The sequence below is a fragment of the Nocardia ninae NBRC 108245 genome, assembly GCF_007990755.1.
In the GTDB taxonomy this organism is placed as follows: domain Bacteria; phylum Actinomycetota; class Actinomycetes; order Mycobacteriales; family Mycobacteriaceae; genus Nocardia; species Nocardia ninae.
Map to the genome: position 1 here is coordinate 115,344 of NZ_BJXA01000013.1, position 41,539 is coordinate 156,882.

31 protein-coding genes (1 of these 31 running past the window's edge) are annotated in these 41,539 nt (G+C 67.2%); 18 read left to right on the top strand and 13 right to left on the bottom strand.

Annotated elements, in window-relative coordinates; genetic code table 11:
* The 3 genes from NN4_RS12730 to NN4_RS12740 form a co-directional block, all read right to left on the bottom strand.
* Positions 1-1,361 carry the start of a tetratricopeptide repeat protein gene (locus tag NN4_RS12730; RefSeq protein ID WP_147130127.1) on the bottom strand. 1,465 nt of this gene lie to the left of the window's left edge, so only the first 1,361 of its 2,826 coding nucleotides appear in the window; its start codon is at positions 1,359-1,361; the stop codon falls past the left edge of the window.
* On the bottom strand, positions 1,361-3,157 hold the full coding sequence (locus NN4_RS12735) for an HSP90 family protein (RefSeq protein WP_147130128.1): 1,797 nt from the start codon (positions 3,155-3,157) through the stop codon (positions 1,361-1,363). Before NN4_RS12735 ends, NN4_RS12730 begins: the two co-directional genes overlap by 1 nt.
* Positions 3,158-3,243: 86 nt before the next feature.
* Positions 3,244-4,098, bottom strand: a complete 855-nt coding sequence (locus NN4_RS12740; RefSeq protein ID WP_147130129.1) for an arylamine N-acetyltransferase family protein — start codon at positions 4,096-4,098, stop codon at positions 3,244-3,246.
* 305 nt (positions 4,099-4,403) lie between these two features.
* On the opposite strand from NN4_RS12740, the gene NN4_RS12745 reads away from it, so the two are divergent.
* From NN4_RS12745 to NN4_RS12770, 6 genes are all read left to right on the top strand, one after another.
* A complete protein-coding gene (locus NN4_RS12745) occupies positions 4,404-5,864 on the top strand; it encodes an MDR family MFS transporter (RefSeq protein ID WP_147130130.1) in 1,461 nt (486 codons plus the stop codon).
* Between the two features lie 307 nt (positions 5,865-6,171).
* Positions 6,172-8,334 (top strand): acyltransferase family protein, encoded by a 2,163-nt coding sequence (locus NN4_RS12750; protein ID WP_147130131.1) that lies wholly within the window; start codon positions 6,172-6,174, stop codon positions 8,332-8,334.
* Between the two features lie 194 nt (positions 8,335-8,528).
* Positions 8,529-10,361 (top strand): SCO2524 family protein, encoded by a 1,833-nt coding sequence (locus tag NN4_RS12755; protein ID WP_246180839.1) that lies wholly within the window; start codon positions 8,529-8,531, stop codon positions 10,359-10,361.
* 3 nt (positions 10,362-10,364) lie between these two features.
* Entirely contained in the window at positions 10,365-11,282 is a 918-nt protein-coding gene (locus tag NN4_RS12760; protein ID WP_147130132.1) for an SCO2523 family variant P-loop protein, read from the top strand.
* Positions 11,283-11,315: 33 nt separating this feature from the next.
* Positions 11,316-12,317, top strand: coding sequence for an SCO2522 family protein (locus tag NN4_RS12765; RefSeq protein WP_147130133.1), 1,002 nt, complete (start codon positions 11,316-11,318; stop codon positions 12,315-12,317).
* On the top strand, positions 12,307-13,308 hold the full coding sequence (locus tag NN4_RS12770) for an SCO2521 family protein (RefSeq protein ID WP_147130134.1): 1,002 nt from the start codon (positions 12,307-12,309) through the stop codon (positions 13,306-13,308). Before NN4_RS12765 ends, NN4_RS12770 begins: the two co-directional genes overlap by 11 nt.
* Before the next feature lie 3 nt (positions 13,309-13,311).
* Here NN4_RS12770 and NN4_RS12775 read toward each other — a convergent pair whose 3' ends face one another.
* The 10 genes from NN4_RS12775 to NN4_RS12815 all read right to left on the bottom strand — a co-directional run bounded on the left by NN4_RS12775 (position 13,312) and on the right by NN4_RS12815 (position 26,420).
* Positions 13,312-15,603 (bottom strand): ATP-binding cassette domain-containing protein, encoded by a 2,292-nt coding sequence (locus tag NN4_RS12775; protein WP_147130135.1) that lies wholly within the window; start codon positions 15,601-15,603, stop codon positions 13,312-13,314.
* 42 nt (positions 15,604-15,645) lie between these two features.
* Entirely contained in the window at positions 15,646-17,508 is a 1,863-nt protein-coding gene (gene asnB / locus NN4_RS12780) for an asparagine synthase (glutamine-hydrolyzing) (RefSeq protein WP_147130136.1), read from the bottom strand.
* A gap of 21 nt (positions 17,509-17,529) precedes the next feature.
* On the bottom strand, positions 17,530-19,017 hold the full coding sequence (locus NN4_RS12785) for an aldehyde dehydrogenase family protein (RefSeq protein ID WP_147130137.1): 1,488 nt from the start codon (positions 19,015-19,017) through the stop codon (positions 17,530-17,532).
* An 18-nt stretch (positions 19,018-19,035) separates the two neighbouring features.
* Positions 19,036-20,091 carry a zinc-dependent alcohol dehydrogenase family protein gene (locus NN4_RS12790; RefSeq protein WP_147130138.1) on the bottom strand — a complete coding sequence of 352 codons (1,056 nt, stop codon included), beginning with the start codon at positions 20,089-20,091 and terminating at the stop codon, positions 19,036-19,038.
* A 12-nt stretch (positions 20,092-20,103) separates the two neighbouring features.
* Positions 20,104-21,291: a cytochrome P450 gene (locus NN4_RS12795; protein ID WP_147130139.1), complete on the bottom strand. Its 1,188-nt coding sequence runs from the start codon at positions 21,289-21,291 to the stop codon at positions 20,104-20,106.
* Positions 21,288-22,349: a class I SAM-dependent methyltransferase gene (locus NN4_RS12800; RefSeq protein WP_135236469.1), complete on the bottom strand. Its 1,062-nt coding sequence runs from the start codon at positions 22,347-22,349 to the stop codon at positions 21,288-21,290. Before NN4_RS12800 ends, NN4_RS12795 begins: the two co-directional genes overlap by 4 nt.
* A gap of 33 nt (positions 22,350-22,382) precedes the next feature.
* Entirely contained in the window at positions 22,383-24,182 is a 1,800-nt protein-coding gene (locus NN4_RS12805; RefSeq protein WP_147130140.1) for a gamma-glutamyltransferase family protein, read from the bottom strand.
* 45 nt (positions 24,183-24,227) lie between these two features.
* A complete protein-coding gene (locus NN4_RS12810) occupies positions 24,228-25,688 on the bottom strand; it encodes an FAD-binding protein (protein WP_147130141.1) in 1,461 nt (486 codons plus the stop codon).
* Positions 25,685-25,858, bottom strand: coding sequence for a hypothetical protein (locus tag NN4_RS44900; protein ID WP_186818382.1), 174 nt, complete (start codon positions 25,856-25,858; stop codon positions 25,685-25,687). The genes NN4_RS12810 and NN4_RS44900 overlap by 4 nt, the downstream gene beginning before the upstream one ends.
* An 82-nt stretch (positions 25,859-25,940) precedes the next feature.
* Entirely contained in the window at positions 25,941-26,420 is a 480-nt protein-coding gene (locus tag NN4_RS12815) for a MarR family winged helix-turn-helix transcriptional regulator (RefSeq protein WP_147130142.1), read from the bottom strand.
* 123 nt (positions 26,421-26,543) lie between these two features.
* On the opposite strand from NN4_RS12815, the gene NN4_RS12820 reads away from it, so the two are divergent.
* The 12 genes from NN4_RS12820 to NN4_RS12875 all read left to right on the top strand — a co-directional run.
* Positions 26,544-27,311 carry a VOC family protein gene (locus NN4_RS12820; protein WP_147130143.1) on the top strand — a complete coding sequence of 256 codons (768 nt, stop codon included), beginning with the start codon at positions 26,544-26,546 and terminating at the stop codon, positions 27,309-27,311.
* Between the two features lie 31 nt (positions 27,312-27,342).
* Positions 27,343-28,533: an MFS transporter gene (locus NN4_RS12825; RefSeq protein WP_147130144.1), complete on the top strand. Its 1,191-nt coding sequence runs from the start codon at positions 27,343-27,345 to the stop codon at positions 28,531-28,533.
* A gap of 324 nt (positions 28,534-28,857) precedes the next feature.
* The gene (locus tag NN4_RS12830; protein ID WP_147130145.1) at positions 28,858-29,328 is read left to right on the top strand and encodes a VOC family protein; all 471 of its coding nucleotides are present in this window, start codon (positions 28,858-28,860) and stop codon (positions 29,326-29,328) included.
* Entirely contained in the window at positions 29,325-30,233 is a 909-nt protein-coding gene (locus NN4_RS12835; RefSeq protein ID WP_246180841.1) for a 3-methyl-L-tyrosine peroxygenase-related protein, read from the top strand. The genes NN4_RS12830 and NN4_RS12835 overlap by 4 nt, the downstream gene beginning before the upstream one ends.
* Entirely contained in the window at positions 30,230-31,114 is an 885-nt protein-coding gene (locus NN4_RS12840; RefSeq protein WP_147130146.1) for an LLM class flavin-dependent oxidoreductase, read from the top strand. Before NN4_RS12835 ends, NN4_RS12840 begins: the two co-directional genes overlap by 4 nt.
* Positions 31,114-31,938, top strand: a complete 825-nt coding sequence (locus NN4_RS12845) for a phenazine biosynthesis protein PhzF (protein WP_246180842.1) — start codon at positions 31,114-31,116, stop codon at positions 31,936-31,938. Before NN4_RS12840 ends, NN4_RS12845 begins: the two co-directional genes overlap by 1 nt.
* Complete coding sequence (locus tag NN4_RS12850) at positions 31,935-33,170, top strand: aminotransferase class V-fold PLP-dependent enzyme (RefSeq protein WP_147130148.1); 1,236 nt, start codon at positions 31,935-31,937, stop codon at positions 33,168-33,170. The genes NN4_RS12845 and NN4_RS12850 overlap by 4 nt, the downstream gene beginning before the upstream one ends.
* Positions 33,167-33,967, top strand: a complete 801-nt coding sequence (locus NN4_RS12855; RefSeq protein ID WP_147130149.1) for a tryptophan 2,3-dioxygenase — start codon at positions 33,167-33,169, stop codon at positions 33,965-33,967. Before NN4_RS12850 ends, NN4_RS12855 begins: the two co-directional genes overlap by 4 nt.
* A gap of 46 nt (positions 33,968-34,013) precedes the next feature.
* Complete coding sequence (locus tag NN4_RS12860) at positions 34,014-35,078, top strand: methyltransferase (protein WP_147130150.1); 1,065 nt, start codon at positions 34,014-34,016, stop codon at positions 35,076-35,078.
* Positions 35,071-35,961 carry an alpha/beta hydrolase gene (locus tag NN4_RS12865; protein ID WP_147130151.1) on the top strand — a complete coding sequence of 297 codons (891 nt, stop codon included), beginning with the start codon at positions 35,071-35,073 and terminating at the stop codon, positions 35,959-35,961. Before NN4_RS12860 ends, NN4_RS12865 begins: the two co-directional genes overlap by 8 nt.
* Positions 35,958-37,778, top strand: a complete 1,821-nt coding sequence (locus NN4_RS12870; protein WP_147130152.1) for a non-ribosomal peptide synthetase — start codon at positions 35,958-35,960, stop codon at positions 37,776-37,778. The genes NN4_RS12865 and NN4_RS12870 overlap by 4 nt, the downstream gene beginning before the upstream one ends.
* Before the next feature lies 1 nt (position 37,779).
* Positions 37,780-41,539, top strand: a 3,760-nt coding sequence (locus tag NN4_RS12875) for a non-ribosomal peptide synthetase (protein WP_147130153.1), incomplete at its 3' end; no start/stop codon positions are given.

Consider the following 41,539-nt stretch of genomic DNA (forward strand, 5'->3'; position numbering starts at 1 on the left):
GTCGCGTTGTCGTCGTCCCACGACGCCAGTCGCGCGCGCAGGATTGCTGTGCGCGCGGCGAGTATCGAGTCGGCGGGGGCGTTTTCGGCCAGCGAGATGAGTTGCTGCACAAGAGGTTCTGCGGCGTCGGCGTCGTATCGGCGCAATAGGTGCTCGGCCCGTTCGACGAGCTCGTCGGCGGTCAGCGCGGTGACGTCCACCGGAGCGGCCACCTGCTGTGGAGGCGCCGGTACCCGGTGGTCGGCCGCGGCGGACAAGGGCAGGTGGTCCACCAGCGGCGCGCTCGCCAGCAGCCTTCGTACAGTGGACGTTTGATGGTCGGTACCGTTGCGCTGATCGAATCGGGCGGCGATGTCGAACGCGTGGCGCGCCAGCTCGTCGTGCAGCACCTGCGCGGTGGGCTCGGCCGCGGGCCGGTCCGCGTGCGCCGGACGCCGGACGATCACCTCGCCGTGGCCGGCGTCGACCACCGTGCGCAGCAACAAGGCCGCCGACGCGGCGAACCACATGGCGTCCTTGGGGCTCGGCGCGCGATCCAGCCAACCGAGGTGCCGGTCGAGGAGCTCGAGGCCGCGGGACTGGTTGCCGGTCAGGGCACAGAACTGCAGGTGGTCGCCGATCTCGGCCACATCCTGCGGCCTGGTGCGCAGGATGCGATAGGCCCGGCGGTGCGCGTTGCGCGCCTGCTCGAGTTGTCCGGTGCGCACATACGGCAGCAGCAGGGTGGTGAGAATCCGCTGCGGTTGCTGCTCACAGTTGAGCTCGCCGTCCAGCACCGGCCCGGCGACCGCGATGGCCTCGGCGTCCCGGCCCCGATCGACCAGGTAGTCGGCCTTGTTGGTCGGATCGCAGCCCGCGCAGTCGGAGTTCTCATCCCGCGGCGTCGCACACCATTTCGCGTACCAGTCGTCCGCGGCCGCGAGGTCGCCGACGTGCGCGGCCACTCGATAGCGATAGGCGTACACCGCGTGCAAGCTTTGGCTCTCGGTGCGGTAGCGGCGTTCCATCTGATCGAGCACGGCCAACGCCCGATCCTTGGGCACCTCAGGGAATTTCGTCATCGCCGTGATGGCGTGCTTGAAATCCCAGCGCAGCGTCGCCGCCACCCACGGCTCGTGCGCCGCCGGGTTACGGTCGTAATCGGCCAGACACCGGGCGAACGGAACGAACAGCTTGGCAGGCTGCATGCCCTGGGTGTACGCGTCGATCAACCGCAGCCGCGCGTAGAAGGCGACTTCGGTGTGCTCCCCGGCCTCCGCGTGCCGCAGCACCTCTTCCAGCAGTGCGTCTTTGCCGTCGCCGAAGGGGAGTTGATCGGCTTGTTCGATCAACTGGTACAGGCTGTCAGCCGACTTGGCCATTACGATTCTCCCCGCTCGTCGTGTACCGCCCAATCGAGCAGGCCGACGAAAGATCTGTTGAGCAAGGCCGTGTCCACGGGACGGAGCGGGTGCTGGCCGAGCAGTAGTGCCTGACTGTAGAGCGCCTCGACCGCCATGGTGGCCAGTCGAGGATCGGATAGCGCAGATATCTTGCGTACCAGCGGGTTTCGATGATTGAGGACCAATTGCGGCCGATCCGGCCCGAGCCCGGTGTCGAAGGCGCCGAGCACATCCGACCAGAGGTCGTCGGCGATCGCCCGGGTGGCGCGCAGCTCGGCCCGATGCTGGGTTTCCCGGTCGAGCAGGTACAGCGCGGCCAGTGAGGGCGGGTCGAACGTGCGCAGCGTGACCTCGCAGTCCAACCGGTCCAGCGCGCGCTGGGCCGTCACCAGGAAGGGGCGCAGCGCCAGCTCCGTCGCCGGATCGATCAGGTCGAAATGGGTTGCCAGCTCGCTGGTTTCGAGGCGAGAGACGCGGATCTCGGGATCGATCGCCGGTAGTCGCTCGAGGATCTCGGTGAGGTAGGCGTAGCCGCCGTTCACCAGGCCGATGCCCTGGGCGTTGGCCACGGCGGAGAGCTGACGGAACTCCTCCACCGAGGGCGTGAAGCGGATGGCGCCGAAGCGGCGCCGGAACTCGGCGAGCGGAATCCGGCCCGCGTTGGTCTCCACCGCGAGCCAACGGTCCACCAGGCGCAACATGTCGTCATCGTGCAGCGCAAGGGCTTTCACGCCGAGGTCGTGGATCTGCAGGAACTGCGCGAGTCGGGCCGGGTCCGACGCGGACAGCTCGATCAGCCAGTCCCTGACCTGATCGCCCAGTGCTTCCCGGGTCGACTCCAGTAGGTCGTCTTCGTACAGGGCTTCCCGGCTGGCGGTCGGGCGCAGCTCGCTCGTGTCGACCACGCAGCGGACGAAGAACGCCCAATCGGGCAGCAGCCCGGTGACGTTCTCGGCGATCAGCATGCGCTTGAGATAGGCCCGATGCCCGGTCTTGGCCGCCGGATTGGCCGCTTGCGGCAGCACGAACGCCACGCCGGTGAGCCCGGCCTCGGCGCTGGACAGGTCGAAACTGGCGAACGGGGTGTAACCGAAGGTGTCCTCGGCGTAGGTGGCCAGCGCTGCTTGCCGGTCGCTCGGCGTGGGATGTGTTGCCCGCCAGGGCAGATCGGCCGCATTGATGGTCTGTCCGTCGACGGTGACCGGGAACGGCAGCAGGCCGCCGAAGAGCGTGGCCAACTCGAGGACGGTGGTGCTGGTCAGCCACGGTTCCATGCCTTGGCGTGGCGTGAGCGTCACGGTGGTGCCGGGCTCGGCCCGCTGCTCGGCCGCGATCTCCACGCGGTAGCGACCATCGGCGTAACCGGTCCACGCCACCGACGGTCCGCCGCGGGCCGAACGAGTCAGGATCCGCGCCTCGTCGGCGACGAGGAAACAGGAGAGCAGTCCGATGCCGAACTGACCGAGGAACTCGTGCCTGGCGAAGCCGAGACTGTCGCGCTTGCCGCTGTGGCCGATGGTGGCCAGGAACTCGTGCACTTTGGGCTCGGTCAGCCCGATGCCGTTGTCGTACACGCGGATACTGCCGTCACCCGTGCTGTCCGGGGTCTCGATGCGCACCTCGGCGGGCGCGTCCGCATCGAAGGCCTGCCGGGCGGTGACGGCGTCGACCGCGTTCTGCAGCAACTCTCGAATGTAGACCCGCGGGCTGCCGTAGAGGTGGTGACTTAGTAGGTCGACAACGCCACGTAAATCGACCCTGAACGCTTGCTCCACCGCTGCCCTCCGACAAACCCACCAGCTAACGGAATCACTCTAGCCATAGGACAGGCCGATGCTTCCCCCTCGATTCTGGGGGCGGCTCAGGTCTGCCGGGACAAATGGGCCTCGTGTTGCGTGGTCACCTGGTGCCACAGCCGGTGGCGTGCGGCGCGGTCGAAGACGGCGGGGGAGATGCCGAATACCTCGTGCAGGGCGGTGAACCAGTCCTCCTGGGTATCCAAAACCGTTGTGCTGGTGTGGGAGTCATCGATTCTGCTGAGGGTGCGGGCGCGCAGGGTGTCGCCGCCGCTCGCATGCCGACGCTGCACCACGCACACCCGGACGAAACCGGATTCCGGTGCGGTGGAGAGGTATTGGTGGCGTTCAGCGAAGTCGGACATGGTCGCGGGGGTCGGATCGAAGTCCATGCCGACGAAGCTGCCGCGCGGATCGTGGTCGAAGCGCCAGCCGCCGGCGACGGCGGTGGACGGGCGTAGGCCGAAGGTGAACGGGCCCTGACGATAGTCGCCCGCGCGCAGCGGTAGTGGAGAGAACAGGGCGTCGCCCAGGCCGGCATCGACCAGCCAGGTCGTCTCCGGGTCGTTCGGTAGCCCAGAGACGGTGAGCGCCAGATGGTTCCGGCTGATCTCGGCGGGTCCGCCGGAATTCTGCACGCCTGCCCGGTGCAAGGTGACCTGATAGCCGAGGGCCCGCAGTAGCGCGGAGAAAGCGCCGTTGAGGTGGTAGCAGTAACCACCGCGGCGCTGCCGGATGATGCGATCGGCGGAGTCGAGCGGGTCGAGGGTGGTGCTGCGGCCGAGTTGAATCTCCAACGCCTCGTAGGGCACCTGTTGGACGAAGGCCTCGTGTAGTCGGGTCAGGGCGGCCACACTCGGTGGTTCCGCGCCGGGTAGGGCCAGACGCCGGAGGAACTCGGACGCATCGATCTCGCGCATGTCCGAACCCTAGTGTGTTGCCGACGGTGTGCGGTCTGGTCTCGGTTTGCCGCAACTGCCGGGAGTGACCAGGCTCACGATTGAAGTTGGACCGGCTTCATAAGAGTGTCTGACCAGCTGATTCGGGGTTGCGCGAGGGCCGCCCGGCCGGAAAATTCGATGAAACATGTCGGTATCGACCGGTTTACTGATGCACGCCGATGAGTTCGAGCACCCGAGTCCGTCTCAATCATTGTGGCGCCGGGGGTTCGAAGCTCCAAGGCCACACGTTGCCCTGCTGATCTCTATGCCCCCGGAGGTATCCGATGCCCGAACCATCCGCTCCCGTCTCGGGAGGACGGACACCGACCGTCATCCGGGTGCTGGTGCTCGCGACCTTCGTGGTGATCCTGAACGAGACCATCATGATCAACGCGATCCCGCGGCTGATGGAGGATCTCGAGGTCACCGAGCGGGCGGCGCAGTGGGTGTCCACCGCGTTCATGCTCACCATGGCGGCCATCATCCCGACCACCGGCTGGTTCCTGCAGCGGGTCACCACTCGGCAGGCCTACGCCGTGGCGATGGGTGTCTTCCTGGCCGGTACCGCGCTGTCGGCCGTGGCGCCGTCGTTCGTGGTGCTGCTGATCGGGCGGATCATCCAGGCCGGTGGCACCGCGGTGATGATGCCGCTGTTGATGACCACGCTGATGACCGTGGTGCCTGAGAAGGATCGTGGCCGGGTGATGGGTAACGTCACCCTCGCCATCTCGGTGGCGCCCGCGATGGGGCCGGTCATCTCCGGGCTGGTGCTCCAGGTCGGTTCCTGGCGTTGGCTTTTCGTGCTGGTGCTGCCGATCACCGGCGTGGTCACCTGGCTCGGATTGCGGCAGCTGGAGAACGTCGGCGAGCCGCAGCCCGGCGCGATCGACTGGTCCAGCGTGCTGCTCGCCGCGCTCGGCTTCGGTGGTCTGGTGTACGGGCTCAGCAAGTTCGAGGCCGACAACCTGGCCAGCCCTGCGCTGATCGTCGCCGCGGGGGTGGCACTCATCGCCACGTTCGTGTTCCGGCAGTTGCGGTTGCAGCGCACCGGTGTTCCGCTGCTCGACCTGCGGGTGCTGCTGGCGGGCACCTACACCAAGGCGCTGGTGCTGATGTCGGTTGCGTTCATGGCGATGCTCGGATCGATGATCCTGCTGCCGCTGTACCTGCAGAACCTGCGCGGTCTGAGCCCGTTGGCGACCGGCCTGCTGGTGATGCCGGGTGGTCTGGCGATGGGTCTGCTCGGGCCGACCGTCGGTCGCCTGTTCGACAAGTTCGGCGGCCGCTGCCTGGTGATTCCCGGGTCGATCGGCATCGCCGTGGCGCTGGCCGGCTTCACCCAGATCTCGATGACCATGCCGTACTGGCAGCTGATCGCGCTGCACGTGGTGCTGATGGTGTCGCTGGCCGCGACCTTCACCCCCGTCTTCACCCTCGGCCTCGGCGCGCTCCCGCACCAGCTGTACTCGCACGGCAGCTCCATGCTCGGCACCCTGCAACAGGTCGCCGCCGCCTTCGGCACCGCCATGGTGGTCACCGTCATGTCGGCCCGCAGCACCCAGCTCGTCGAAGACGGCACCGACGCCATCACCGCCCACCTCGACGGCATGCGCCTGGCCTTCCTGGTCTCCGCCGTCCTGGCCATCGTCGTGATCGTCATGGCAGTCCTGCTGCCCAACCGGGCCGCCGCCCCGGAAGAATCCGACGAGTCCGAAACCGCGGCACCCGAATTGGTCAAGGGCTGACCCCTTCACCCCACGAACCCCCGGCCGCACCCGCGCGCGCCGGGGGTTTCGTCTATTGGTCGACTGATCATGAGGAACTGATGTAGGCATCGCCCGAGCGAGCCACACCACCATTTCCCCATGATCGGTTGTCCAGTATCCGTAACTCGCGTCTGCGCTGCGGGCTCATATCGTAGTGGGAGTAGTTCGCCTAGGTGGTCTTCTATTAGTCGGACATTTCAAGTGCAGCTTATCGAGTCATTCAGTACGTCTTAAAAAGTAAATGTCGCTGCGACATTGCTGGGGATCGTTGGTAAGAATGCGTTCCATGGTAGGGACAGCCTCTCGGGAATTGTTGGTGCGGCACGGTGGGGTGGGGGCTGCGCGGGTGGGGTTTCGGGGGGATGTGGAGGGGTTGCGGGCGGTTGCGGTGCTGGCTGTGGTTGTTTTTCATGCGGGGATGCCCGGGGTGGGGGGTGGGTTTGTGGGGGTGGATGTTTTCTTTGTTATCTCCGGGTTCCTGATTACGGGGATGTTGTGGCGGGAGGTCGCGGGGAGCGGGACGATTCGGTTGGCGCGGTTCTATGGGGCGCGGGCGCGGCGGTTGTTGCCTGCGGCGGGGATCGTGTTGGTTGCGACGGCGGGGGGTGCGGCGGCGTTGTTGCCGCCGTTGCAGGCGCGTCAGGTACTGGGCGATGGGATTGCCAGTGCGTTGTATGTGGGTAATTATCGGCTTGCGTTGCACGGCACCGACTATCTCGCTGCGGATGCGCCGCCTTCGCCGTTTCAGCATTACTGGTCGCTGGGGGTGGAGGAGCAGTTCTATTTGTTGTGGCCGGCGTTGATTATAGGGGTTGCCTGGTTCGTACAACGGCGGCGTGAGACCGAGAGTGTTTCGCCGACTCCGTATCTGGTTGTCCTCGGGGTCGTCGCCGCGCTGTCGTTCGCGGTGTCGCTGCACTGGACCAGGACGTTGCCGTCGTGGGCGTTCTTCGCGCTACCGGCTCGGGCTTGGGAGTTGGCGGTCGGTGGCATGGTGGCGCTGTCGATTCCGGTCTGGCGTCGTATCCCGTCGTCGGTTGCCGCCGTCGCCGGGTGGGGGGGGCTGGCGGCGATCGTCGTGAGTTGTACGCACTTGGACGGGCGGACGCCGTATCCCGGGACCGCTGCGCTGCTGCCCGTACTGGGCGCGGCCTCGATCGTGGCCGCAGGCTGCGCCGCGCCCCGGCTCGGAGTCGGTCGAGTGTTGTCGACGGCTCCCTTGCGGTCGCTCGGGCGGCTGTCGTACTCGTGGTATCTCTGGCACTGGCCGGTGTTGCTGCTCGCACCGAAGCTCAGCGGTCACCCGCTCGACCTGGTCGGCTCGCTGGGGGCGGTCGCCACGGCGGCGGGCTTGGCCATGTTGACGCTCTGGTTCGTCGAGGATCCCGCACGCTTCGCGGCGCCGCTACGGCGTTCGGCCGCACTGAGTTTGGCCGGTGGCGGTGTCGTCACCGCGGTCGCCGTATGCGTTGGCGTGGTGCTGCTGGTGCTCGTGCCGGTGCCGGTCGGGCGTGGGGCGGCGGCCGAGGCGTTGACCGTCGTCGCGCCACCGCAGGCGCCGCCGTCGGAGTCCATCGATCCGCATGATGCGGCGGTGCAGCAGTTGACCGCGCAGGTGCAGGCGGCCGTCACAGCCTCGGCCGAATCGCCGTCGGTGCCGTCGAATCTGTCCCCATCACTCGCCGACGCACCAGCCGACAAGGCCGCCGTATTCGGAAACGGTTGCGTGCGTTCGTGGCTCGACGTCGGTCAGCCGGAGTGCGCCGCGGGCGATCTCGGCTCGGCGAACACGGTGGCACTGGTCGGTGATTCGCATGCGGCGATGTGGAGCCCGGCGTTCGAACAGATTGCCGAGCAACGGCATTGGCGCTTGGAGACGATGAGCAAGGTGACTTGCCCGCTGATGGAACTGCCCATCACCAGTCCCTACCTCGGCCGGGAGTACACCGAATGCGTGCAGTGGCGGCACCAGGTCCTGGCCAGGCTGCAGGCCGAGCATCCACGGCTGATCGTGCTCAGCATGTCCCGGCGCTACGGCGGCGACTTCGGCTTCACCACCTACGACCAGGCCTGGATCGACAGCCTGTCCCGCCTGACCACGCAGCTGCGCGCGACAGGCGCGAATGTTCTTGTCCTCGGCCCGATTCCGGACCCGCACAGCACCGTGCCCACCTGCCTGTCCGGCCACCTCGACGACGCGCTGGCCTGCGCGCCGACCCGTCCGGTCGCCGTCGACGACGCGGGCATCGCCGCCGAACGAGCCGCGACAACGGCGGGCGACGGCCAGTACGCCGACCTCACCGAGCTGTTCTGCACCGCCGACCGCTGCCCGCTCATCACCGGCAACACCCTCATCTACCGCGACGACAACCACCTCACAGTCGCCTACGCCAAAGCGCTCGCCCCGGTCGTTGCCGCGCTGGCCGACGGCGCGCTGGCCCGCGGCTGAACACGCTGGGCAAGAACTAACCGGACGCCAAGCCCCGAGCCGACCGGAACCACAGCGTCGGCGAAGGCGCCGCGCACGAGACCAGCATTCCCGGGACGCGGCACTCGGCGGAGCGATATTCTCCATCCGCGGAGTACCTTCCAGCCCGGCGTACGCATGCGGGCCGCCTGCGACGTGGGGGAGGAGGACGGCGGGTGCGAATTCAACCGAGAGAACAGCTTCTGGACGTGTGGCGAGCCCTGCTCGCCGCGTGCTGGGATGATCAGCGCTGGCGCTGGGGCGAGCAGGCGGACACCAACTCGATCAGCGACTCGGAACAGCTGCTGTGCCTGCTCTACCCCGCCACCGAGATCGACATCTTCACGCTGGCAGACCCGGACCGCATCGAGGGCGACGTCGCCGGCGTGCTGGAGCCGATCGGGGAGAGGGGCCAGCTGGGCGGCTTCGTCGTCTCGTTGCTGGAGCAGTACCTCGAGCGCAACGCCGACGAGGACGGCGAACCGTCCTTCGCCGCGGGCAATTACCTGCGCGGTGAACCCACCGACGGGCAGCGGCGAATCGAGGTCGTCAGCTCGTATTCGATGTCGCTGGCCGTCTGCATGAGCGGTCTGCGTTTCCTGCAAGCGTGCCGCGTCAAGACGCGGTACGGCGAGCTGACCGACCGGATCGACGCACTCTCCGCCCGGCTGAGCGCGCGGCTGACCGCGGCGATGACGGGATTGATCCGAAGCTTCGTGGTCGCCACCACGCACCCGAAGTCGCCTGCGGGACAAGCGATCCTCAGCATGCTGAACCAGACCGGGCAGCCCGGTCGGCTGATACATTGCGAAGTACGGCGCAGCCTCGAAAGGGTGCGGACGCTGCTGCTCCGCGACGTCACGCTCGGCCGAGGAGCCTCGACCACAGAGTTCGATGACGACGACATGCTCTTCGAATGTGGATGGAGCTGGGGCGTCGTTCACGACGCCGCCGAGATCGATGGCATCGACGCGCGGATCGCGCACTGCGGCGGTATCGCGGTTCCGCACCCCCACCTCTACTTCACCGTCACCGCGCTGGACGCCATCAACGACCTCGTCTCCCCGCGGATCGATGAACTCGGCTTGCTCGACAAGCGGCAAATCCAGCTCGCCCAAGCCTTGCGCCTCAGATGGGAACTGGCCCAGGACTATTGGTCCACGCTTGCCCGGTTCGGTTCCGGTAGATGGCCGCTGGAAGATATCCCGTGGCGCACATCGGACGGCTTGGAGTCGGACTACTTCAGTCTCCTCCTGTCGGCGGTATTGATCCATGACCTGACCGCGAGCACCGCCGACGATGACGACTTAGCAAGGATCGTAGCAATTTTCGAGGAATTAGCCGCTCGTGGACGGGTCACCCGCAGAGCCCTGCTCGACGATCCCGCCGTGGGGCTGCATACATCCGGCGTACGGCTGACGCTGTGCGGCAGCGAGTCGGTCGATGACGGTCCGGTGCTGTATTGGGAGGTGTCGGACTTCGCTCCGACGCTCTTGAAGCAAGTACTCCGAGCAGTCAGCGTGTCCAGCAATGTCGACACCAGAGACAAACTGATGGAACTGGCCAAATCGGTGATGGACCACCTGGATCGGCGGAGGCTCCGGTCGGGCGCCACCGGACTCTGGGACGACCCGGCGGGCGTCTTCGACGACGACGGCGCATCCGTCGCGACCAAACCCTCCTGGGCGATCACTGAGCGAGTGGTCGAATGTCTGATCGCCGCCGAGCGCATCTACCGGGAACCGCCACCTCAGTTGCCGGAACTACAGCGGATGGCACGAAACCTGCTGACCATCGCCGAGCATCGATACGACCAGACGAAGTTGGGGGTCGATCTGGACGACCGATCGGCCAGTCTCACCATGCTCGACCATGTGGAAGCACGCATCGATGCGGCAAGGCAGGAGCTACACCGCAACCCCGCAACCACATTCGTGCACGCGATCGAGGCGTTGCGTGACCTCGAGCAGCTGTCGATAGCCCGCCGTGACGCGAGCAGGGGCAGCTGACCCGTGATCGTCTTCGCGATTTCCGACAAGGGTGGTACCGGGCGTTCGGTGACCAGTGCCAATATCGGGTACCGGATGTGTGTGATGGGGAACAGTGTCGCCTACCTCGACTTCGATTTCGGGTCGCCGACGGCGGGGGCGCTGTTCGAGATCGACAGTGTGGAGCGCGGGGTCGCCGGCGGGACGGGGTTGCATTCCTATCTGACCGGCCATGTCGGTGTGCCTGCTCGAATCGACGTGCGGGACAAGACCGATCGCCGTGAGTTGCAGCGGATGCGGATGCGCACCGGCAAGCTCGCCTTGCTGCCCGGTGACCTGGGTGGCGCGGAGTTCGCGAAGGTGGACCACAATGTGGTCCGGCGATGTGCGGAGCTGCTGCTCACGATCGAGCAGGACTTCGATGTCTGTCTCGTCGACGTCAGTGCCGGTCGGTCGGTGGCCTTGGAAATCGCCGTGCAGGCCACCGGATTACGGCAGTTCGCCGCGAAGACGGTGCGCTGGTTGGTCTTTCACCGCTGGACTCGGCAGCACATCGTCGCGGCGGCAGGCTTGGTCCATGGCCCGCACGGCGTGGTGGAGTCCGGAGCGGTCGCCGGACATGATCCCCGGATGTTGCTGGAGAACATTCGATTCGTGCGTACCGCGGTGCCGCGATTGAACGAGGCGACCGAAGTCTCCGGCTTGCAGGCCGCATGGCTGCACGAACAGAACGCGCGACTGAAGCACCTCGCGGCCGAGTACCGGATCGGCGCAAGCGTTCTGCTCGGCGCGACACCGATCGATCCGGTCTTGCAGTGGCGTGAGCAACTGATCCTGGATATCGACGTGATGCAGGGTATCGCCAAGGAGGACACCGTCGAGGCGTTCGGCAGCCTGGCGAACCGCATACTCTCCGAATCGATTTGGCAGCCGATGCGGTAGTCGCGCAGGCCGTCGTGGAAGGTGCCGAACACAGTGGAATACGCCGCCGGGTACAGCGAGGGGACCGATCAGCCGCGGATCGCCGGGGTGCCGCTGTCCCATGTCTCCATCGAGGTGGGACATCTCCGGATGGAAGACCTCGGCAACGGGGACGACTGGATTCGTGAGCAATTCCGCAAGGTCGTGCCGCTGGTCACGTGGTTCACCGACGCGGCGAAGGTCGAATTCGGGCCGAAGGCCCGGGTGAGTACCTGTCTGCTGGTCGATGACTATTTCCGCGCCGACACCGATCCACGCGACGTGCTCGGCCGACTACTCGGGTGCGCCGAGGACAAAGGACTCACCATCGACTATTTGGGGCGAGAGGCAGGCTGCGCGGTCGTCCCCGCCAGGGCGGAAGGCCCCGGAATCGAACTGGCGCAGGCGGTTCGGGCTCGGATCGTGCCCTCGCCGACCCGGGGCGCGACGGGTCGCAGGCCGCCGACCGACCAGTCGGGCTGGCTGTGCAACGGCACGCGCGCCTCCGACGAACCCGCGCAGGCAATGCGCAACGACCCGTATCAGCCGCCCGAAGAATTCGGCAGCCCCACACATTCGATCTTTCTCGACGTCGAACTGTGGCGCGAGGAACCGCGAAAGCAGCAGAGCAGCAACGAGTTACCGATCACCTGGTCGTTGCCGTTTCTCACGTCGATCTGGCAGCTACTACGACTGGGTCTGCTGCGCTTCCACGGCAGACCGGTGGTCGAACCGCAGCTGTGGGACCGTCAACAGCCTTGGCCGGCCGACTGGCAGGATTTGCCCACCGTGCTCAAACTGAACCCCCGTGCGAAACCGTTTGCCGCATACCGCTCGCTGTCCGTTCTTCCGGTGCGGTACCTGGAGGTCGAGCACGCCGTGCGGCTGATACTCGAGCACATCCGGCTCGACGACGAGGTGGTCGAACAGCTCGTTCGCCGCGCGGCCCAGGAGCAGGTCTCGTTGCCGCGCAGCAGCACCGAACGCCTGAACTACCACCTGGTGGATGGACGCTGACGTGCACGAACCGAGCGATCCGGCGGACCATCGGGTTCTCGTCGTGCTGGGGGAGACACACACCTGCCTGCTGCCGACGGCAAAACCCCTGCGGCGCAGCGATTCGGACCAGCTGCTGGACCTGATGCCGGGCCACCCCGTGCACTGGCGGGAACGCCCGATGTCCCGCGCGGTCTCGCCGGACATCGTGACGGGCGTGGACTGCGAACTGGCCGCCCCCGGGCACGCCGCGGTGCGGGCGATCGGCACGGTGGCCAACCATGCCGTCGTGCTCGGTGGCCGCGTGCTACAGAGCTCGACGCAGGCGAAAGTCGTTGCCGCAGAGTGGCCTGAGCGGCGGGTGTGGTCGCATTACCTCGGCCGGGCCGGGGTGCTGGAGGTACTCACCAAGGTCGCCGCCGAGACGAGCAGCAGACTGACGGCTGGTCTCTTGGCCGGTGGACCACCGACCCCGGACGTTCTCGATCTCGGGTCGATAGCCCATCGACTACTCGGGCGAATCACCATGGACCCGCACCTCGATCAGCGAGTCCCGCTGCGGGCCAGCACCACTCGCCTGAGATGGGCAGCGCGCAGAGGTGATGTCGAGCAGACCCGAGTCGCTTTTCGCGTGCTCAACGACACTGACCGCACCGCCGAGATCACCGTGCGCGACGCGGACGAACTAGCCGCCGCGCAACAGTTCTGCGAAGACCTCGCGGCCCACGACTGGCTGCTGACAGCCCTCAGGGCAACCCTCGAAAAGTCCGACTTCTTCGACCCGGGGACACCCGAATCAACCGCGCTGTCAGCTCCGGCACTGCACCACCTCGCCCACCTCTGGGCACCCGGCGCACACACCCCCGCCCCGCTCCGCGCACTGTGGACTCCACTGGAGGCCGACCCCGGCTTCTCCGTCGACCGGCAAATCCTGGTCGACGAGCTCCGCAACCGCGTGCTGGTAGGCGCCTTGGATGCGAACCGGCAGACAAGGATCGGCACAGAGCCCTGACGGTCAGCGGTCTGCCCGTTCGAGGTCCTTGCGTAGATACTCGGCGGTGACGGATTTCTTGTCCGCGGCCAGCTGCTCCGGAGTGCCTTCGAACAGCACCTTGCCGCCGTGACGGCCCGCGTCCGGCCCGAGATCGATGACCCAGTCGGCGTATTTGACGACCTCGAGATCGTGTTCCACCACGATGACCGTGTTTCCTTCGTCGACCAGGCGATCGAAGAGGGTGAGCAGCCGGTCGACGTCGGCCATGTGCAGGCCGGTGGTCGGCTCATCGAAGACGAACACGGTGCCCGTGTCCTGGAGGCGGTGCGCCAGCTTGAGCCGTTGGCGCTCACCGCCCGACAGGGTCGAGAGTGGTTGCCCCAGTGTCAAATACGCCAGCCCGACTTCTTGGAGCATCGCGAGCTTGGCGGTCACCTTGTCTTCGGTGAAGTAGGACAGACTTTCCTCCACGGTGAGCCCGAGCACTTCGGCGATGTTCTTGCCGCGCAACGTCTTTTCGAGCGCCTCGTCCCGATAGCGGCTGCCCTCACATACTTCGCAGGTCACCGTGACCGGATCCATGTAGGCGAGGTCCGTCTCGATCACGCCGCGTCCCTTGCACGCCGGGCAGGCGCCGGTCGAGTTGAAGCTGAACAGGCCGGGGTCGGCATCGTTGGCTTTGGCGAACAGGTTTCGGACGGTGTCCATGATGTCGACATAGGTCGCCGGCGTCGACCGCGAGGAGATGCCGATGCCCGACTGGTCGACCATGACCGCGTCCGGGTGCTGGGCGGCGAAAGCTCCTGAGATGAGCGAACTCTTGCCGGAGCCCGCCACGCCGGTCACCGCGGTGAGCACCCCGGTGGGGATGCGCACGGAGACGTTCTGCAAGTTGTTCAGCGATGCCTTGCTGATCTCCAGCGAGCCGGTCGGTTCACGGACCTGCTCCTTCAAACCGGTGTGCTCACGCAGCCGTCGGCCGGTGAGCGTCTTGGCTTTCAGGAGTTGCCGGTAGGTCCCCTCGAAGACGATCTCACCGCCGTGCGACCCGGCCCCGGGCCCCATGTCGACGATGCGATCGGCGACGGCCATGACGTCCGGATTGTGCTCGACCACCAGCACGGTGTTGCCGTTGTCACGCAGTTGCGCGAGAAGCTCGTTGAGCCGGTGCACATCTCGCGGATGCAGGCCGACGCTCGGCTCGTCGAAGATGAAGGTCAGATCGCTCAGGCTGCTGCCGAGATGACGGACCGTCTTCAGCCGCTGGCCCTCGCCGCCGGACAGGGTAGAGGTCTCGCGGCCGAGGCTGAGGTAGCCCAGTCCGATCGATTCCAGCCGGGACAGTGCCGTGATAGCTGCCTGGACAACGGGTTTGGCGACTCGATCGTCGATCTTCCCCAGCTCGACGATCAGTTCGCTCACCTCCATGTCCGCGTAGTCGGCGATGTTCTTGCCGTTGATCTTGGAGGCGAGCGCGGCCTTATTGAGCCTGCCGCCGCCGCAGACCTCACAGGTGCTGGTCCGCACCACCTGCTCGACGTCCTTGCGCTCCTTGTCTTTCAGCGCATCCAGGCCGTTCTTGAGATAGCGGCGATTGAACCGGACGACGATGCCCTCGTATTCGTTGGAGTGCGTCACGTCCTTGCCGGGGCGCCGGACCTTGAATCCTCCGCCGTGCAGCAGCTTGTCCCATTCTGCCGCGGTGAACTTCTGCAACGGCTTATCGGGATCGAACAGTCCGGATTCCGCGTAGGTGATCCACGGATAGCCGCCGACCGCGAACAGTGGTGACTGGATGGCGCCCTCGTTCAACGACTTCGACTTGTCGAGCAGCAGGTCGAGGTCGAGTCGCGCGGTCCGGCCGAGTCCTTCGCACTCGGGGCACATGCCCTGCGGAACATTGAACGAGTACATGGTCGACTCGCCCGCGCTGGGCTTGCCGTGCCGCGAGAACAGCACGCGCAGCATGGGATTGATCTCCGTCATGGTGCCGACGGTCGAGCGGGAGCTGCCGCCGATCTGGCGCTGGTCGACCACGATCGCGGTGGACAGATGCGACATGCCCTCGGCGTGCGGCCGCTCGTACTTCGGCAGCCGGTTGCGGATGAACCAGGGGAACGTCTCGTTGAGCTGGCGCTGCGACTCGACTGCGATCGTGCCGAACACCAGCGACGACTTCCCGGAACCCGATACACCGGTGAAGACGGTCAGCCGCCCCTTCGGGATCTCCAGCGACACATTCTTCAGGTTGTTTTCTCGGACGCCTTGCAGCGTAATGCTGTCGTTCGCTTGCCGTCCGGCTCGATCCGACATCTCCACTCCCCTCAGCGTGCGCAAGTAGTTTCCAAACGGAAACTATACCAGGACGTCGACCTCATAGTCGGCTACCCATTCCGCGAGACGAATCGGCGTCTCGTTGTATAGCCCCCTTTCCTGCATGGACGAGGCAGCCTCGACCGGCGCGTTGAGATGCTGGTCCAGCGCGTCGAGATCGAACAGCGGCAGGGCCGGTGAACTGGGCTCCGCGACGATCTTTCCGAGTATCTGCTTGATCGCCCGGTCGTAGCCGGGATCCTGAGTGGAGGGATAGGGAGCTTTGCGCCGCTGCACAATGGACTCCGGCAGCAGATCCGCGGTGGCGGCGCGCAGCAGGCTCTTCTCCCGCCCGTCGAACGTCTTCATCGACCACGGCACATTGAAGACATACTCGACCAGGCGATGGTCGCAGAACGGGACACGCACCTCGATACCGCTGGCCATGCTCAAGCGGTCCTTGCGATCCAGCATTACCGGCAGCCATCTCGTGAGATTCAGGTAGCTCGCGGTCCGCATTCGCCGGTCGTGGCCGGTTTCGCCGGTCAGGTGCGGCACTTCTCGAAGGGCCGAGTGGTATTGGTCGGCGATGTATTCCGGAAGATTCAGCCGCGCCGTCAGATCCGGATTCAGGAACGCCGTGGATTGCTCGGTGATCGACCGCTCGCCGAGCGCGTGCCAGGGGAAAGTATCGGCCTGCACGGCCTTCTCGTCGTGGAACCACAGGTAACCGCCGAAGACCTCATCCGCGGATTCACCGGACAGTGCGACGGTGGATTGCTCCCGCACCGCACGGAACAGCAGGTAGAGCGACGGGCCGAGATCGCCGTCACCGAACGGCAGATCCCAGGCGCGTGAGACGGCCGCTCGGATGTTCGGGGCCACCAGATCCGCGTTGTTCAGCAGGATCGTCTGATGGTCGGTGCCGACATGCCGAACCAACTCCGCCGCGAACGGCTGATCGGGCGCTTCGCGCAGCGGCTCCGGCGCGAAATTCTCCACCTGGCCTTCGAAATCCACCGAGAAGCTGCGGATCCGCCCGCCGCCGTCGGCGTCGAGCCTGCGCTGCGCCAAGGCGGTCAACGCGCTGGAATCCAAACCACCGGACAGCAGCGTGCACAGCGGAACGTCGGCAACCAGCTGACGAGAAACAATGTCTTCCAACAAACCCCGGACCGCGCCGACGGTCGCGGGGACGTCATCGGTGTGCGGCCGGCATTCCAGTTCCCAATACTTCTGCTCGGTCCGCCGGCCATGGCGAACCCGAAGAATATGCCCGGGACGCACCTCGTACATGCCGTCGAGCGGTGTCTGCCCGGGAACCCGGACAAAGGACAGCACGTCGCGCAGCCCCTCGAGGGTGAGCGCCGCTCGGCTTTCCGGATGGGCGAGAATCGCTTTCGGTTCGGACCCGAAGAGCACCCCGGCGGGGGTCGGATAGTAGAACAGCGGCTTGACGCCCAACCTGTCCCGATACAGCAGCAATTCCTCGACGCGGCTGTCCCAGATCGCGAAGGCGAACATGCCGTTCAGTCGTCGCACGAAATCCGCGCCCCACTCCAGATAGGCGCGGAGGACGACCTCGGTGTCGCTTCGTGTCCTGAAGCGGTGACCGTGCGCCGTGAGTTCGTCGCGAAGTTCGGTGAAGTTGTATACCTCACCGCTGTAGCTGATCGCGGCCAGCGGCGTGCCGTCGGGCAGCGTCTCCGGCGTGACCATCGGCTGTCGGCCACCCTCGAGGTCGATCACCGAGAGCCGCCGATGCCCTAGCGCGCAATGCGGCTGTAGCCACAGTCCCTCGTCATCGGGACCGCGGAAAGCCATGGTGTCCACCATTTTCTGGAGAACCGGGCGCTCGGCAGTGAGATCACGATCGAAATCTGCCCAACCGGCGATTCCACACATCGTCTTGTCCTTTCGCTGTCGTTACGCGAGGGTCGCCCACACGGTCTTCGGTTCGAGATACGCGTCGAGCCCGGCCCGGCCCATTTCCCGGCCGACACCGGACGCTTTGACGCCGCCGAAGGGCGCGGCCGGATCACCCGGCGCCCACGTGTTGAGATAGACCGAGCCCGCGTGCAGGCGAGCGGCGAGAGTGTGTGCGTCGCTGAGGTTTTGGGTCCAGACCCCGGCCGCGAGACCAAAGTCGGTGGCATTGGCCAGGTGCACGGCTTCGTCGATGCTGTCGAAGGGGGCTGCCACCAGTACCGGCCCGAAGATCTCCTCGCGACAGATCCGCATGTCCGGTGTCACATCGGTGAAAAGCGTTGGGCGAATGAAGTATCCGCCATCCGGTTCGGATGCGGGAGCTTCACCGAACGTCAATGTCGCTCCCTCGGTGGCGCCGTCGCGGATGTAGCCGCGCACCCGGCGGTACTGCTCGGCCGAGACCACGGGTCCGCACTCGGTGGCCGGATCCAGCGCCGAGCCGACCTGCGCGGTCTTCGCCCGCGCCGACAGCCCCTCGATCACCTCGTCGAACACACTCCGGTGCACGTACAGCCTGGATGCGGCGTTGCACGCCTGGCCGGTATTGAAGTAGATCCCGTTGTAGCTCCCGGCAATCGCGGCTTCGAGATCAGCGTCGGGAAGGATGATGTTCGGGCTCTTCCCGCCGAGCTCGAGCGTCACCCGCTTCAGTTGCGCCCCTGCCTTCGCGCCGATCTCGCGCCCCACCGCCGTGGACCCGGTGAACACGATCTTGTCGACGCCCGGGTGATCGACCAGTGCCGCACCGGTTTCGCCGTCACCGGTCAGCACATTGACCGTGCCCGCCGGGAAACCGGCGGACTCGATCAGCTCGGCCAAGCGCAGCGCGGTCAGTGGCGTCTGCTCGGCGGGCTTGAGTACCACCGTGCAGCCGGCGGCCAGCGCGGCCCCGAGCTTCCAGGCGGTCATCAACAGTGAGAAGTTCCAGGGAATGATCTGGGCGCACACCCCGACCGGTTCTTTCCCGGTGTAGCACAACGTATTCGGCACTGCGACGGGGATCGTCTCGCCCTCGATGCGTGCGGGCCAGCCGCTGAAGTAGCGAAACTGAGCGGCCGCCGCAGGCACATCCAGCGCGCGAGTCATCGTGATCGGTTTGCCCGCATCGAGGGATTCGAGCTCGGCGAGCTCGTCGCCATTGCTCTCGATGAGGTCGGCGAGGCGGGCGAGCAGCAGGCCGCGGTCGGCCGCCGACTGCCGGCTCCACGGTCCGTCGAGTGCGGCACGGGCCGCGGTTACGGCGGCCGTGACATCGGCAGATCCCGCATGCGCGACCTCCGTGATGTGTTCGCCGGTGGACGGATCGATCGTGCTGAACGTCCGCCCGGTCGCCGCGGCGACGAAGGCACCGTCGATGTACAGCAGCTGTGCACGGGACAGGAAGTCGCGGGCGGCCTCGCCCACGGTGTTACCTGAGGTATTCACGAGTCCTCCCGGTCCGCGTCAGAAGCGGTCGATGACGGTGATGCCGTTGGTGGTGAAATCGCTCATTGCGGAGAGGACTTCCCCGGCCTGGTCGAGGGAGACGGTGCGCTGCACCAGGGTCTGCGGCGTGAGTTTGCCGGACGCGACGAGCGAGAGCAGCTGCGGATAACTGGAATGCGGATTGCCGTGCGAGCCGACGATGGTCAGCTCACCGATGGTGATCGCGTCCACGGGGAGCGCGATCTCACCGGCATCCGCCGCACTGGTCAACCCGACCTGGACGTGGCGACCCCGTTTACGCAGCGAGCGTACGGAATTCACCACCGTCGCGCGGGTACCGAGTGCGTCGATCGAGACGTGCGCACCGCCGCCGGTGAGATCCTGTACCGCAGTGGGCACGTCCTGCTCGACGCTCGCGTCGATGGTGTGCACCGCGCCCTGTTCTTTGGCCAGTGCCAGCTTGCTCGCGTCGATGTCCACCGCTACCACGGAAGCTCCTGCGGCACCGGCGATCTGCACGGCCGCCAAGCCGACGCCGCCGACTCCGTGCACCGCGACCCACTCACCGGGACGGACCTGCCCCTGCTCGGTGACCGCGTGGAAGGCCGTCATGAAGCGGCAGCCGATCGCGCTGGCAGGGACGGACGGGAGCTCGTCCGGTATGTGTACACAGTTGAAGTCGGCGTTGGGGATTCGGACATACTCGGCGTACCCTCCGTCGCACCAGAAGCCCAGCACCTGCATGTTGTCGCACACGTTTGCGTGCCCTGAACGGCAGTACGCGCAAGTGCCGCAGGCCAAGTGGAACGGCGTGGTGACCCGGTCGCCGACCCGCACACCGCGAACCTCGGCACCGACGGCGCGCACCGTGCCGACGATCTCGTGACCCAGTGTGCGTGGCAACGCGACCTGTCCGCCCATCCACCCCCAGTCACCCATCCAGGCGTGCCAGTCGCTGCGGCAGATACCGGTCGCGAGGACTTCGAGCACTACGCCGTCCGGTTCTGGTGCAGGGTCGGGGATTTCGCGTAGTTCGAGTGGGGCACCGTACTCGACGATCTGTGCCGCTTGCATGGTCGCCCCCTTTCAGGAGATACGGACGGGGAGCGTGTCCAGTCCCCGGGTGATGTTGTTCGGCGTCCGGATGGGATCGCCGGCGAGCTCGACCGTGGTCGCCCGTTTGGCGAGCGCGACGAACAGCGCGTGCGCCTCCATCGAGGCGAGGGTGCGGCCCGGGCAGTTGTGCACGCCGAAGCCGAAACCGACGGTGTCGGCCGGATTGCGGTCCGCCTGAAAGCGATCCGGATCGGGGTAGTGGCGTTCGTCCCGATTCGCGGCGGCGTAGGAGACGAGGACTCGGGCGCCTTCGGGAATCGTCACGCCCTCGACCTCCCGGTCCGCGGTGGTGACCCGGGAGAAGTGCTGGATCGGCGTCTCGAGCCGGACGCCTTCCAGGAACGCGCCGGGGACGAGCTTCGGGTCCTGCCGCACGGCCGCCCACTGGTCCGGGTGCTGAGCCAGCAGCCAGAGGGTGCTGGCCACCCCGGCGATGGTGGTGTCCAACCCGGCGCAGGCGTACGCGCTCATGGTCATCAGGGCTTCGTTCTCGCTGATCTCGCCGCGATCGGCTGCCTCCCAGACGATTTGGCCGAAGCTGTCGGGCAGCAGCTTGTCCGGTGTCGCGTCGGTGACGAGATACTGCATCAGCGCCTGCACATCGGGGAAGGTGGACAGCTGACGTTCTCCGGGCGGCCCGAAGTAGTTGAAGGCGCCGAGTGCCCAGACCAGAATCTTGTCCCGGTTCTCGTCACGGGGGAAGCCGATGAGGTCCATCACGATGTCGACCGGCAGCTTGGCCGCGAAATCGGTGACACCGTCGAAGGTTTCGCGCTGCATCAGGTCGTCGACCAGTTGGTCGGCCAGGTGCTCGATATTGCCCGCGACCTTGCGCACGTACTTGGGGCGCAGGGCGTCGTCGAGGACCTTGCGCACCGCGCGGTGTCGCGGCGGGTCCATGGAAAGCAGTGAGCCGTCGGAGAGTTCGTTGGCGGTGGGGTTCATCGCGATGCCCTGGGCGGAGCTGAAGCCCTCCCAGTCGATGAGCGCCGCGCGCACCTGGTCGTAGCGGAACAGGCCGTACAGGTCGTGTTCGGTCATGTGGACCACGGGACCCAGGTCGCGCAATGTCCGGTAGCAGGGGGCGGGATCGAGCAGCGCTTCGGTCGAGAAGAGATCCAGATCGGTCTGGGCCGCAGCGGTTTCGGTGGTGGTCACGGCTGGTCCTTTCCGGCCAGATCGTAGAAGCACAGCCGGGGACCGGCCTCCGGCCGCGTGTACATCCGGCGACAGGTCAGGTCGGACTTGGCGAACACGTCGAACCAGGCGGCGCGGTCGCGGGGGAGACCCTGCCCGGTCAGCACGTGGATGAGGAAGAAGTCGTCGTCGTTTTCCCTGCTGTCGTAGCGGATTTCGGGCTCGCCGATCAGCAGGATCTTCAAATCGGGGAACGTGGCCCCGATCTCGTTCAACAGGTCGATGACCGCCTGCTCACCGTGCCGGAAGTGCTCGTGCAGCGCGCTCATCATGCACAGCCCGTCGGCCTCGAAGCACTCCTTCGGCCAGGTCTTCGGGGCGAAGGCGTCGCCGACGACGAACTGGACCCGGTCCGCCACCCCGGAGGTACGGGCGTGCTCGTTGGCCACCGCCACGGCGTCGGCATCGATGTCCAAACCGATACCGGTGAGCGAAGGATCGCGCAAACAGGCGTCTACCACCAATTGCCCGCCGCCGCAACCGATGTCGAGGATGCGTTGAACGTTGCGCCCGCGCATCGCGGTGAGCAGGGTCGGTGTGTGGAAGGCGGAGAACAGGGTGTCGCAGTGCGCGCCGAGTTTCCCGCCGTCGCGGACCACGTCCTTGCCGTAGACCGCTTTACCGGTGAGCAGGTCGCCGGTCCGGCTGGTCACCATGCCGTACGCGTCGACGTAGACGCCGAGGCGGGCCAGGGAGACATCGGTGGTGAGGAACTCGCCGAGCCGGGTCAGAAAGTACTCCTCGCCCCGGGTTTCGAGGATCCCTCGATTGACCAGATAGCGCAGGAAGCCGGGCCCCATATCGGGGTCGATGCCGGCGAGCAGACCGTCGGCGGGGTTCCGCGGGCCGGAGCGGAGGCGTTCCAGCAGCGGGGTGTCGGCAATTGCCCGTACCGCGTGACAGACGTGCATCGCGCTGATCATCTCGGGCAGATCGGAGAGGGTGAAGGCCTGCCACTCTCTGCGCTGTTGCTCGTCGGTGAGTTCGATGATCTCCGGACGGTGGTCGGTGATCGTCATCGTTGTTCCTTCCGAAGGTGTTGTGGCCGAGCGCTATTCGGCGACCGCGTAGGCGTGCCGGGCGCGTGGGCTGGCGGCCGCTCGGACGAACTCCCGGTCCGCGGTGAACCCGGCCGCACAGACCCGGCCCAGCGAGTACGCGGGCACGAGTTCCACCTCGTGGCCACGCTGTGCCAGCTGCTGGACGACGGCCGGATCGCAGGTCTCCTCGGCCACCAGCACACCGGGCCGGTGTGCGTGCGGGGTGAACGACGCGGGCACCTGATCGGTGTGGAAGGCGGAGGTTTCGGTCGCGCTCTGGAAGTCGAGTCCGAAGTCGGCGACATTGAGGAAGAACTGCAACGTCCACTGATCCTGCCGGTCACCGCCGGGGGTGCCGAAGGCGACGAACGGGCGGCCGTCGCGCAGCGCCACGCTCGGGCTGAGGGTGGTGCGCGGTCGTTTGCCTGGCGCCAGCGAGTTCGGGTGGCCCTCGGCGAGGTAGCCGCACTGGCCGCGGGTGCCGAGCGGGAAGCCGAGACTCGCGATCGCGGGTGAACTCTTCAGCCAGCCACCGCTCGGGGTGGCGGCGACCATATTGCCGTGCCGGTCGACGGCGGTGACGGTGACGGTGTCGCCCTTCGTCGTGGTTTCTTGCAGAATCGTCGGTAATCCGTTGCGCAGCTGCGACATCCACTCGGAGTCGGTTTCCGGATATTCCAGCGCGGCCCGTTCGGGTATGAACGAGGTGCGGCCGCCGGGCGAACCGGGCCGAAGATCCAGCGCGGCCCGCGGGCCGACCAGTTCGCGCCGCTGCTTGGTGTAGTCCTCGTCGAGCAGCCCGGCCAGCGGCACCTCGCTGAAGGCCGGATCGCCGTACCAGGCTTCACGATCGGCCATCGCGAGCTTCGTGCACTCGATCACGGTGTGTATGTAGTCGGCGCTGCCGGGACCCATCTTCGCCAGATCGAAGCCGTCGAGCAGCGCGATCTGCTGCAGGAACACCGGTCCCTGCGACCACGGTCCCGGCTTGAAGACCTGGTACGGGCCGTAGCCGTGGCTCGGTGCGGTCTCCACGGTGGCCTGCCAGTCGGCGAGATCGTCGGCGGTCAGCAGCCCGCGGTGCCGTCGGCCGGTGGCGTCCAGCATCGGCCCGCCGGCCAGGAACTCCGAGATCTCTTCTGCCACAAAGCCTTTGTAGAAGGCGTCGTGCGCGGCCTGGTACTGGGCTTCGCGGTCGGCGGAGGCGGACTCCGCCGCCTTGATCAGACGCTGATAGGTGTTGGCCAGCGCCGGATTACGGAAGCGGCTGCCCGCAGCGGGTGCCACGCCGCCTTTCAGGTATGTCTGGCCCGATCCGGTCCACTCGTCGCGGAACAGCGGGGCGAGCACGTCGATGGCCCGCGCGGTCTCGGGCAGCAGCGGAAAACCGTTGTCCGCGTAGCCGATCGCGGGTTGCAGCACGTCGGCCAGGTGCATGGTGCCGAACTCGGCGAGCAGCCGCAGCCAACCGCCGAACGCGCCGGGCACGCAGGCGGGCAGCAGGCCGGAGCCGGGGATGCTGCGCAGCCCGAGCTCGGCGAAGGTGTCGATGCCGATCGCGCGGGGCATCGGCCCCTGGCCGCAGATCGCTTGCACGTCATCGCGTCCGGCCTGGTGCGCCACCACGGACAGGTCGCCGCCGAGGCCGTTGAAGTGCGGTTCCACCACCTGGAGCACGAATCCGGCGGCGGCCGCGGCGTCGAACGCGTTGCCGCCGTTGGCCAGAATGCGCATGCCCGCCGCGGAGGCAAGCCAGTGGGTGCTGGCCACGGCACCGGTGGTCCCGGTCAGCTCGGGCTTGGATGGAGGCATGGGGGTACTCCCTACGATTTCGAAGTTCGACCGACTTGAATGTGGTTATTCGTCGTCGAATATGTGCAGACCGCGCGCGAGGAGGCCGCTCGGGTCATAGCGGGTTTTCGCGGCCCGGAACGCCGTCCATTTGTCGCCGTAATGGGCACGCCAGTCCTGCGCGGTGAAGCGCAGCGAGCCGATCGGGTAGAGCACGGCGCCGTACTCCGCCCGCGCGTGCGCGAACATTCGGTCGTTGCGGTCGAGCATTTCCTCGATGAACGCCGGATCGATGCCGGGGGTCTCGGCCACGGTGTTGATGTCGAGGACGAACACCCAGTCGGATCCGTTCGCCTCGGGCACCGGGGGGTACGGCCTGGTCATGTGCGAACGCCGTTGCGGGTAGAGCAAACTGATCCCGAACGGCCCGATATCGCGGGCGGTGAGCTGCGACTGGACCTCGGCGACATAGTCCTCGACCACGGCGCCGGACAGCCACACGTCGTACCAGGGCTTGACGAGCCGGTCCCAGTTCACCGTCTCCCGCATACCGTCGACCAGCGTGTCGATCTTGTAGACGTAGTCCAGGTAGCTGGTGTCATCGATGAGCGGCGCGGTGGTCAGGCCCTCGGCGGCGACCTGATCGTCGGGCGGGGTGGCCGGGTCGTAAAGGACTGTCGCGTACAGCCGGTGCGTCGGCGCGGACTCCGGCGAGTACAGCTCGGCATAGACATGGTCGATGACCGGGCGCTCGATGAGCGTGCGCACGTCGCGGAAGAAGTCGGCGTTGTCGGTGTACTCCAGCACGTAGGTGCGGGCCCGTTCGGTCGCGGGCACGAGGTCGAGCACGGCCTTGGTGATGATGCCGCACTGGCCGAGTCCGCCGAGCACCGCCTCGAACAGGTCGGGTTTGCGCTCGGCCGAGCAGCGTTCGATGTCGCCGGTCCCGGTGACAACCTCGAGTTCGCGCACGTGATCGACCTGGAGTCCGGTGTTCAGCGCGCCGACCAGGCCGCCGAGGCCACCCACCGAGAGGGTGCCGCCGACAGTCAGCGAGGTGTATCCGGTGACGGCGGGCGGGGTGAGTCTCGGTGTTCGTTCGTAGGCGGCATCGACGAGGTCCTTCCACAGGATTCCCGCGTCGACCTCGGCGACGTCCTTGCCGATGGCGTGGATTCGGTTGAGGTACCGGTTCTCGATGACCAGTCCGTCGGACAGGCCCTGGCCGAGGGTGGTGTGCGCTTGGCCGCGCACCGACACGCTGATGTCATGGGCGCGGCAGAAACGGACCATCGCGGCGATGTCATCCGCCGAGCGCGGCCGCAGTACCGCAGCGGGCTTGTGGTTGGTGATGTTTCCGAGGTCGGTGGCGACCGCCGCGCGGGACTCGTCGTCGACGAGCAGCTCACCCGCCAGCGCGGGCGCGTCGGCGAACGACGCGCTGGCCGCGGTGCCGGTGACCCAGTTGCGCTCGATCGGATCGAAACCGATGACCGCCGATTTCTCGGACAGATCCGCGCGGCTCACCGCTTCGGCTCCCGTCCGGCATGATCGGCTCGGCGATCGAGAAAATCGACGCTCGTCAGCGAGCGTATTGTGCCGGCGCTGAAATCAGGCACGGCAAACTCCTTTCGACGCAATGGTGGTGGGCGGTATGCCAGCACACTGGCTGCGGCCCATTCCAATACGTCGAACATAACCGGACCGTACGGCCCGGCACATTCATGGAACTTTCAAATTACCGTCAAAACCTCTTGAAGCCGTACATAACTCGCGGGTTCACGAGGAGATCGGCGCCGGCTGTCCGGCCGCGTGGATGGCCTCGGCGACCTTGCCGCAGAGTTCGGCGAACACGGCCTGCTCGTCCGGGGTGAGCACGGACTCGGCGATCCTGGCGTTGTCCCGCCGGCATTCGGCCGCGCGGTCGAGGAATTCGAGCCCGGCCGCGGTGAGCGAGGTGGTCTGTTCCCGGCGGTCGGTGCCCAGCGCCGCCTGCTCCACCAGATCCTGATCCTTCAGTACGCGAAGGGCTTTGGACATCGTCGGGCGGGACACGCTCAGCGAATCGCTCAGGGCCGATGGCGTCATCGGGCCGCGCAGCCGCAGCATTTCCAGCACGTCGTACTGCTGCCAGGTCACCCGCTCGGGTGTCGTTCTGGTGCGGCGCGCGACGAGGACGCAGGTCAGGTGGGCCAGCGCGTTCTCGATCCCGGCCTGCCAGTCGAGTACTTCGCTGTGCTGGTCTTCGTCAGGGGGCACTGGTCTCTCCTCACCGGGCACGGATTTGATTTCTGATAGGAAACTAGTTGGCTTGATTTCCGGCTGGAAACTAGTTTACGGTAGTGGCACCAACTCGTACTCTGTCACACAGAAGGAGTGGTTATGGGCACCCTTGGCTTGCGCCCTTCGACCGTGGGGTGGTTCGAGATCACCGCCACGGATCCCGCCCGAAGCAAGCAGTTCTACCAGGACATATTCGACTGGCAGCTAACATCTTTCGGCGACGAACCCGACTATTACACGATCACCGCGCCCGGTGCGGCGGCGAGCATGGGCGCGTTGCGCCGTGGCAGCCGCGACGCGCTGTGCATCAGCGTTGTCCGCGAGGATGTCGCGGCGAGCATCCCGCAGCTGGAATCGTTGGGCGCCAAGGTTATCGAGCCTCCTGCGCGCACCCCTGCGGGCGACATCCATGCTGTGATCGCGGATGTGCAAGGAAACCAGCTCGGCCTGTTCGAACCCGTGGCGCGCAAGGACTCTCGCCGCACGCCGGTGCCGAACGGAACGGCCTGGTTCGAGATCGGGACAACGGATCTCGCCGCGACGCGCAAGTTCTATGAACAGGCCTTCGGCTGGACCTACGAGCTGGACGAAGCGGCCGAAGGCGCGATCTACTACAGCGTCACGCCCGGCGGGGCGGAGGAGCCGATCGGCGGCACGATGGATGTGTCGGCGCTGCCGAACCCGACCGACTACGCGATTCCCGGACTGCTCGTCACCGACGTCCCGGACCTGCTCGCGCGCTGTGAACAGGCCGGCGGCCAGCGGGTAATGGATCCGTTCTCCGACGCGAAGGGCCTGGTCATCGGCCAGTTCACCGATCCGTTCGGCAACCGGTGGACCGCCTTCGCGCAGCCGTCCGACGACTGAGGATCGACCGAGCCGCCCCGGAGGGGAAGTCATGCCTTTCGCCGTCTATGTGTTGGGCCTGGGTGTTTTCTGTCTCAACACCACCGAAATCATGGTTGCCGGACTGATTCCCGGCATCTCTAGCGACCTCGGCGTGTCCATCGCCGCCGTGGGTTATCTCGTCTCGATCTTCGCCTTCGGCATGGTCGTCGGCGGTCCGATCCTGATCGTCGGCCTCTCGAAGGTGGCGCAGAAGAAGTCGCTCATCTGGCTGCTCGTGGTGTTCGTTATCGGACAGACGATCGGCGCACTGGCACAGGACTATTGGGTGCTGGTGGTGGCCCGGGTCATCACCGCGCTGGCCGCATCGGCGTTCTTCGGCGTAGGTGCCGCGGTCTGCGTGCGACTCGTCGGCGCCGAGCGGCGCGGGCGGGCGATGTCGGTGCTGTACGGCGGCATGATGGTCGCCCAGGTGGTGGGCTTGCCGCTGGCCACCTTCATCGAGCAGCACTTCGGGTGGCGGGCCAGTTTCTGGCTGGTCGACCTGCTGGCGGTCGCGTGCATCGCGGCGGTCGTGTTGCTGGTGCCGTCCGGCGGCAACGCCCAGACGCTGGACTTCCGCGCCGAGATCCAGGACTTCCGCAACATGCGACTGTGGGGCGCGTATGCCACCAACGCCCTAGTCATCGGGTCGGTCGTGGCCGGATTCACTTACCTCTCACCGATTTTCACCGACGCCACGCATTTCGCGCCCGCGACGGTGCCGGTGCTGTTCGGCGTGTACGGCATCGCCACGGTGATCGGTAACGCCGTCGTCGGTCGGTTCGCCGACCGCTACACCCGGCCGATCCTGTTCGGCGGTCTCATCGCCTTGATGCTGGTGCTGGCCGCGTTCGCGCTGTGCGTCGAGTACAAGGCGCCCACGCTCGTCGCCACCGTGCTGCTCGGCCTGATCGGACTTCCGCTCAACCCCGCCATGGCGGCCAGGGTGATGTCGGTGTCGAACGAGGGTGCGCTGGTCAACACGGTGAACGGCTCCGCCATCAATATCGGCGTGGTGATCGGTCCGTGGCTGGGCGGTATCGGGATCAGTGCCGGGCTCGGCCTCACGGCGCCGTTGTGGATCGGTGCGGGGATGGCCTTGCTCGGTCTGCTCACGCTGATACCCGACCTGATGCAGCGCGCACACGGCTCCGAAGATGTTGTGAAGGTGCCGGCAGCGGAAGTCGGCAAGCGTTCGTAGCGGTTGCCGATCGGGTTGCCACGTCAGGTTTTTCGCGTAGCGGGCTGTTCACTACAGCCCGCACTCTACGCGTGCCCACTGGCGCTCTCGTATGCCGTTGTGCGCCTGAGTAACCGGGTAGGCGAGCGTTAAACCCGAGGTGAGCACATGATTTCGGAAAACAACGATAATTGTTGTCTGACAACGATTTAAGAGTTTCTTGAAGCCCATTTGATTGCCCGGACGTCGCGGTCGGCCGAGGATGGAAAGTGCTGGGACGAATCCCCTCCCGCCTCCTGCGGTGAGGGGCCCACCACGAGCACATTCGCGACGGAAAGGCATCCGATGCACGGGCTTGACATCGCGCCGAGATTTCACCACCTCGCCATCCAGACCGACGACGTGGACTCCACGATCAGGTGGTACCAGGAATTCCTCGGCGCCACTGTGGAATGGTCGCTCGCCGACTTCTCCCCACTCACCCTCGAGCGACTGCCGGGAATCGAGAAGCTGGCCGAGCTGAAGAAGGGCGACGTCCGATTCCACGTCTTCGACCGGGCCGGGCACAGCAAGGACACACCCGACCCGCTCGGCTATCAGTATCAGCACGTCGGGATCACGGTGGACCGGGCCGAAGACCTGGTAGCGCTGCGGGAGCAGTGGCTGAAGGCCCGGGAGTCCACCGATATCCACTGGACCAGGGACGACCCGCCGTCCGACATCGTGACCGACCCGGACGGGATGCAGAGCCTCTACGTCCTGGACCCCAACGGTCTCGAGCTCGAGTTCGTCTATTTTCCGGGAGCGGGATCGTGAGCATCGGCCATAGATACGATTCTGCCGCGTCGGGCAAGCATCGCCCACCCGCGCTGACGCCGCACCTGCTGTTCATGCCGCCGCTCGGGCATTCCTTCGAAACTTCTTCGGACACAGCCGAAGCCGAGGTGGCCGACCGGGAGCTGCCGGAGTACGACGTCTTCGGCACCCGGCCGGTCGAGGAGGAGCGGCTGTTCTGGTACCGCTGGATCGCCGGGCACCAGCTCTCGTTCCTGCTGTGGCGGGCGATGTGCGACGTCGTGTGGCACCACCCCGAAGACGACGGGCCCGACGAGCGCGAACTCGAACTCCTGACCACCTGTGTCGACGGGTACAGCGCCATGCTGCTCTACTCGTCCACCGTTCCCCGGGACCACTACCACGCCTACACCCGAGTGCGAATGGCGTTGCAGCACCCGGCTTTCAGCGGCACCTGGGCGCCGGATTACCGGCCGGTCCGCCGCCTCTTCCGCGGCAAGATGCCCTGGCAGGACGACCCGGCGTGCACGGCGCTCGACGAAGCGGTCGCGCGCAACGAGGTCACACACAGCCATATCGCCGATCATCTTGTGCCGGACGGTCACTCGCTGTTGCAGAAGTCCGCGGGCGCACCGGGGGTGAGTGTGTCGCGGGAGAAGGAAGATCTCTACGACAACTTCTTCCTGACCGTCCGGCGCCCCGTGAGCCACGCCGAATTCGTCGCACAGCTCGACTCCCGCATCGCGGAACTCGCTGCGGATCTGGAGTACAACGGGCTGTATCCCAATGTCGACGGACGCCACCACCCGGTCGTCGCCAACCAGGCGGGCGGCGTGATGAAACCGCTGGTCACCGGCGTTCTCGAGGTGATGGACCGGGCGGCGCGGCTGGTATCGGACATGCGACTCGAGGAGGCGCGCCGATGAAGCACGGCATCGTCCTGTTACCCGAGCACGAGTGGAAGGTCGCCGCCGACCGGTGGCGCGCCGCCGAGCAGCTCGGCTACCAGCACGCCTGGACCTACGACCACCTGATGTGGCGCTGGCTCGCCGACCGGCCGTGGTACGGCTCGATCCCGACCCTCACGGCCGCCGCGACCGTCACGAACACCATCGGCCTCGGCGTCCTCGTGGCCACCCCGAACTTCCGGCACCCCGTCGCGCTCGCCAAGGAACTCGTCAGCGTCGACGACATCGCGAGCGGACGGTTGATCTGCGGACTCGGTTCCGGCGCACCGGGATTCGACGCGAGCGTGCTCGGCGGGCCGGATCTCGGCCCGCGCGAACGCGCCGATCGATTCGAGGCGTTCGTCGAACTGCTGGACGCAGTGCTTGCCCGCGGCTCCGTGACAAAGGTGTCACGCTGGTACACCGCATCGGGCGTGAACTTCCACCCGCGCGCCGACGAGGCGCCGCGCCTGCCCTTCGCCGTGGCCGCGACCGGGCCGAGGGGCATGGCGCTGGCCGCCGAGTACGCGCGGTATTGGATTACCTCCGGACCGCCCAACGACTTTCGCATGCGGCCGTTGCGCGAGGTCGTTCCCCTGTTGCGAGACCAGGTACGCGGCATCGACGCCGCGTGCGAGCGGGCCGGCCGGGACCCGGCCGGCCTGGGCAAGCTGTTCGTCGCCGACGCGGCGGCGGGCGGGATCACCAGCTCGCTGGCCGCCTACGAGGACGCCGCGGGCGAGCTCGCCGAGGTCGGCATCACCGATCTCGTCGTGCACTGGCCCCGGCCCGACCAGCCGTATGAGGGCGACGAGCAGGTCATCGTCGATTTCGCCGAGAAGCACCTAGGGGGCGAGTGATGCGAGTGACGACAGTGGACATGTTCGGCGCCGCGTCGGGCCGGGGCAGCACCCTGGACGTGCTCGTCCCCGCGGGCCCGCCCGACGACGACGTAGTCGCGGCGGCCGCCGCCCATGCGCGCCACAGCAATTCGACCGAGACGGCACTCGTCAGCGAGTGCTCCCGAGCGCAACGGACCTTCGGCTCGCGAATCTTCAACGCCGAAGGGGAGACTCCGTTCGGCACCCACTCGCTCGCCGGTGTGGCCGCCTGTCTGGTCCGGGCCGGCCATCTCGAGCCCGGTGAGGTCGGCCGGACCGCCGAGGTCGGCTGCCAATGGCTGTGGACCGACGGCAGCGAGGTGCGCGTGCCGTTCGATGGACCCGTTGTGCGCGAAGAGATTTCGCACGACCCGTCAGTGTTCGGTTGGCCCGTCGGCACGCCGCACGCCGGTGGCGTCGGCCGAGCCTTCAACTTCGTGCGCGTCACCGAGGACCCCCGAGCGTTGCCGGTGCCGGATCTCGAGCGGATGCGGGAACTGGGACTCACCGATCTCACGGCCTTCCGCTGGGATCCGGATCGGCACGAGGTGCTCGCCCGCGTCTTCGCTCCGGGGTTCGGCATCCCGGAGGACGCCGGATGTCTGCCTGCCGCAGCGGCACTCGGGCTCACCGCCCTGGGTTTGGGCACGGACGAGGCACCCGTGACGGTTCGACAGGTGACGGGACACGGGAGCGAGTCGGTCTTCGGCTGCACCGGTTCGATCCACGGCGCCACCGCGAGCGTGCGGATCACCGGACAGGTGTGGACTACCGCGAGTGACGAGAAAGCGAGTGAGGCATGACGATTCGGCCGGAGTCACTGACCGTGCCGAGCACGGGAATCCTCGATGATGCGCGGCGTCGCGATGATCTCGATCCACTCACCCAGTACGCGCGTGGGTTCGCCACGGACGGAGCCACCCACCTCAACGGAAACTCTCTCGGCCCGCCGCGGGAAAGCCTTGCGGGCGAACTGGACCGCGTGGTCACCGCTCAGTGGGCGCCCCGCCAGGTGCAGGCCTGGTTCCGGGACGGCTGGCTGGACCTGCCGCGCACCGTCGGTGACAAACTCGCTCTGCTGCTCGGCGCGGGCCCCGGACAGATCATGGTGGCCGGCGAGACGACCTCGACAACATTGTTCAACGCGCTGGTCGCTGCATGCCGCCTGCGGCCGGACCGCCCGGTGCTGCTGATCGAGGCCGAGTCGTTCCCCACCGACCTGTACATCGCGAGCTCGGTGGCCCGGCTGCTGGACCGCGAGCTCGTCGCCGAGTCGCGGACCGGCTTCGACGCCTACCTGCGCGAGCACGGTCAGCAGGTCGCCGCGGCGTTGGCCGCACCCGTGGATTTCCGCACGGGGGAGCGGCGGGAGATCCGGCCGACCACCGCGCTGTGTCACGCGTCAGGCGCGTTGTCGGTGTGGGACCTCAGCCATGCGGCGGGGGTACTCCCGGTGGACCTCGACGCGAACGCGGTCGACCTCGCCGTCGGCTGCGGCTACAAGTACCTCGGCGGTGGGCCCGGCGCACCTGCTTTTCTCTACCTTCCCGTTCGATTCCAGTCGACCGTGGACTTCCCGCTGACGGGGTGGCACGGGCACGCCAGGCCGTTCGAGATGGGTCCGGCCTTCGAGCCCGCCACCGATATCGAGCAGGCTCGCACCGGCACACCGCCACTACTCAGCCTCGCCGCCCTGAACCATGCCCTCGCCCCATTGGTGGAGGTGGGCATCCACGCATTGCATCAGCGCACCCGGGAGCTCAGCGAGTTCTTCCTGGAGTGCCTGGCGGAGCGTGATCCAGAACTGTTGCGCTGCCTGGCATCTCCCCGAGAAGCGGACCGCCGCGGCGGCCACCTCGCGCTTCGCGTGCCCGACGCCGACGCCGTCGAACGTGCGCTCGCCGACAGCGGCGTGCACGTCGACTCGCGGCCGCCCGATCTGATCCGTTTCGCCTTCGCGCCGCTGTATGTGACGCACGAGCAGGTGTGGCGCGCGGTCGACGCGCTCGGCCGCGCCCTGGAAGGACTGCGATGACCAGCGCCCCGGAGTATCTCGCCCCCGAGTACGTCACCTACGCGCACATGGACGAACTGCACGAGTTGCAGCGTCCGCGCAGTGCAGCCCGCGGCGAGCTGAACTTCATCCTGATCAGCCACGTCAAAGAGCTGTTGTTCCGCGCGGTGATCGACGATCTCGACACCGCTCGCCGTGCGCTGGAGCGCGACGACGTGCCCGATGCCTGTCTGGCGCTGTCCCGGTCGGTCCGCACGCAGCGGGTCCTGGTGGCCTGCTGGGAATCGATGAACGGCATGTCGGTCGACGAGTTCGTGGCCTTCCGGCACGTCCTCAACGATGCCTCCGGCACCCAGTCCTTCGCCTACCGTGCCCTGGAGTTCCTGATGGGGAACCGGCCGGAAAATCAAGTGGCGGCGGCTTTCCGGGATGGCCACCCGATGCTGCGGGCCGAGCTGGGCAAGCCGTCGCTGTACGACACGGTCTTGCAACACCTTGCCCGGCAGGGCTTTTCGGTTCCGGCCGAGTGCCTGGCGAAACCGTCTGCCGAGCAGCACGAGTCGAATCCGCTCGTGGAGGACGTGTGGCTCGACATCTACCGGCAGCCGGACCGGTATCCCGACGCGCACCGGCTCGCGGAGAGCCTGCTCGAGGTCGCGTATCAGTTCTCCCATTGGCGGGCCACGCATCTGCTGGTGGTGGAACGGATGCTCGGCGGTAAGAGCGGGACGGCAGGCACCGACGGTGCCCCGTGGCTGCGCGCCATCAACGAACACCGTTTCTTCCCGGAGCTGTGGACATTCCGCACCCGGCTGTAGACGCGGCCTCAGAGAAATCACCGACTGCTGGAGGAATACGATCACGATGACGGAACTGAAGACCGAGCTGACGAAACCGGTCGACCTCACCTCGCTCGTCCCGGTGTTGTTCGGATTTGCTGCCTTTCAGCAATTGCGCGCCGCCTCGGAACTGCAACTGTTCGAATACCTCGACCTGAACGGCCAGGCCACCAGCGACCAGGTCGCCGCGGGGCTGGGGCTGCCCGTCAAATCGGCACGCAAGCTGCTGCTCGGCACCACCTCGCTCGGCCTCACCGATCGGGCGGACGACCGGTACGCGCTGAGCGAGATGTTGCGTGCCGCAATGGAAGACGGCACCTGGCCGCTCATCCGCAACATCATCGACTTCCAGCAGCGGCTGTCCTACCTGCCCGCGAAGGAGTACGCCGAGTCGTTGCGCACCGGCAAGAACCTCGGCCTGAAACACCTGCCCGGCACCGGAAACGACCTCTACACCAGGCTCGAACAGACGCCGGAGCTGGAGAATCTGTTCTTCCGCGGCATGCATTCCTGGTCGGAGTTGTCCAATCCGGTGCTGCTGCACCAGGTGGACTACCGCGGCGTGACCAGGATCCTGGACGTCGGCGGCGGCGACGCGGTCAATGCGATCGCGCTCGCACAGGCCCACCCGCACTTGAAGATCACCGTGTTCGATCTCGAGGGCGCCGTCGAGGTGGCCGGCGACAATATCGCCGCCGCCGGGCTGGGTGACCGCATCGACGTGGTCGCCGGGGACATGTTCGGCGACCCGCTGCCCGGCGGGTACGACGCCGCGCTGTTCGCCCATCAGTTCGTGATCTGGTCGCCGGAACAGAACGTGGCGCTGCTCGAACGGGCCTACGCGGCGCTGCCGCCGGGCGGGCGGGTCATCGTGTTCAACGCGTTCGCCGACGACGACGGCCGTGGGCCGCTCTACACCGCGCTGGACAACGTGTACTTCACCACGTTGCCGTCCGAGGAGTCGACGATCTACCCGTGGCGTGAGCACGAAGAGTGGCTTGTCGCAGCGGGTTTCACCGACATCCTGCGAATTCGCAGCGACGGTTGGACGCCGCACGGTGTGATCGAAGGGCGCAAGGCCAATGAGTAAGCTCACCCGGTTGGACCGCGAGTATTCGCCCAGCTCGGCCGCCCGTGACCCGGCCGGCACGCTGCGGCGGTACCGGCGGCGCAGCGATACCGCCCGTTCCCGGCTCGACGTGCACATCGCGGTGCCCTACGGCGCGGGACACGGCGAGCGGTGTCATGTGTTTCCCGCTGTGCCGCAAGGCATCCGGGGACCGGAGACGCCCGCCCTCGTTTTCGTGCACGGCGGGCACTGGCAAGAGTCCGGCATCGACGACGCGTGCTTCGCGGCCCGGCAGGCGGTGCGGCACGGCTGCGCGTATGTCGCCGTAGGGTACGGGCTCGCCCCGGATCGCACGGTGCCGGGCATGATCGCCTCGGTGGCGCGGGCCCTGGAGTGGCTCGCGGGCACCGGGCCGCTGCTCGGGATCGACCCGGAGCGGTTGCATGTGGCGGGCAGCAGCGCGGGCGCGCATCTGCTGGCCGCGGCGCTCGCGGGCGCCGACGCGCCCAGGGTGCGCAGCGCGTGCTTGCTGAGCGGCCTGTACGACCTCACCGAGATTCCGGAGACCTACGTCAACGAGGCCGTCCGGCTGACACCCGAGACCGCCCGCGCGTGCAGCCCGCTGCGGATGTCCGCGCCGCGGTGCGATTCGATCCTGCTCGCCGCCGGGCAGCACGAGACTCGAACCTATCTGCGGCAACACGAGCGGTACGCCGAACATCTTGCCGCACAGCACATCCCGGTGGACGCGCGGATCGTGTCCGGGCGGGATCACTTCGACCTGCCGCTGGACCTGGTCGATCCGTCGACCCCGTTCGGCCGGACCAGCCTGCGGCACCTCGGCCTGGCACCGCGCCGCCGAGGCTCCGCCACCCCGGAAGGAACGGTGACATCAGCGCGATGAAGAACTCACTGACCGCCGCCCCGATCGAGTCCGCGACCACGGGCCCGGCCGCGACGGCCACCACCGAGACGATCGCCGACGCGTTCGTGCGCACCGCACGCGAGCACGCGGACCGCGAGGCGATATCCGACGGCAGCACGACGCTGACCTACGCCGAACTGGACGCCATCAGCAGCCAGATCGCGCGAGCGCTGCGCGACCGAGACCTACCGGTCGGCGCGCGCGTCGGGGTGCATCTGGACCGCAGCCTCGCCACCTATCAGGTGTTCCTGGGCATTCTCAAGGCCGGTCTCGTTGTCGTCCCGTTCAATCCGGTGCATCCGGCAGCGCACAAGTCGCGGATGTTCCGTGCCGCCGAGCCCGCCGTCACGGTGATCGACGCGGGCGAGACGCCGGACGGATTCCCCGCAGAGGCTTGCCTGCCGGTCACCGAGTTGCTGTCGGCCGCGAAGTCGTTGTCCACCGAATCGGGGCCGTCCGCGGTGACCGCGGCGGCGCCCGCGTTCATCCTGTTCACCTCGGGCTCGACCGGCGTGCCCAAGGGAGTGGTGATCGCGCATCGTGGGATCGCGCGGGTGTCCCGGCATCTCACCGGATTCACTCCTGGACCGGCGGACCGGTTCCTGCAACTCGCGCAGCCCGCGTTCGCCGCATCGACCACCGACATCTGGACCTGTCTGCTGCGGGGTGGCCGGCTCACCGTCGCACCGCAGGAGATGCCGCCGCTCGGCGACCTCGCGAGACTTATTGAGCGCGAACGTATTACGGTGCTCAACCTCTCGGTCGGTTTGTTCAATCTGCTGGTCGAGCACCACTCGAAGAGCCTCGCGCAGGTGCGGACGGTGATCGTCAGCGGCGACTTTCCCTCCGCATCGCACCTGGAGCGCGCGCTGGCCGTGGTCGACGGCGATGTGTTCAATGCCTTCGGCTGCACGGAGAATTCGGCGCTCACCGCCGTCCACAAGATCACCGCGGCGGACCTGTCCGATGCCGAGATCCCGGTCGGCCGGCCGATGCCCACCGTCGAGCTGACGGTGCGGGACGAGGCGCTGGACGAATGCCCGCCCGGCCGGATCGGCGAACTGTGCATAGCGGGCGACGGGGTGGCGTCGGGCTACCTCAATGATCCGGAACTCACCGCGCGCAAGTTCGTTCGGCACGACGGTCAGCGACTGCTGCGGACCGGCGACCTGGCCAAGCTGACCGAGGACGGGGAGATACTCCTCGCGGGCCGCACCGACCAGATGGTGAAGGTGCGCGGGTTCCGGGTCGAGCCACGGCATGTCGAGGTGACGGCCGAGGCGTTCCCCGGCGTCGCACAGGCGGTGGCGCAGGCCGTGCCGAGCGGTGGTGCGGCGGGTCAGCTGGCGCTGTGGTGTGTGCCGACGACGGGGCACGAACTGTCCACCGACGAGCTGACGGAGCATCTGCGGAAGTCGTTGCCCGACTACATGGTTCCGTCGACGGTGTTGCTGCTCGACGCGTTTCCGCGCAATACCAACGGCAAGATCGACCGCAAGGATCTCTCGTCGCGATTGGTGCCCGCCGAGGACGACGAGTCGACGGTCGAGGAGACCAGAACTGAGGATCAGCTGGCCCAGGTCGTCCGCACGACCCTGCTGAACGCCACCGGGCTGGCCGACATCGATCTGGATGCCGGTCTCATCGAAAGCGGTGTCACCTCACTGCAATTGATCGACCTCGGCGCTCGGCTGGAGGAGGTGTCGGGGGTCGCACTGGCACCCGACGACATCGTGGGCGTCGGCACCGTGCGCGGTGTCGCCGACCTGATCCGCACCAAACGGGCGCGAGGCTGACATGACGGCTACCGAGCAACACACAGCGAACGGCGCGCAGCACCTGCCCGCGTCCCCGGCCCAGCCCGGTATGTGGTTCGACAGCATCTACGGCGCCGATCCCACGGCGTACAACCAGCCACTGGTGCTGCGGCTGCACACCCTGCTCGACCATCAAGCCCTCGCCGAGGCGCTGCGGATCGTGCATCAGGACCATTCGGCGCTGCGCACCACCTTCGAGATGGCCGCCGACGGCGAGTTGCGACAGGTGGTGCACGGCGAACTGACGCCGGACGTCGACGTGCGTGATGATCACGGCGGCGATCCCGAGGACTGGGTGGCCGAGCAACTGGCGGAGGTCGCGGGGGCTGTTTTCGATCTGCGTGGCGGTCCGCTGGCCCGGGTCCGGCACCTCCGGTTCGCCGAGGGCCGGAGCCTGCTGGTGTTCAACATTCACCACACGGTGTTCGACGGCATGTCGTTCAAGCCGTATCTCAGCCAGGTGGAGGCGACCTACACCGCGCTGGTGCACGGCGACGAGCCGCAGCAGCGACCGCATCGCCAAGCCGTCGAGGCGTACGAGCGCTGGGCCGAGCTGGCCGACAATGCCGACACGCTGCACTACTGGCGGGAGAAGCTGGCGAAAGCCCCTGCGGCAGTGTCGTTCGGGCTGCCGGGCACCGGGACGCCACGGCACGTGACCCGGCAGCAGGTGCTCGACGACGAGCTCGCGGCGCGGGTGCGCGAGTTCTGTGCCGCGGAGGGCATCACCACCAGCATGTTCTTCGTCGCCCTCTGCTTCGTGCTGCTGCACCGGCAGACCGGGCAGGACGAAGTGCTGCTGGGGATCCCGGTCTCGGTGCGCGGCGCCGGCGACGCCGAGGTGATCGGCCATCTCACCAATACCGTTGTGCTGCAACACCACCTCGACCGCGGCGCGACCGCCCGTGACGTGTTGCGCAGAGTGAAACGTGAAGTGCTGGAGGCGCTTCGGCACCGGCACGCGCCACTGGAGGCGGTGCTCGGCGAGGTCCGCGCGGCCGGTGGCACGCAGGACGGGGCCTTGTTCAACGCGATGGTCACCGTGATGCCCGCCGCGGCCCGCCGGCTGGACCTGCCCGAGTGGGGCGTGCAGACCTGGGAGCACGCGCCGGGTGGCGCCAAATACGACCTGGCGATCCTGGTGGACGAGACGGCGGACCAGTACACCCTGGTCGTCGAGCACGTCACGGCCGCGGCCGACGGCGAAAGCTTCACGGCCTATCTGGCGCAGCGGCTGCACACCTTGGTCGACAGCGTGCTCACCGAGCCGGACGGGCAGATCAACGAACTGCGTTGGACGAGTGAGGCGGAGGAGCAGGCCATCACGGAGCTGTGCGCCCGCCGGAAGGACGCGCCCGAGCTGGGCACCGAGTTGACCGCCGATCTGTTCGGGGCGAGCGCCGCGGCGGCGAGCGCGGAACCCGCGGTGATCGCCGACGGGACGGTGACCACCTACGCCGAATTGGCAAGTCGCGCAGACGCCGTGGCGGCCACGCTGGTAGATCGGGGAGTCCGGGACGGACTGCCGGTCGCCGTGCTGATGCGGCCCGGCCTGGATCTGATCGCGACGGTGATCGGCATCCTGCGCGCGGGTGGCAGCTACGTCACCTTGGATGCCGAACCGCGGGAGCGGTTGAACTTCGTACTGAACGATTGCGGCGCAACCATTCTGCTGCGTGGTGCCGAGATCGACCTCGCGGGCGTGTCGTTGCCCGCAGGACTCGAAGTCATCGAGGTATCCGAAACAGGCGGTGCAGCAGCGTCATTCGATGGCGCGCGGAAGGCGCCCGAGGACACGGCGTACATCGTCTACACGTCGGGCTCCACCGGCCGCCCCAAAGGTGTTCGGCTGCCGGAGGTCACGCTGGCGAACCTGGCCCACAACCAAGTCATCTTCTCCGGGGAACGCCGGACGCGCACATTGCAGTACATGCCGCCCGCCTTCGACGTGTTCGCCATCGAGGTGTTCGGAACCCTCTGCGCCGGTGGCACTCTGGTGATCCCGCCGGCGGACGCCCGCACCGATTTCGAGGCTTTGGCCGCTTTGCTGGCCGACGAGCGGATCGAGCGGGCCTACCTGCCCTATGTCACGCTCCGTGAGCTGGCCGCCGTGCTCCGATCGTCGCCGGTGGACTTGCCGGACCTGCGCGAGGTGTACGTCACCGGCGAGCGGCTGGTGATCACCGGCGATATGCGGGCGATGTTCCGGCGAAACCCGAACGCGCGGTTGATCAATGCCTACGGGCCGTCCGAGGCGCACCTGTGCAGTTGGGACGCGTTGCCCGACGATCCCGACGCCTGGCCGACCATTCCGTCGATCGGCCGGGTCGTCGCGGGTGTCGACGCGTATGTGCTCAGTGCCGCCGACGGCACTGCTCGGCGAGCACCGTTCGGCGTCGAGGGCGAACTCTGCGTCGCGGGCCCGGTCGTCTCGCCGGGGTATATCGGCCTGCCGGACAAGACGCGCGAGGCCATGGTTCCCGACCCGTTCGTCCCCGGCCAGCTGATGTACCGCACCGGCGATGTGGTGGTGCTGGCCCCGGACGGGTCCCTGCACTACCGCGGCCGCAAGGACGATCAGGTCAAGATCCGCGGCTATCGCGTCGAGCCGGGCGAGATAGAAGCCGCGCTGGAACGGGAATTGGAGGTGGACGCCGCCGCCGTGATCGTGGTGTCCGAAGGCGGCGACCGAGCGCTGCACGCCTTCGTGCAGAGCGCCGCAGCGCCGTCGAAGGACTGGCGCACCCGGCTCGGCGCGGTGCTGCCCGGCTACATGATCCCGCGCCGGCTCACCCGCATCGACGCCATCCCGGTGACCTCGAACGGGAAGACCGACCGTCGCGCTCTGGCGGCACAGCCGATCTCACCGGATCCCGCCGATGAGGTCGACCAGTCCGATGTCACCTGGACCGACGCGGAGCGCACGATGGCCGCGCTGTGGTCCGAGGTGCTCGGCGACCGGCCGACGACCCCGGAGGTCGACTTCTTCGCGGTCGGCGGTCACTCGCTGCTGGCCGCCCGGCTGCACCGGCTGGTCAAAAAGCGCTTCCGCACCGACGTCGCACTGTCGGTGCTGCTGAGCACGCCGACACCGCGCGGCATGGTGCAGAGCCTCGTCGACGAAACTGCCGCCGCCGCACCGGATCTGGGTGCGGAGGCCCGCCTGCCCGACCTCACGGTGGGGGAGCGGCAGGAGCCGGCCGACGGCACGGTATTGCTCACCGGCGCAACCGGATTCCTCGGCAGTCACCTGCTCGACGAGCTACAGCGGACCGGGCATCGCGTGCACTGCCTGGTCCGGGCCGACAGCGTCGCGGACGGGCGCGAACGCCTGCGCCGGACCTGCCGGAAATTCGCGCTCGACCCGTCCGGGCTCGACGAGGTGGGCATCTGCCTCGGCGATCTCGACCAACCGAAGTTCGGGCTGGGCAACGACTACGAAGCACTGGCCCGCGAGGTGACCGACGTCTACCACGCGGCCGCGCACATCAACTTCGTCGTGCCATATCACACGGTCAAACGCACGAACGTGGACGGACTGCGGCACCTGCTCGACTTCTGCGGGATCAACCGCACGCCGCTGCGCCTGATCTCCACCATGGGCGTCTTCCCGCCGGACTCCACCGCGGGCCTGGTCGGCGAGGACACGGTGCCGGGCGATCCCGCGTCGCTGGGTATCGGGTACTCGCAGAGCAAGTGGGTCGCCGAGCGGCTCGCGCTGGCGGCGCGCGAGGCCGGGC

What these genes read in the sequence shown, in the direction of transcription:
- NN4_RS12740 (WP_147130129.1), bottom strand. Translation starts at nt 4,098, where the DNA reads ATGCGCGAGATCGATGCGTCCGAGTTCCTCCGGCGTCTGGCCCTACCC.
- NN4_RS12745 (WP_147130130.1), top strand. Translation starts at nt 4,404, where the DNA reads ATGCCCGAACCATCCGCTCCCGTCTCGGGAGGACGGACACCGACCGTC.
- NN4_RS12750 (WP_147130131.1), top strand. Translation starts at nt 6,172, where the DNA reads ATGGTAGGGACAGCCTCTCGGGAATTGTTGGTGCGGCACGGTGGGGTG.
- NN4_RS12770 (WP_147130134.1), top strand. Translation starts at nt 12,307, where the DNA reads ATGGACGCTGACGTGCACGAACCGAGCGATCCGGCGGACCATCGGGTT.
- NN4_RS12775 (WP_147130135.1), bottom strand. Translation starts at nt 15,603, where the DNA reads ATGTCGGATCGAGCCGGACGGCAAGCGAACGACAGCATTACGCTGCAA.
- asnB (WP_147130136.1), bottom strand. Translation starts at nt 17,508, where the DNA reads ATGTGTGGAATCGCCGGTTGGGCAGATTTCGATCGTGATCTCACTGCC.
- NN4_RS12790 (WP_147130138.1), bottom strand. Translation starts at nt 20,091, where the DNA reads ATGCAAGCGGCACAGATCGTCGAGTACGGTGCCCCACTCGAACTACGC.
- NN4_RS12800 (WP_135236469.1), bottom strand. Translation starts at nt 22,349, where the DNA reads ATGACGATCACCGACCACCGTCCGGAGATCATCGAACTCACCGACGAG.
- NN4_RS12805 (WP_147130140.1), bottom strand. Translation starts at nt 24,182, where the DNA reads ATGCCTCCATCCAAGCCCGAGCTGACCGGGACCACCGGTGCCGTGGCC.
- NN4_RS44900 (WP_186818382.1), bottom strand. Translation starts at nt 25,858, where the DNA reads ATGTTCGACGTATTGGAATGGGCCGCAGCCAGTGTGCTGGCATACCGC.
- NN4_RS12820 (WP_147130143.1), top strand. Translation starts at nt 26,544, where the DNA reads ATGGGCACCCTTGGCTTGCGCCCTTCGACCGTGGGGTGGTTCGAGATC.
- NN4_RS12825 (WP_147130144.1), top strand. Translation starts at nt 27,343, where the DNA reads ATGCCTTTCGCCGTCTATGTGTTGGGCCTGGGTGTTTTCTGTCTCAAC.
- NN4_RS12830 (WP_147130145.1), top strand. Translation starts at nt 28,858, where the DNA reads ATGCACGGGCTTGACATCGCGCCGAGATTTCACCACCTCGCCATCCAG.
- NN4_RS12840 (WP_147130146.1), top strand. Translation starts at nt 30,230, where the DNA reads ATGAAGCACGGCATCGTCCTGTTACCCGAGCACGAGTGGAAGGTCGCC.
- NN4_RS12845 (WP_246180842.1), top strand. Translation starts at nt 31,114, where the DNA reads ATGCGAGTGACGACAGTGGACATGTTCGGCGCCGCGTCGGGCCGGGGC.
- NN4_RS12850 (WP_147130148.1), top strand. Translation starts at nt 31,935, where the DNA reads ATGACGATTCGGCCGGAGTCACTGACCGTGCCGAGCACGGGAATCCTC.
- NN4_RS12855 (WP_147130149.1), top strand. Translation starts at nt 33,167, where the DNA reads ATGACCAGCGCCCCGGAGTATCTCGCCCCCGAGTACGTCACCTACGCG.
- NN4_RS12860 (WP_147130150.1), top strand. Translation starts at nt 34,014, where the DNA reads ATGACGGAACTGAAGACCGAGCTGACGAAACCGGTCGACCTCACCTCG.
- NN4_RS12865 (WP_147130151.1), top strand. Translation starts at nt 35,071, where the DNA reads ATGAGTAAGCTCACCCGGTTGGACCGCGAGTATTCGCCCAGCTCGGCC.
- NN4_RS12870 (WP_147130152.1), top strand. Translation starts at nt 35,958, where the DNA reads ATGAAGAACTCACTGACCGCCGCCCCGATCGAGTCCGCGACCACGGGC.